The following is a 57,671-nucleotide window of genomic DNA, read 5'->3' on the forward strand; positions in this document are numbered from 1 at the left end:
CATTTTTCTTATCAGTGAATTTGCCGTTTTCCAGCATCAGCACTGATGCGTCACAGTCAATATTTGGTCCGCCTCCGCCGAGCAGCTTTCCAAAAAAGCCGCCGCCTGATGAAACCGGGTCCCAGCCGAGACCGACCATCAATTTTGACAGACCCGCTTTTCCTTTTGTTAAATCAATTCGCTGACCTTTTTCTAAAGAAATTGCCACACGATTCACTCCTAATCATCGAAATGTGAATATAGTCACATTTATTTTTACGTACAAACGTAACTTGAGTATGCCGTAAATTATTAATATATACGTTTTTTATTATATCAAAGTTTCGTAAAAGTTAAGAATAATTGACGAAAATCCTCGAAAAAAATCTCCCATATTTGATATATGTTTTGCAAATCATATGAATGGCGGATCTTAAACATACCATTTGACGTGAGCGAGTCATTTTGCCTATTCTTGTATCACATTCTAAAAAGCAACGGAAAGGAAGCGGCCTTTTGATTCATTTAAGCATACTTGATCAGGCACCTGTTTCTAAAGGAGAAAGCCCCGTGACAACCCTTCAGCATTCGGTCGAGCTGGCCGGACGAAGTGAAGAATGGGGCTATAAGCGTTATTGGTTTGCCGAACACCACAGCACGAAAGGACTGGCAAGCACGGCACCGGAAATTATGATCGCCCGTATCGCGGCTCACACAAACAAGATTCGTGTCGGGTCTGGCGGTGTGCTTCTGCCTCAGTACAGCCCGTTTAAGGTGGCCGAGACCTTTCGCCAGCTTGAGGCCTTGTATCCGAACCGGATTGACCTTGGCCTCGGGCGTTCGCCGGGCGGAACGACAAAAACCCGGCTCGCACTAACCGACGGCATCAAAAAAAGCTTAACCGATTTTAACAGACAGCTTCAGGATGTCTCTTATTTTCTGACCGATTCGCTTCCCGCCGGGCATCCGTATGCCGGGATCAAAGCGGCTCCTCTTATTGACACAGTACCGGAGCTTTGGGTGCTTGGATTAGGGGAGAACAGCGCAAGGCGAGCGGCCCATCAGGGAATCGGATATGTGTTTGGGCATTTTATCAACCCTGAACGAGGGGAAAGCGCGTTTCGTATCTATCGTGAAAACTTTCAGCCATCAGCCCATTTCACATCTCCGGCCGCACTGTTTACGATCTTTGTCATTTGCGCAAAAACAGATGAAGAGGCAGAGGAGCTCGCGTTAAGCCAGGATTTGTGGCTTCTTCGCGTCGGGAAAGGCTTGGACAGCAGAGTGCCAAGCATTGAGGAAGCGAAAGCATACCACTATACTGAATCAGACAAAAACCAAATACGAGAAAACAGAAAGCGCATGGTCATCGGTTCTCCAAGCACTGTAAAACAGCAGCTTCTAGAGCTGGCGGACCGCTATGAAACAAATGAAATCATGGTTCTTTGCAATGTGTTTGATTTTGAGGCGAAAAAAGAATCATATGAACGTCTTGCCGGGTTATTTCTATAAAAAAAGCAGCTTTTCCCAAAGGAAAAACTGCTTTTTATTTTTATCTGTGCCCTTTTTTACGCTGGGTTTCTTTTTTGATAAACGTCCATATCCCCTGAACTGCAAATCCGATCAGGAGCAGAACAATTAACAGCAGGGTAATGGAAGGCCCTGGCGGTGTGCCGAGCTGATAAGATGATGTCAGTCCCATAAATACACTGAATAAGGAAATGAGTATGGCTGACATAAATACCATGTTAAAGCCTTTTGCGATTCTAATGGCGAAAGCTGCCGGCAATACGAGCAGTGCCGATACGAGCAGTACGCCGATAATCGGAATAATAACTGAGATCGCAAGACCAGTGACAATGCTGAATGACATCGACAGAATGTTTGTATTGATTCCGGACGTTTTGGCTGTTGCTTCATCAAATGTCAGCAGGTAGAGCGGCCTTTTCAGCACGATAAAATAAAGCAGGATCAACAATGTAATGATGCCGATAATATAGACCTGCTGCTGGTTAACCGTCACGAGCGACCCGAATAAGTACTGATCAATGCTCATATTGGCGGCGCCTTTCGAAAGGCTGATTAAAAACATCGCGAAGGACAAACCCGCCGCCATTAAGATGGCAATGGACACTTCCGAATATGTCCGATATGCCCGCCGCATGTATTCAATTCCGACCGCGCCGACGGTCACAACGACTATGCTCGCCGCGGTAATATTGGTGCTGAGGAAAAAGCCGATGGCAACACCCGACAGTGAAATATGCGAGAGTGTGTCAGCCATTAAGGCCTGCCTTCTAAGCACAAGATATACCCCTAAAATCGGGGCCATGATGGCGATCATACCGCCTGCTAGAAAAGCTCGTCGCATGAATTCCAAGTCAAACATTTCCATCCGCCTTTTTCTCCTCTCTCTAATCGAATCACTTTATCTAAAAATTGCTGTACTTCATTTTGTTCATGAGTGACCATCACAACTGTGCGATTGTGATTTTTCACCAAGTGGTGCATGAATTCGTAAAACCCTTTTCTGCTGTCATAATCAACCGCTGTGGTCGGTTCGTCCAGCATTAAGAGATCGGGATTGCTGGCAAGCATTCTGGCAATACAGATTTTCTGCTTCTGGCCGCCCGACAAGTCACCGATTTTCCGATGGCGAAGCTCCCACATTTCCACCATTTTCAGGGCTTTTTCTACTTCGATATGATCTTCTTCATTCAAACGTTTAAACCATTTCCCTTTTGTGTACCGGCCGGATTGGACAAGCTCAAGCACGGTGCTCGGAAAACCTGCATTAAATGAAGAAATTTGCTGCGGGACATACCCTATAGTCAGACGTTTTCCTTCTGCATTCTTTTTACTGATTGTTACCTTGCCTTCCCACGGTTTCAGCATGCCGAGCATCACTTTTATCAGCGTTGATTTAGAAGCGCCGTTTGGACCTGTGATGCCGACAAACTCGCCGCTTTCAATATCAAGAGATACTTTATCCAACACAGGCGTGTGGGAATAGCCAAAAACGATATCTTTCAATGAGACGAGATTCATGTCAATCTTCCTTTCTCACAAAGAAATAGTGTGCACCCTCCGGCGCACACTATCTTTTTATTTATCCAATAGTGAATCTTTCAGGGCATCGAGGTTTTGCTTCATGATGTCGATGTACCCTATACCTTTATCCTGTTCTTCTTTGCTTAAGCCTTCCAGCGTATTCAGCACTTCTGTTTTCGCGCCGATTTCACTGGCCAGTGTATCTGCAACCTTGGAGGATGCAATTTCTTCAAAATATATAATGTTCACGTCATGCTCTTTGGCATACGTTTTCAGTTTTGCTAAGTCAGCTGCACTCGGCTCTTGTTCAGGAGAAAGCCCTGCAATCGGAACCTGAGTCAGGCCATATTCTTTTGCCAAATAGCCAAAAGCTGTGTGCTGTGTGATAAATTCTTTCTTCGCCGCTTTTTTTACGGTTGTACGATATAGTTTATCAAGATCCTGCAGTTTTGCAATATATTCTTTACTATTTTTCTCATAGTATTCTTTGTTATCCGGGTCTTGCTTCACGATTTGCGCAGTAATATTTTCAACTTCCTTTTGCGCTAAAACAGGGCTGAGCCATACATGAGGGTCCATTTCATGGCTGTGTTCATGCTCTTCGTGATCTCCGTGTTCATGTTCATGTTCGTGTTCTTCTTCAGAGCCCTCCATTAAATCGATGCCCTTGCTCGCATTTACGAAAACCGCATGATCTTGGCCCATGCTTTTTTCAGTTGAAGGAACCCAAGTTTCCATGTATTCGCTATTATAAACGAACAAATCTGCGTCCTGAATGCTTGCAATATCCTTCGGCGTCGGCTCCCAGTCGTGCGGTTCGACAGAAGACGGAATTAAAAGATCCACATCGCCCTTATCTTTCACAATTTGTTTCGTAAATTCATACATCGGGTAGAACGTCGTGACAATGTGCAGTTTATCACTCTTTGAATCCGTTGACCCTTTTGTTGATGAGTTGCCGCATGCCGCGACCAATAAGAAGCACGCTGCAATCACAAACAAACCGCTCCATTTTTTAAACATAACGATATCCCCTCTTTTTCACAATGACTTTAAATCAAAATGATAACGATTTTGTAATCCTTAATAATAATAAACCGAAGTCATTACGTTTTGCAAGATTAATTTTATGTTGACGCTATGTTTTTATTCTTCCCGCGTGCAGCGCGGATATATGTACTGAAAAACCCGGCAAACTGCGCCGGGCTGACTTCTTATTCTCTTGTGTTCAAAAGATATACTCTGCTCTCGTAAGGCTGAAACACCATTTCATCAGCAATATCACCGTTGTTTTTATAATTGCTGAGTAAAAGGGACGCCTGATCCTTGCTGCAGCACTCCGGCCATTGGAATACAGCCTGCTCTTTTGAAAAATTATTCACCGCCAAAAGCTTCTGCCGGCCGTTCTCTCTGACGTATACAAACAGCTGCGGATCATCTGGGAGCAAGAGATCGTAGCTTCCTTTTATGAGATCTGCATACTGCTTTCTCAGGCTGATCACCTTTTTGTAATAGGCTAAAATGGAATCGGGGTCGGCCTCCGCTTCCTCGGCATTGATGGATGCATAGTCCGGATTGACCTTCAGCCATGGCGTTCCGTCCGTGAATCCGGCATTCTTCCCGCTGCTCCATTGCATCGGCGTCCGGGCGTGATCCCGGCTTTTGGCCAAGATAGAAGTCATCACTTCTTCAGGATCATAGCCGTTCTCAAACACCCGTTTATGATACATATTAATCGTTTGGATATCTTTGTAGTCCTCAATTCTCGAAAACGGCGCGTTTGTCATGCCGATTTCTTCTCCTTGATAAATATACGGCGTGCCTTTCATAAAATAAAGGACAGTGGCAAGCATTTTCGCAGACTCTTTGCGATATCTCCCTTCATCTCCGAAACGGGAAACGATCCGCGGCTGGTCGTGGTTGCACCAAAACAGAGTATTCCAGCCTTTATGTTCAAGCGTCTTCTGCCACTTTGTTAATACAGATTTTAAATCAGAAAGCTTTAGGGGCTTCAGATCCCAATGTTCTTTTCCCGGCTGCTGGTCAAGCTCCATATGCTGAAAGTGAAAAATCATATTCAGTTCATGCTTATCAGTTCCCGTATATGTCAAGCCTTCCTCCGGTGTTACAGAGCCAACCTCGCCGACCGACATGACATCGTATTGTGAAAATACTTCGTCTGTCATCTCTTTTAAATAGTCATGGATGCGTTCGCCGTTCGGCTGGAAGGGTTTCGGTTCTGCACACTGATTGACGTAGTCCTCATGTGAAGGAAGGCACTCTTTCTTTGAGATCAGATGAAGCTGATCTATCCGCAAGCCGTCGACCCCTTTATCGAGCCAAAACTTCATCATGTCATATACCGCTTGGCGAACGTCAGGGTTTTCCCAGTTTAAATCAGCTTGTTTGACGGCATTCATGTGCAGATAATATTCGCCAGTGTGCTCCTCATATTGCCAAACCGGACGTCCGTAGTCTGACACCCAGTCTGTCGGCGGGCCATCTTCGGTTCCGGGGCGCCAAAAGTAATAACTGCGGTACTTGCTGTTTTTGTCCAGCTCTGCTTCTTTAAACCACGGATGCTCGACTGAGGTGTGATTTAGGACAAAATCCATGACAAGCTTTAAGCCGCGCTGATGCACCTCGTCAAGCAGATCATGAAAATCCTCCATCGTGCCATAAGACTCCATAATCGTCTTATGGTCAGTCACATCATAACCGTAATCAACATTTGGAGAAGGGTAGATGGGACATATCCAAATCACATCTGCCCCAAGCTCCTTTATGTAGTCCAGCCGGGAAATCATTCCCCGCAAATCCCCGATCCCATCTCCATTACTGTCCTGAAAACTTCTTGGATATATTTGATAAACGACTGCATCCTTCCACCAGTCTTTTTTCATCCCGCACTCCCCCTGTTTTTTTCTTTCTACTCGAGCTGAGACGGATAAAGTGTCATTCCTCCGTCTACAAACAGTGTTGTGCCGGTGACGTAACTCGCTTCTCCTGATACGAGCCAAGCCGCTGCAGCCGCCACTTCTTCCGGTTTACCGAAGGCTTTCATCGGAATTTTTTTCAATTGCTTTTGTCTGTTTTCTTCTTTTTTCGTGTCGACGTTGGACTCTGTGGCGATAGTGCCCGGTGCTATCGCGTTGACGCGAATTCCCTTGTCTGCATAGTTAAGCGCCAGCGTTTCCGTCATCATCTTGATGCCGCCTTTAGAAGTTGAGTATTGAACATTGACTGGGCGCGGAATCTGCTGATGAACACTTGAGATATTGAGCACGTTTCCTTTGATATTGTTCTTCATCATGTGATTGAGCGCGGCTTTTGCCCCCATAAAGGTTCCCGTTACGTTTACATCAATGACCCTTTGCCAATCTTCAAGGCTCATCTCATGCGGCATGGCTTCTGTGCCGTTGAAGCCTGAATTGTTCACCATTACATCAAGCGTGCCAAAGTGTCCTAAAGCGGCATCCATCAGCGCCTGAATCCCTTCTTCCTTTGACACGTCCGCTTCGACTGCGACGGCTTTCCCTCCATTTTGCTTAATGATGTCCACTGTTTCATCGGCTCCTGACGGGTCATTGTGATAATTCACCACCACATTCATTTTCTCGCGGCCAAAGCGTTCCGCAATGGCTTTCCCGATTCCTTTTGAAGAGCCTGTTACGATGGCTGTTTTTCCAATTAAATCTGTATACATAAATGATGTCCTCCTCTGATTTTCCATTGTGTATCTGGAAAATACCCCATTTTTCCGGGTTGAAAACAGCATAAAAAAAGCAGAGAACCTTTTCGGTTCTCTGCCATCTCTTATTGGAAGCGCTGCTCGGCAAGTGTCTTTTTTATGTCCATCAGCCTGCGGTAAAAGAAAGCAGCGGACTCATAATTTTGCTGCTGATTGAAGCGTTCTGCCGCATCCAGCAGCAGCTCCTCTGCATCAGCGAGAAGCTGGCGGGATTCGAGAAGATCAAAGCACTCTTCCAGAACCTTCCTGTCGCCGCTGCCAAGATAAAGCTCGTGAATAAGGCGGAATTTTGTTAAGTACATGTCATCCGCCCATTCCGCCGCGCTTTTTACCCCGTGTTGATACGTCTCTATTGCTTTGTCATATTTTTCTTCTTTACAGTAGATATGTGTCAGTGAAAATACAGCTTGAACGGTCTGCTGAAATTTGTGCTCTTCAAAAATGGCGGCGGCCTTCTTGAAATAGCCCTCCGCTTCGCTAAGATCTCCCAAGCTGTACTTACAGTGGCCTACGTTATAATGAGCGGCGGCAATCATATATGCTTCCTCAAGCTGCCTTGCATGATCCAAAGCGCTGCACAGGTGCTTGAGCGCCTTTTCATGATGGTAGACATCCGTCAAATTTCCGGCAATGATAAATTCACACTGCACACGGCGGCGGCCGTACAGTTCGTATTTCGTATAGATATCAAGCGCCTGGCTTGCATAATTCATCGAAAAATACGTTTGTTTGATGTGATAATACACTTCTGCGACCTTAAAAAGAAATTCAGCTTTTTCAATCTCATCTTCCACATACTCCAGCTTTTCCTCGGCGTGCTTATAATGATCGATGGCTAAAATGAAATTTTTCTGCTTAAATTCGTACATCCCTCTGAAATAGTAAAAATAATATTCTAATAAGCCCGTCAGTTTTTGCTGATTGCTTTCAATTTCGTTCAGCATGTCAGAGAACGGAGGCTCGGTGTCGCTGTCTTTCACCGGCATCAGCTTGTCCAGCATAATCCGATGCCGAAATTCCATCAAAGAAAAATATAATAGCAAATCCTGATTTTCTTCCATATCTTCTAATTCGTACTCGATCTCCTGCTTTAACGCTTCTGCTTGATCTGCTTCAAACGCACGAATGTGTTTGTACCATTCGTTTAGTTTTACCGCCACTTCTTCAGATGGAATCTTTGCTCTCAATGATCTGCCTCCTTCCTCCTGCTACTATTTATGTTATATTTTATCATAGCTATTCTCTTTTAGAGAGAGTCAATGGCTTAAAACATAACATTCAGCACCTCATGAGAAAGTGAGACCGGTATGAAATTAATAGCAAAAACATCCTTCATCTTATGCCTCCTGTTTGTGGCGGACCTTTGTTTTTCATATGTGCGGCACGCATGGCACGCTCAAACCGCTCTGCAGGACAGGCCTGTTCCTTCCGCTCTTGATCCGATTGTGAAGCAGAATGCCGACACCCTCAAGGCTGCCGCATCAAATAAAGGCATCTCGATCGTGATTACTGAAGGATTCAGATCCTTCAAGGAACAAGACGAATTATATAAGCAAGGACGCACAAAAAAAGGGAATATTGTCACCTACGCAAAAGGAGGGGAATCGTATCATAACTATGGTTTGGCGATTGATTTTGCTCTTCAGAAAAAGGATGGAAGCATCTTATGGGATATGGATTACGACGGCAATCAAAACGGGAAATCAGATTGGCTGGAGGTCGTCACCATCGCTAAAAAACTCGGATTTGAGTGGGGCGGGGATTGGGAACGGTTCAAGGATTACCCTCACTTGCAGATGATTCCTGACTAGACACCTCACAGCCTCTTCTTTTTTCTTTTATGCGCATCAATATATGAAGGATAAATCGGCTTATACACAAGCTTATAATGCTGATGGCTGCCTGCTGAAAAATCAGGCTGCCACTCCAGCTTCACATCAAACGCTGATAAAAATGCTTCTCTCGCTTCGTCAGCTGAAACATCCGGTTTGTGGTTGATTGTTTCTAATTGCTCTGGGTCTATATCCGGAGCCATAAAAGCGTCAACTTTTCCTGTTTCCGGGTTGACGATGATGCGGGCAGCGCCGAACCGCAGCGGTATTCCTTTATACCAGACAGAAAAATGATTGCGGACCCTGCCTCTTTCGTCGATTCGGATTGGATTCACTCTGAAAAACTCATCAGCTCTCGGATAGAGCGCGTACAAAAACTGAAGCGCTGTCTCTTGGCATTCTTCCATTGAGTAATGTGCAGAACCCTGCTGTTCCATAAAAGAAATAGCTGCTTTTAATTTTCCTGTTTTTTTATCAGTCTTCATTTTGATTGTATTTTTATTTCTCGCTGCAAAATAGCTTCCTATGCTTAAATCCTTTCGCTCCGGTGCACTGCCTTTGCGCCAAGTGCTTCCAAGTTCCTCTCCGAAGTCCTTTTCACCGACTTTTTTCATATCAGGGGTAAATCCCAGCATTCCATATATATCGGTTCCTTCTTTTTTTTCAAGCGGCGGGAGAGGCGCCCCGTTTTCCGTTCTTTCATCCGATATATGCTGGTCAGGCACGATTTCATCTACATCCGCTGGATAGCTGTAACCGGGCAAAATCGGTTCATAGACGAGTCTGGGCGACTGTTCATCATCAATGACGTCATACATGAGCCGTAAAGACATGGTATTGACGTAATGGGAAATGACCTTCTCTTTCTCTACGAATTCCTTTGGGATGTCGGCTTTGTTCCCTTCTCCGTAATATAAAAAATGGACAATCTGTCCGCTGCGGGTGATATCTATTAAAAATCCTGAATTAGGAAGTGAGAGGCCCAGCTGTTTTTTTGTATAAACAAACCGGATGTGATGCCCTCGTTCTTCCTTGGCTTGAAAATGAAATTTCATAAATGTGGCCGGATGGTGGGCTGCGGCAAACTGAAGAGCTGTCAGCTTCAGCTCGGCATCTGGGAGCTTTTTGTCCTGCTCGAGGCCGGCGGCTGTTGAAAATGTGAGCAAAGCACCGTCGTTCGAGAGTTCTACGATAATTTGCTTTTCCGGATCTTCGGGGTCCTTCCAAATGAAGTATGCATGCCCCTTCTTCTTTTGTTTTTGAGCATAATCTTCGATCTCAAGCTCATAATGCGGCGGTACATTTCCGATCTCTTGCGCCTTCTTTTTCAGCTGTTTGTTTACCAATGAAGTCATCCTTTCAAAGAGTCTACGACAAAGAGAACCTTGTTTATTATATAAAAAGACCCTTCTTCTTTTAAAGTGAAGAAAGGTCCTTTTCTATTAAGGAAACTGGGTTTCCATATCCTTTCTATTACTTTTTTCATACATCAGCCAGTACACACGCCGAAAATGTGTGACTTTTGACTGTTTTACAATGCACTTATGACAGCCTCACCAGTATGGGCATCAATCAATCTCGGATATACCGGCTTGTAGACGAGCCGGTAGCTGTTTTCTTCATCTTCTTCGTATTCTCTCTCCCAGCCAAGCTCGACTTTAAAATGGCGCCAAAAGATAGACTTGGCTTGTTCCGGTGAAATGGATGGAACAGGGTCAATCGCTTGGAGCACTTCAGGGTCAATGTCCGGTCCCATGTAAACGGTAATAAGTCCTGTCTGGCGGCTGACGCAGATTTTGACCTGCCCAAACCGAAGCGGAACTCCGTTACAGTGCACGTCAAACGTAAAGACGGCTGACGAGCTTTCTTCATCCTGTTCAGCGTATTTGATCTTAAAATATTGATCAGCATTCGGAAACAACGCAAACAGAAAACGAATGGCGATTTTTTCGCACTCTTCCTCGCTTACGGTATACGGCCCTTTTTCGTCTATAAACGACATAACACCTTCAAGTTTTCCGGTTTCTTTGTTATGGATGGTTTTCAGCATTTGGTGAATCCGTCCTCTTAACCAGCTGTCCATGCTTTTATCCGCCGGTTGATACACAGGATTATCCGGATTCCGCCAGACGACCCCGATTCTCCCATCCCCTAGATCCGTTTCCCGCTCTTTGACTAAGCCTTTTTCGACCCCGATCATGCTGCCAGGATCGGCCTTTTCGTGAATGCCCTCGAATAAAGGGAGAGGAAAGCTTTCCCGCTCCCTGTAATCGTCATCATCAAATTCTTTTTCTTCTCGGACCAAATCAGCAGGCACAGCAATGCCCGCGTTTTCAAACTCATACACCAAATGCGGCTGATCGTCTCCGTTTTTGTAGACAGAGCGATGAAGGATCTCAAATAGGAGAGTGACATCTACATCTTTCTTGAAATAAGCCAGTGCTTCTTTTTCATCTGCGACCTGTTCCGGCTTGATTATATTGCACGCTTTCCCGTAATACCGAAAATACACCACCTCCCCTGATAAGGAGACATCAGCCATAAATCCGCTCATAGGAAGCGGCAGCCCGTCTTCCATTTGAACATATGAAAACCTTACTTTATCATCATACGCCTCATCATTTTCTTCACGGACAAATGCAGACGGAACTTCAGGATAATGAGAGTTCACGAACTGAATCAAGATATCCTCTATTTGGTCTTCGGACAGCTTCTCATCGCTTTCAAGCTCAATATCACGAGAAAGCCCTTCCAGCTGTCCGTCCGGTCCAAGCTCTACGATGATCCCTTTGTGTTCATCCTGCGGATCTATCCAGCAAAAATACGACCTTTTCCGTTCATCACCATAATCTTCAATTTCCAGCTTTAAGTGTGTCGGAACACGGCCGATTTCCAGTGCTTTTTGTTTCAATTCCTCTTTTTTCACCAAGGCGGCCCCCTTCTTCGTTCGAATGTCACCCTTCGACTGATCACAAAGTAATAGTCTAATATACACAAATTTCTGTGTTTTCCAGTTTTACCAGAACATTTTTCACCAAAAATAGTATGATGAACCTATTCAATATAAAAGCTAATAATCTTAAAATTAATTCCGTTGCAACTTTTTATAGGTCATCAATCGCAAAGAAGGACGGAGTTTCCAGAAATCTGGGTAAAACCGTGAGAAAAGAACCGATTTTTTTGGCTGCATGATGTCAATCCATTCAAAAAGATCCAATTCTCAAAGACAAAAGGCTCCCCTTTCCTAAAACCATTTGAGGAGGAAAAATGAATGTTTCAGAAAAAAACGTACGCTGTTTTCCTTGTTCTCCTGCTGATGCTGTTTACAGCTGCTTGTTCCGGAAGTAAAACAAGCGCGGAGAAGAAAAATTCAGAAACAGAAAAAAGCGCAGATATAGCTCAAGTTAAGATCAAAGATGTCTCTTATACACTTCCGTCTCAGTATGATAAGTCAACTTCAGATGATCAGCTCGTGTTAAAGGTAAATGTCGCTGTGAAAAACACAGGGAAAGAACCGCTTAATGTAGACAATATGGATTTCACTTTGTATCAGGGTGATACCAAAATGTCTGACACAGATCCTGAAGACTATAACGAAAAGCTGCAGGGCAGCACGATTAACACTGACAAATCCGTTGAAGGAAATCTTTTCTTCGTTGTAGATAAAGGCGAAAAATACGAGCTGAATTATACACCGGAATCTTACGGTGATAAGAAGCCAAAATCAGTTACATTCAAAATTGATGGAAAAGACAAAAAAATCCTTGCGACAGCAGATCAGCTCCAAGACTCTGCGAAAGCTTTATCGGCATATATAGATGTCCTTCTTTTCGGTAAAGATAACAAAGATTTCGAAAAAATCACCGGCGCTAACAAAAATGAGATTGTGAACGACTTTAACGAGTCAGCAAAAGACGGCTACCTCTCAGCATCAGGCCTTTCAAGCACATATGCGGACAGCAAAGCGCTTGATAATATCGTGAACGGCATTAAAGCGGGATTAAGCAAAAACTCATCGATTCAAGCGAAAACAACTTCTATCTCAAAAGATGAAGCCATTGTAGAAGCTACAATTAAACCAGTCGACGCTTCTTCTCTCTCCGACCGCATCGAGGACAGAATGAAAGACTACTACAGCAAGAATTCAGGTGCGAGCTATGAAGATGCTGTAAAATATGCGCTTCAAGTCTATCCAGAAGAGTTCAAAAAGCTTGGCCCGGCTTCAAGTGAAAAAACAGTTGAAGTGAAAATGAAGAAAAATGACATCGACCAGTGGCAGCTTGATATGGACGATTACAGAGCAGCAGAATTAGTTGAAGCATTCATTAAAGAATAAACATCAAAAGGAAATAGCCCTGTGGCTATTTCCTTTTTTATTTAAAAATCCTGCTGATGAACTCTGCTTCATCATTCGTCAGTTCAACATCTAAGGTTTTCAGGTTAGCCTTCAGCTGTTCCGGGCGCTTAGCACCTGGAATGATGGCGTCTACAGCCGGTCTCGTTAACAGCCAAGCCAAGGCGACATGAGCCGTTTCCGCATTCTTTTCCTCAGCTACCGCTTTGAGCTTGTCCACTTTTTTCAGGTTTTGAATAAAGGTTTCTCCCTGGAATTGCGGGTTGTTCTTTCGATTGTCGTCAAAGGCATCATCTTTTGTAAACTTTCCGGTCAGCAGCCCGGATGCGAGCGGGAAGTACGGAATAAAGGAAATCCCGTGTTTTTCACAGTATGGGAGCAGCTCCTTCTCAGCATCACGCTGAATTAAAGAGTATTCTGACTGAAAGACCTCCAAATAGCCGTCCGCATTAAATTCCTGCAATTGCTGATAATTGAGGTTCGAAGCCCCGATCGCTTTGATTTTCCCTTCATCCTTCAGTTCCTTCAGCGTGCCCGCGACTTCCGCAAGAGGTGTCTTGCCATCCGGAAAATGAACATAATACAGATCGATGTAATCTGTCTTCAGCCGCTTCAGGCTCTTTTCTACCTCGCCGCGAAGAAAATCCCGGCTGTTGTCTAATTCAATGCGGCCGTTTACTTCTTTATGGGCTCCTTTAGAGGCGATAATGAGCTGATCCCGGACACCGCGTTCATGAACGACCTCACCGATTAATTCTTCGGACCGCCCCAATCCATATATAAAGGCGGTATCGATAAAGTTCACGCCGCCGTCCAATGCCGTGCGAACCAAGTCCTTGCCAGTTTCATCATTCAGATTCGGAAACAGATTATGCCCGCCGACCGCATTTGCGCCGAATCCGATCCGTTTCACCTGTAAATTCGTTTGCCCAAGTGCACGTGTTTGATCCATTGTCCCTTCTCCTTCCGAAATGATTTGATGAAAAATAGCGCAGGTTCCACTTTCTGTATTAGATATCCTTTTTCTATTTTCCTTCTTTTTTCAGCATACACAAAAAGGAGAAAGTGTATTTCTCCTTTTGCAAGTTTATTTTGGCAGAACCCATTTGTCTTTTAAGAAGCAGGCTCTGGCCAGTAAAAAGAAAATGGCGATGAGCACGACGATGGTTCCGCACGTGTATAGAATGGCAGCCGGATTTATCATCCCGAATAACAGCTGTTTAAATAAGGCGTGCAGGTTTAGGAATGGGATGAAAAAGTAGGATAGATCGATTTGATTCGGCGCCTTATTGAAGATGAAAAACATCGGGAATATAGGCAGAAAGACGACAAGAGACATATAGCTCTGCGCTTCTTTTACCGTGCCGGAAATGATGCTGATCATAAGCTCCATTGCGGCGATCAGCATTGCAGAAAGCACGATGATCAAGGCTGAAGCTCCGATAATGACCCATAAGTGATCTCCCAGCTGAAAGGCTGTTCTTAACTTTTCCGTAAATAAGACGGTGCACAGAATCAGAAAGAGCAGTGACAATACGCCAGAGGCTATCCCGAAGGTAGAAACCGCAAGCCACTTGCCGACTAACACTTTGTTTCTGCTGACCGGGGTTAACAGCAGCGCTTCTATGGATTTCCGGTCCTTTTCTCCGGCAATAATATCAAGAGCGATCGGCATGGCACCGGAAACGATTGATGTTAAAAGCAGCATCGGAAGAATGGCGGAAAGCATGATCGCGGAAACGCCTTGCTCTTCATCTGCTTCTTTTTGCTGAACCGAAAACGGCTGGATCACCGAGTGGTCAATATGTTTACTCGTTAAACGTTCTTGCACAATTTCATTTTTGTACTGCTCTAAGGCAGATTGCACAAGCTGTATAGCATTTGATGAACCTTGATCGACCGAGCTGCCGTAAACGTCAATCTCAAAAGATGTCATACTGGTGATATAAGAATCAAACTCTTTCGGGACGTTCAGATACACATCCGCTTTGCCGTCATCGACCGCCTGTTCAGGTTTTGCGAATGTCTTTACACTGATTTCGTCAATCGCATTCAGCTTATGTTCCAGCTCAGACGGCAGGGACTGGCCGACAGCGATCGTGTACTGCTCCCCTTTGTCCGAAAGCATGCTTTCGTAGAAAAACACAAGGCCCAGCATCGTAATCATCGGAACCAAGATCGTCAGTAAAATTGTTTTTCTGTCCCGTAATGCGTCGATCATCTCTTTTTTATAAATCTGTCCTACCATTTATGAAATCCCCCTGACCAGCTTAGACATAAAGATGTAGTTCAAATCGTCGCTGCGTTCGCTCTCGTATAGTGTTTCAAGTGCTCCTCTGTAAATGACCTCTCCGCTGTGCATCATAATGACACTGTCACAGAGCGCCTGCACCTCCTCCATAATGTGGCTGGAGAACAGGATGGTTTTGTGTTCTCTTTTCAGCTGCTGAATAAATTCACGGAAGATATTGCTTGACGTAATATCTAGTCCTGTCGTCGGCTCATCAAATAAAATGATATCCGGATCGTGAATCAGCGCCCTGGCAATGGCGACTTTCTGCCTCATTCCTTTTGAAAACCCGCCCACTCTCCGGTCCATATAATCACGCATGCCGAACCGTTTTGATAAATCTTCTATTCTCGCTTTGATTTCGTGGCGGTTCAGCCCGTACAGCCGGCCAAAGTACTGTAAATTTTCTTTTGCAGTCATCCGGTCATAGAGTCCTGTTTCTCCCCCGAATAAGACGCCGATTCGTTTCTTGACCTCCGCCGGCTGCTTGGCCGTGTCAAAGCCGTCTACTGCGATCGTGCCCTGTGTCGGTTCAAGCAGGGTCGCGATCATTCTCAGCATCGTTGTTTTGCCGGCTCCGTTTTCTCCGAGAATGCCGACGACTTCTCCTTTTTGAATCGTTAAGCTTACATCACGCACAGCTTTGACTACTTTTTTCTTATCTGTAAACCTGCGGCTGCAATCCGTCAGTGTAATCATGTCACAATCTCCCTTTTTGTTATTTCTAGTAATGACTATATACGAAAAGCTGGATTTGTTGGATAAAGTTGTCGCGAAGAGTTCTTTTTATGTCGCGAAATGGGATAAAATAAAGGTGATTCTATTTAACTAGGGGAATGATAATGGTAAAAGTCGGACTAGTCGATGATTATCGAGTAGATTTAGAGAAGCTGGAAGCAATCGTGTCCAGAATGCAGGATGTCGAAATTGTCTTTGCCACCGATTCGGCGGAGGAAGCTTACAGCCGGGTGAAGAACGGGGACATTGATCTTCTGCTTGCCGATATTGAGATGCCTCACATGTCAGGCTACGAGCTGGCGGATTTAATCAGATCTCATTCGCTGGATGTGGATGTGATTTTCGTCACCGGCAACAGCGGCTATGCGGTTCACGCATTTGATCTGAACGTCCACGACTATATTATGAAGCCGTACCACGCCGATCGTCTCAGCTCTTCCTTCGAACGTTATTTCAAAAAGAAAACGGAAACGAGCTTGAACGGGCGGATTTTGATTAAACAAAAATCTAAAATGCATGTGCTGCAAAAGAAGGATATCATTTTCGCCGAACGCACAGGACGGTCGACGACGATTGTGACAACAGCTGAAGAAGTGCAAACGTATCAAACATTAAACGATATTAAAGGCGATCTGCCGGAGAAGGATTTTCTTCGTTCGCACCGCTCCTTTATTATCAACATTCATTACATTAAGCATTTTTCCGCTTATACGAAACATTCGTTTACGGTTTCGTTTGAGGGAACATCTAAAAAAGCGATGATTACCAAGCAGCAGCTTGATTATTTTCAAAACTATTATTTTTGAGGAGCGCAGGTTGTGATAACTCTGTTTCAATGTCTTTATTTGTTTTTATTCAGTTTCCTATTTTATCAGTCGGCTGCCATTCTATCGAACAGCACAGCCGTTTCTTGGCTCGCCGCTGCTTTAGGCGCGGCGGCAGCGGTTTTATACATATGGAAAACGAAGCCTATGCGGGATCGCTGTCCGCTTCAGCTCTATTCATGTATCGCCGTGATTCACATTCTGTCGGCGGCGTTTTTGCTGATCGCCCCCTCTGGATTGGCACTGCTGCTTGTGATTGTGATATTCGCAACGTGTGAATGGCTCCGCATCGGGCTGTGCCGCTCGCTGACAAAGCTTTTTGAACAAATCGATCGGCTGACTCAGGCTGAACAGCACGCCAATCGAATGCTGATGGATGTCAGGAGCCGGAATCACGATACAATGAAGCATATCACAGCGCTCAGCTCGGCGCAGTCAGAGCCGGACACACAAACATACATAAAACATTGGGCGGGCCAGTACAGTCAATATGACCGGTTTTTGAAAGGAGAGAGTGCGTACATCGCAGGGGTGCTGTATGACTTTCTGGAAAAAGCAAACGCTTCGAATGTGAACGTTTCACTGCATTTGCATACACCGCTTTCTTCCCTCCCTTTCTCTCCCGCTGATCAGGTCAGCCTGGCCGGCAACATATTAGAAAATGCGCTCGACAGCGCTGCAGAGGCCCCTGAGAAAGCGGAGATCAAGCTGGAGACAACACTGCGAAGCGGGCTTTATGTGCTGATTTGTGAAAATACGACACCCGGCATGGAACCGAAAGTGCTCGATACACTGTATCAGTCATTCGGCCATACGACGAAAAGCGGCACTCATGAAGGAATCGGCACTTATGTGATCCAAAAGCTGGTGAACCAAGCTTTTGGCAAGCTTGATTTCACATATCGCCACCCTGTCTTCCGTTTAGAAATCAAAATTCCGTTCCAAAAATAAAAAACCTTGAAAAGCTTGGCTTTTCAAGGTTTTTTGTTCGTCATTAAGATGTTAATGATTGTGCAAAGCGATCCGCTTCATCTTGAAGCGTGCTTTCAATTTCTTTGTAGCGGCTTGAAATCGTTGATGCGCTTACGCCGTATTTTTTCGCCAGTTTGGCTTGGGAAACGGTTGCGCCGTTAAGTGAGATTGCATTCACATAATATTCAACTGCCGCCGCAAAAGCTTCCGGCTTTCTGATGACAGGTGATTTTTTCTCGCAGAACGATTTCCAAATGTCAATGACTGCCGGAATCAGCTCATTCGGATATTCATCTCCGCTCATGCCTTTTTCGATCGCCGCCGCTGTTTCTTTCTCCATGTCGTTTGCCCACTCAACGCTGCTTTCTTGAACAGGCTCCGCTTGCTGCGGCTGTTCATCTTTTTCAGCTAACAGCGCGAAAAGTACGTTGTTGAACTCCTGCTTCATGAAGTCCTCCGGCGTTTTGCCGTTTTTCACTGCAGCATCCGCATATGTCTTCACCTTGCTGATCAGCTCTTCCGTTCTCTTCACTGGGAAGATTGTGAACTGCATGAAGAATTCCGCTTTTTCCGCTTCGTGAATCGGATAGCCGAGAATCAAGCTTCCCACTGGAGGGAGGTCTTGACTTGTGACGTCCATTTCCACGTCGAATTGTTTTTTCGTAATGACATCTTCAAAATGAATAACTGCTTCTTTCATATCCTTCAGCAGCAATAAAGCAGGCGTCATGCTCTTCCAAGATTCAACGATCTCACGTGTTTTCGGGCGGGTGATCGAATCGCCTTTTTTCTGAAGGTACTCTTCAAAGATCGTTTTGTCACCAGCGAGCGGGTGAAAGAAGATTCCCCAGATTCCTAAATTAAATACACTGATGTCCTTTGTCTGCCTGTCCATAGAAGAAAGAAAATCATGCTGGTTGATAAAACCTGAAATGCTTTCTCTATGTACTGTGAAGGCATACTCCACTAAGTCTTCCTGAATTTGTTTTGCTTCTTTTGCCGCTAATTCTGTCGGGAAGTCGACAACTTTATTTCCGCAGCATTTTTTATATTTCTTACCGCTGCCGCATGGGCAAGGGGCATTTCTTTTCACTTTTCCCACAATAAACCCTCCGAATTCTGTTGTAACTTTTCTATTTTAACAAAAATAACTTCTGAGGGCTTGGTTTCGGGCTAAAAAAGAATTTGGTAATGTGACAGCCTGGTTCATTATGTAAATTTACCTATGACTTTTTCATCAACTTTTGTGATTTAAGACTTATAACCTATTCCCACTTTAGGCCCTTCTTTTTTACAATCGTTAGGTGTTTATCTAAAATTTTTAAGGAAGTGTTTATGTTGGAACTAGCTGGTTTTATGCTGCGCACCTGCGCTCTTGTGCTTGACGTGATCATTGCGGCCGCAGTGATTTTAGCATCCGGATTTATGTTTGGCGACGGGTCCGCTGGCGTCATCGCTGTCGCCATATTGATGCTGCTTGTGTATCCTTTGCTGATGCCGCTGACAAATTGGAAGGGTACGCTGGGCAAAAAAATCATCGGGCTGCAAATCGTGAGAGATGAAACACACGAGAAAATCTCCCTCCCTCAGGCCATTGTCCGTTACCTGATAGCGTGGGTGCATGTGTTTTCCCGCCTGATCTATTTAACAGCCGCATTTACGAAGAAAAAACAAACCGTTCATGATATGGCTGCGAAAACAATTGTGCTGAAAGCAGAATAACCTTGAAGAATAGGATTCTTCAAGGTTATGTTTCTCATTAGTTCGTATTTTGTCCGCCGCCGTTCAGCCCTTCTTTAATCAGGCTGTTGACTTGGCTGCTGTACAGAAGGCCGATATGTCCGACACCGTTGATACGAACATTTTTTGCCCCTTCTAAATTAGACAGATAGTTCATAACAATCATGTCCGCCGAGCTGTAAATAGACGTATATAAAATCTTTTGATTTGGGTCCGTTCCCGGAAGCGCCTTGTTTGAAACGAGACGGTTCGCGCCGCCAAGCGTTACGACGTTTTCAATTTTATTACCGCCGTCCAGTTTTTTTATGTAATAAAGCGTGTTGGCGCCCCCCATGCTGTGAGCGACAATGTCCACTTTTTTCGCACCGGTTTCATCTAATACCTTTTGCACAAAACGTGATAATACTGGGCCGTTGTTTAAGTTATTGCCTGTCTTGTCCCAAAAATCTACAGCATACAGCTTGTCCCGTGACCAGCCTTGTGATGCCAAATACGTTTTAATACCGGCAAAGTTAAAAGAAGCTCCGCCAATTCCGTGAACCATCACCACCGGATTATGTTCAGCGGCTTTCGCTGACGGCTGCATCGCAAACATGGATGTAACTGACAGCGCAACAATTGTTACAAGTGCAATGATCTTACCTCTTAAAAGTTTCATAATATCCTCCTTTTTTTGTAACAAATTCTTAAATTATAATACTTTGGCAAATTAATTAAGTAAAGGGTAAATTTTACTTATTTTTAAAGAAATTTTAAGGTTGAGAGAACATTTCAGCTGTTTATGATCCCGAAAATGCAAAAAAAGAAGGCTTTTTCGCCTTCTTCTCTTTAATATTCATTAAAATAGTCTTGGATTTTTTTAGGATCATCTGTTTTGGTGAGCGCGAGCATTAACAATATCCGGGCTTTTTGCGGATTTAAGGAGTTTGATGCCAAAAGGCCGTTTTTCACATAGTCGCCGTTCGGTGTGACGACACCATTTCCCGTACGGGTTGAGCGAACCACTGTGACGCCTTTTTTGACCGCTCTGACTGCCCCCTTTTCGGCTGTTTCAGATAAAGATCCGTTGCCTGATCCCGCGAAGACTATGCCTTTTGTGCCAGCCTTTACAGCCGCATCAAACAGATAGCTTCCGTCATTTTGGTAGCCGTACAGAATGTCTACTTGCGGCAGTTTATCAAGGCTGGAAACCGAGAAATCCGTATCCTTTGTATGCTTGCGTGTCATTTCATTATGAAAATAAATGTCATCGGCAATCGTTCCGATGTATCCCATTTCTTCTGATTTAAAGGTGTCTGTTGCGGTTGTGTTGGTTTTTGTAACGTACCGTGCTGAAGCAATGCGGTCATTGAGAACGACGAGCGTCCCTTTCCCTTTTGCATCAGGTGCGCCTGCCACTTTAACTGCGTTATACAAGTTGGACGGGCCGTCAGCACTGATGGCTGTGGACGGCCTCATCGAACCGGCAACAACAACCGGTTTATCGCTTTTTACAATGAGGTTCAGAAAATAAGCCGTTTCTTCTAATGTATCTGTTCCGTGGGTCACGACAATACCGTCAACATCATCTGAAGAAAGCAGTTTGTTGACTCGTTTTCCGAGCTTCAGCAATGTTTTGTTATCAATGTTTGTGCTTCCGACGTTAACCACTTGCTCGCCGCTGACATTCGCAATGTCCTTCATCTCTGGCACCGCTTTGATCAGAGACTCAACACCGACGACACCTGCTTTGTATTCAGTTGTAGAGGTTTTTGATTTATCGGCTCCGGCAATCGTACCTCCTGTCGCCAATATTTTGATATTTGGAAGGTCATTTTTTTTTGAAGCAGCAGCTGAAGAAACTTTTTGTGTCTGCGTTTTTTCTTTTGGGGATTCTTTTGCTTCAGGAGATTGTGAGCATCCGGTAAAAGCAAGCAATAGTGCGGTAAAAAGGGTCAGTAAGAGGAATCGTTGTGTTTTCATGTTTTCTCTCCTTTTGTTTGGTAACGTCTTTACACCTTTTAATAATTGAATATTTCATTTATTCAGTCAAAATGTGCGTCAGGTTATCTCTCAGCTTTTTTATATGCTCATTTTATTTTCTTATTCGAGTTCCTTTATCTTGACATTCGATGGGTGAATCATGATAATAGACCAGTCACTATATTTTATGATCGCAATCAGTAAGGTGGGAATGTTATGAGCTATGGAGATTCTCGTGAGAAAATCCTTTCTGCAGCTACCCGGCTTTTTCAGCTGCAAGGGTATTACGGCACGGGACTGAACCAGATTATTAAAGAAAGCGGTGCACCTAAAGGCTCTCTTTACTACCACTTTCCCGGGGGTAAAGAACAGCTGGCAATTGAAGCCGTGAATGAAATGAAGGAATACATCCGCCAGAAAATCACAGACTGCATGGACGTGAGCACTGATCCCGCAGAAGGCATTCAAGCCTTTCTGAAGGAGCTCTCATGTCAATTCTCATGCACAGAGGACATTGAAGGCCTGCCCGTCGGCTTGCTTGCGGCAGAGACATCATTAAAAAGCGAGCCTTTGCGAAAAGCCTGTGATGAAGCCTACAAAGCGTGGTCCCTTGTGTTTGAGGAAAAATTGCAGCTGTCGGGTTACAGCGAGAGCCATGCCAAGGAATCAAGCATCATCATTAACGCGATGATTGAAGGCGGCATTCTTTTATCATTAACGGCAAAAGACAGCACACCGCTTCTTCATATCTCCAGCCGCATTCCCGCTCTGTTGAAGAAATAAAAAAAGAGACATACTACTACAAGCTGAATGAATACATTCAGATGAACGAGAGGAGAAATAGATTTGGAAACAGCAGCTAAAGCATCTCAGCAATATAAAGTGATGCCAATTATGATATCTTTGCTGACGGCCGGTTTTATCGGTATGTTCAGTGAAACAGCGCTGAATATCGCGTTAACCGATCTTATGAAGGAATTGAACATTACAGCGGCAACCGTTCAATGGTTAACAACAGGCTATTTGCTTGTGCTCGGTATTCTTGTTCCTGTTTCAGGTCTGCTATTGCAATGGTTTACAACTAGACAGCTTTTTACTGTGTCACTGATTTTTTCAATCATAGGCACCTTGATTGCGGCGCTTGCGCCTAGCTTCTCATTTTTATTAGCGGCGAGAATCGTTCAGGCACTTGGAACAGGACTCTTATTACCGCTCATGTTTAATACGATTTTGGTGATTTTCCCGCCCCATAAACGGGGAGCGGCCATGGGAACAATCGGACTTGTCATTATGTTTGCGCCGGCAATCGGCCCTACATTTTCCGGGTTGGTTCTTGAGCACCTTAACTGGCACTGGATTTTCTGGATCTCTCTTCCGTTCCTTGTGCTTGCGCTCATTTTCGGTATCCTGTACATGCAAAATGTGTCTGACATCACAAAACCGAAAATTGATGTCCTGTCTATTATTTTGTCGACGATCGGCTTCGGCGGCATTGTGTTTGGATTCAGCAACGCGGGTGAAGGCTCTGGCGGATGGTCCAGCCCGACTGTGATCGTTTCACTTATTGTCGGTGTTATCGCCCTTATTCTATTTTCAATCCGTCAGCTGACGATGAAGCAGCCGATGATGAACCTGCGTGCATTCAGATACCCGATGTTTATTTTGGGCGTCATTATGGTCTTTATTTGCATGATGGTCATCCTGTCATCCATGCTGCTTCTGCCGATGTATCTGCAAGGCGGCTTAGTCTTAACAGCATTTGCCTCAGGACTTATTCTCTTGCCGGGCGGTATTTTAAACGGATTTATGTCACCTGTCACAGGCCGTCTGTTTGATAAATACGGACCGAAGTGGCTTGTTATTCCGGGATTTTTGATTGTGACTATTGTTCTGTGGCTCTTCTCAAATCTCACGACAGCTTCAACAGCAGTGCTGATTATCGTGCTGCATACGTGCTTGATGATTGGGATCTCCATGATTATGATGCCTGCTCAGACAAACGGTTTAAACCAGCTTCCGCGTGAGTTTTATCCGGACGGCACTGCCATTATGAACACACTTCAGCAAATGGCGGGCGCGATCGGGACAGCGGTTGCGGTCAGCATCATGGCTGCCGGTCAGCATGACTACATGAGCAGCGTAAAAAATCCAGCCGATCCGGCAGTCATTCCGCAAGCATTGACAGCTGGCGTTCAGCATGCATTTGTCTTTGCGATGATTGTTGCGATTATCGGTTTAATTGCCGCTTTCTTTTTGAAGCGAGTAAAGGTTGATCATCAATAAGAAAACCCCCTGATCTTGAGGTCAGGGGGTTTTTTATACCTATATCGGACAACACACTCAAGCAAGACGCGAGCGGCGCCGAAGGAGGTGAACATCTATTTTTAGGCGATCGCTTTTAACGCGTGGATAAAATCGCCGCCATTTCATCAATCACATAACGCAGTTCGCCCTTCGTATTATAAAAGTGAGGAGCGAGACGGATGACATTGTCCCGCGGAGCGCAAATCACGTTTTTCTTCTTTAGTAACGCCGCCGTTTCAGATGCCCGTTCATCCCGAATGGAAACCATGCCCGGCTGCTGTACCGATGGCGCCCCCGCAAGCTCCAGCCCTTTTTCAGCTGCATATTGAAACGCATCGGCACTCACTGCTTTTATATGATCGCGGATACGGGACATTCCGATATGATTCAGCAGCGATAAAGCCGCAGCCGCTGCATACACGCTTATAAAAGCAGGGGTTCCTGTTTGAAAACGCCTCGCGCCTTCTGCATAAGACGACGCCCCAAACCCGTTTTCCCGCCCGAACCAAGCAGATGCTTTGGGCTTCAGCTCGTTCGCCAGCTCTTTTCTCACATAAAGAAACGCCATGCCCGGTATGCCGAGCATATACTTTCTGGTGCCTGCCGCCAGCATATCTATGCCCCATTCTTTCACATCAATAGGAATATGCCCGGCAGATTGATATGCATCTACAAATACCATCGATCCCTTTCTCTTGGCGATGGCAGCGATGGCTTTTATATCCTGAATGCAGCCGTCACGATAATGAACGTGCGGAACACAGGTCAGCACCGTCTCTTCCGTGATATACCTTTCATATTGTTCGAGCGGCAGCTCATTGTCTATTGAAGGGATCACAGATACATTATAATCAGATTGTGCCTGCCAAATATGAGACACCGCCGGAAAATCCATCTCCGTGTATACAACATGTTTCTTTTTAACAGCAGACAAGGATGATGCCACGGAAATCATCGCATCAGAAACTGACGGCACAATCGCAATCTCATCCGGCTCAGCCCCTACCAGCCTCGCAAACTCGTTTCTGGCACTCTCTGTCTTTTCAATCGCTTCATTCCAGTTCGCCCCCCTATGCAGCAAGCTGTCATGATAATCTTGTATCGCCTTTGACACCGGCTCTGCCAACGCGCTCTGTGAGCAGCTGGCAAGCATGATGCGGCTCTGCACGGTTGGGAACAGATGTCGGTACTGCTGCGGCAAATGTTCCATTCTGATTCACTCCTTTTTATTATTTTGATGAAAAATCCAGAAATAAACAATAGAATAATAGAAAAAAGGAGATGGTTACCATGAGAAAAAAAGTGCTCTTCACAGGTTTTGACCCTTTTGATCAGGAAACTGTCAATCCATCGTGGGAAGCGGTGAAACGGCTGAATGGCTTTGAAACGGATCAGGTGATTATCGCTTCGGCACAAATTCCGACTGTGTTCAGAACCGCTCTCGACACTTTGCGGCAAGCGATTCATAAACATCAGCCGGACATCGTGATCTGCGTCGGGCAAGCCGGCGGCCGGATGCAGGTGACACCGGAACGGGTCGCGATCAATCTTGCAGACGCGCGTATCCCGGATAATGAGGTAAACCAGCCGATTGATGAGGAGATTTCTCCCGGCGGGCCTGCCGCTTACTGGACAGGGCTTCCGATTAAGCGCATCACATCTCAAATGAAGGAAAACGGCATTCCGGCGGCTGTTTCCTTTACGGCCGGCACATTTGTATGCAACTATCTGTTCTACGGGTTAATGGATCACATTCACCGTACGTCTCCGCACATTCACGGCGGGTTTATCCACATTCCGTACATTCCGGAACAAACAATCGACAAAACAGCGCCGAGCCTCAGCCTCGACATGATCGTCAAAGCATTGAGGATCGCCGCTGTTACGGCCGCACAATATGATCAGGATACGAAGTCACACGGCGGCGCGCTGCACTAAGCGGCGGCCGCTTCACTGGTCAGTCTCTTTTTGTATACAAACGCTGATAGTGTGACACTCACTTCGAACAGGACAAGCAGCGGAATCATCACGAGAAAATCAGAAATAAAGTCTGGCGGGGTAATCAATATGGACACCACGATCAGCAGAAAATAGGACAGCTTTCTCGCTTTGGCCAGCCGGTATGGATTTAAGATGCCTAACCTTGTCAAAAACATCACCACAAGGGGCATTTCAAACAGAAAACCGAACGGCAGGCTCAAATTCACCATAAACCTGAAATAGCGGTCAGCGGTGAACATCGTTTCAAAATGGCCGGCAGACAAATGTGTCAAAAAGCCGAGAACGATCGGAAACAACACAAAATATCCGAACGAGATGCCGGCCAAAAACAGGGCGAATAATCCCGGTATGTACATCAGTGTCACGTTGCGCTCCGTTTTTGTCAGCGCCGGCGCTACAAAACGCCAAAGCTGATAGGCGGCAACGGGGATGGAAGCGGCAATCGCACAAATGCCGGCAAGCATCATATATACCCAGAGAATTTCACTCGGTCCGAGAACAGCTAATTTTCCGTCAAAATCTCTGATCAGCCAATCATAAATGTCCTCCACAAACAAAAAAGCCGTAATTAAAAACAGAAGAAAAGCCGCAAGTGTGAAGATGATCCGACGGCGAAGCTCTTCTAAATGTCCGATCAGATGAGTTTCTTTTTTATCCATTCAAAAAAGCCCTCCCTTTCATGAGAAAAAGAGGCAGACCATGCGTCTGCCTCATCAGCACTCAGCCTGCGTTTTTGTCCTGCTTGACCGCTGACAGCTCAGCTGATTTTTCTTCTTTTTCATCACCAGACACAAGTGATTTTGTGGCGCTTTTGAATTCCAGCAGAGTCCGACCGGCGGCTCGCCCGATTTCCGGAAGCTTTGAAGGGCCAAAAATAATGAGGGCGATGACAAAGATCAGAATCAAGCCTGGTATTCCAATGTTTGAAAACATTATGTTTCACTCCTTAATGCGTAATTTTTGCCCGTTTTTTGATCATTTGTTTTTCATGGGCTTTGTTGTGCTCAAAGAAACGATCCTCTTCGACTTCATTGGATTGTTTCACTCCGCCTTGAACCATTGTCGAGGATACCTTTCTCAATCCGGTTTGGTCTTTTTGATAAACGAATGAAGCCCGTGTGGAAATGGCTGCTCCCGGCTCTGTCACAAATGGCATTACCCGATAATCAGCTTTCCACTGATGAGGCGTTACTGTACAGCGGACATATCCGCGGTAATCGTTAAAGAACTTAATATGTGGATTTTCCTTTAAAATTTGATCGGTATCCGCCCGCTTATCCGCTCCGTTTCCTCCGGATGTGATGGAGGTGCCGACAAATTCAGCCCCGAAAATTTTTGAGCTTGTTTTATTAAAATCGACATGCAGATTCGATGCCCAGCTTGCGTGTACATCTCCTGTCAGCACGACAACATTGTTTAAATTTTTGCTGTTAATGTAATTGACGACCCGTTCGCGCTGAGCCGGATAACCGTCCCATGAATCCATGCTGTAGATAGGGCTTGAGCTTGTCCCGAAATTCCACTTCGCAAAGAAGATTTGCTGTGCCAGCACATTCCAATATGCAGTCGAGCTGCTCAAATTGTTAAAAAGCCACTGCTCCTGTTCTTTTCCTAACAAAGTCCGATTCGGATTGAGCGATTCATCAGAAGGCGGCTTATTGCCGTCGTTATTGGCTTGGTCATCTCTGTACTGGCGTGTATCCAGTACATTAAATGATGCCAGATTTCCATACGTAAAGTGGCGGTACAGCTGCATATCCGGGCCATTCGGCAGAGAGGAGATGCGGAGCGGCATATGCTCATAATAAGCCTGATACGCCGCCGCACGGCGCAATACAAACGCGTCAACCGACTGCCCTTTTTCAGGGATTTTATTGGCATAGTTATTTTCAACTTCATGGTCATCCCACGTGACAACCCAAGGAAACGCCGCATGCGCCGCTTTTAAATTAGCGTCTGAACGGTATTGGGCATGGCGGTTTCGATAGTCCTGCAGCGTAATGATTTCTGCGCTGTTGTGCGTGCGGACATTGCCCGTTTTCGATACATATTCATTCGGCCCGTACTCATATATGTAATCACCGAGATGGAAGACAAGATCAAGCTTTTCCTTCGCCATATGCTTGTAGGCTGTATAATAGCCATGCTCATATTGCTGGCAGGAAGCGAAGGCAAAGGTCATTTTCGGCACATTGGCACCTGGGGCGGGCAGTGTTTTTGTTTTTCCGACAGGACTTAGCTCATGTCCGGTTTTGAATCGGTAATAGTACACTTTGTTCGGCTCAAGCCCGTCCGCTTCCACGTGGACAGAATGGGCGAGGCTCGGTTTGGCCATTTCTGTGCCCTTTCTTACGATCTTGCGGAAGTGCTCATCCTTTGCCACTTCCCATTTGACAGGCACAGCCTGGTTCGGCATCCCCCCGCCGTTCAGCGGATCTGGCGCCAAACGCGTCCAGAGCACGACGCTGTCAGAAAGCGGATCTCCTGAAGCGACGCCGAGCGTAAACGGATAACTAGAGAACTTAGGCGCAGCATTTACTTCAAATGCTCCGACTGACTGAGCAATGGTTAACCCAAGAGAAAGCCCCGCAATTTTTCCAGCCCCCTGAATAAATTTGCGGCGGTCAAACGTATTATTCTGAAAGCTTTCGTCTTTCAATTTCTGTACCCATTCGTCAAAACGACTGTCATTTGCCATTCCAGATCCCCTCTCTTCTCATTGATCGCTTTCATTATAGGAAACCATTGTTAATTAGCTGTGAAGAAGTGTGAAGGGATTGTAAGCACTGAACATGGGAAACAGGACTTCATTCACAGCCCTTTCGCCGAAACATGCCGACAGCTGGCAAAACGGCGTGTTTTCTGCATATCCTGTCGTTTGCAAGCCGCCCTTTTTACCCATTTTTCTTCACATGATCTTAAAAAAACAAAAACACCGAGCGATTTTGCAAAATCACTCAGTGTTCGGAAAAGCTGTCTGTTATTTAGAAAACAATCTGCTGAAAAAGCCCTTCTTTTCCGGTTTTGCAGCTTCAGGCTCTTGTTCTATTAAAATTCCTTTTTCCTTCACTTCTTGCAGCCAAAATGGAAATTCAGTAAGCAACGCATCATAAAGCTCATCATCAGAGATGCGTTCAATGTCTTCGATATGCAGGAAGTTTGCGTTATCAACAACACGCCCTTCTAGCGTATCCAGTTTATTAAGAAAATCGAAGTTGCCGTTTCCGATGCCGACAAACTGCCAAAACACCGGTTTATCAGAGGCAGCTTCAATAATAGGTTTGATGGATTTTTTACACCCTCCATCATTAATAAAAACGATAAAAGCGGGATATGAACTCGGTTCTTCCACAACATATTTATGTAACACATCTTTTATGACCGGCGGCTCATCATTTCTCCCGAATTTATGCAAGAGTTCATTATTCAAAATTTCGCGATCAACATAGCCTGAAAAATCGATTTCATTGACTGGCTTTAACCGGGAGAATTCATTATCATAAACCCATACATCAAGCAGGCCGTTATCATCAAACTGATCAGCCACAGCCAAAATCCGCTCCACCACTTTTTGAACCGTTCCGTTTTTATACAGCGTTCTCATTGAACCGGTAATATCCAGCACCAGCCCGACACGAGCCGTCACCTTGGTTAACTGCTTTTTCTCCAGTACGATTTTTACGCTCTTCTTTTGCAGGTCAATTGTCGCCATTTTGTCATCTCCTGTAGTTCTTTTATCCGATTATCTCACAGAAATATTTACCATTGGTATAACTTTTTAAAGAAAAAACACCGTTCAGATGTGAACGGCGTCTCCCCTTAAAATGTGTTATATACATTTTCACATGTTTCGCCCGTCGGCTGATAAAAACAATGTGATTTGAATCTGGCCACAAACGGCTGGTTATACCAGGTCGGCGGGCAGTTTCCTCCCGGCTTGAAATACCACAAGCTGAATTTTGCCGGCCAGAACCTCTCCCCGTTTATCGTCCGACGTGCCAAGGCCCGCTCGCTTTCCCGCGGTCTTTGATAAAAGTATCCATGGGTCACCGCTTCAAACGCATGCGGCTGAAAAATCATCTGCCTGATGGTGCGGAGGCCTTTAAAATCAGAGCAATTGGCCCTCAGCCGATTAATCCCAACATTTCCGACAAGCAGCATTCCCTGCTTTCCTTCACCTTCCGCTTCCGCTCTGAGCAGCCGTGCCATCAAGTTGACATCAGCGCTTGTTGCTCTCACAACCGCCATCACGTCACCTCCCCTTTTTCTCCTTTCATCATATTGCAATACCCAAAGAGTGATGACGGAGGGACAGGAGAAGTTTTAAAATTTATTCTCCCGGTACTGTCACAAACCATAAAGATCGGTAATTGCAGAAGAAAAATGGACATCTGGCCGTCAGGAAATCTCCGGTAAAATCCCGGATTCCACGGGCATGGCAGATGCAGATTCACCCCCTGTTTCATAACAGTTCTTCAGCCTTTTTCCACCCGTAGCCGAAAACGCTTTGTAAAGAACACAAAGTAATGTTTAACTTTCCGTATTTGAGGAATCATACATAACAAATCAGATAAAAGAAGGAGGAACCTTATCATGACACATGTGAAAGCGCTCGCGATTAAAGGTATTATGACGATTATTGTTTTGTATTTGGTGCTGGGTCTTGGCTTTGGTTTCACGTTTGGTGATACGCTGCTGATGACGGTTGTGTTAGGGGTCATTTCTTATTTGCTTGGAGACCTTTATGTATTGCCCCGATGGAACAATATGATCGCCACTTTGGCTGATTTCGGTTTGGCATTTCTCGTGATTTGGCTGATGGGCATGCCGCTTTCTATGGGGATGACTGGCGGAGAAATTGCGCTGGCGGCTCTATTTGGAGCAATCGCCATGGCCATCGGTGAATATTGCTTCCATTTCTATATGATGAGCAAAGAAATTGGCAAAAAGCATTATCTTGAAACAAGAACAGATTCATAATCAAAAGGCCGGTGCTGACAGCATCGGCCTTCTATCATAAAGCATCTTCCCGGTCTATGTTTCGGACAGACCAAATCGCTATCAAGATGCCGATCGCACCTAAAGAAAGCGGAATGTAGATAATCGTTGCCAGCGATAACTCGGGGCTTTGCTGGCTGATCAGTATCGTCAATATAACCGATGAAATGATAGCAGCCGGAACAGAGCGTTTCCTCATCCCAAAATATAAAGGAATAAAACTCAAGCACGCAGCCGAAGCGGCATATATCGCCATACTGCCGACCTCTTGCCCGATAGTCTGGACTGATAACATCGCAGGTGTAAGTTGATAATATTGATTGATTTGCGCAAAGATGAATGAAAGCGCAATTTCAGACACCATAATGGTGATAAACGTCAGTCCGCCTGTAATCAGCAGCTTGGCAGCAATCAGTTTTTTCCGGCTGATGGGATATGTAAACATGACGGTAATCGTTTTATTTTTGTACTCGCTAATAATCAATTTGGCAATCAGCACACTGGCGAAAACAACAAATACAGATCTTACAAACGTTCCAAGCAAAAATAGCGTGGATGCCGCATCAGTCATCACCTCCGGCTGCGGGAGTTTTTTTTCTTCTGATGCGATCAAGCATATAAATCCGAGAATACATAGATTTGCAATAACGGCGCCTCTGTAATACCAGCCTAATTTCATTTTTTTTAATTCAAGTTTCATTAAATTCAACATGTTGTTTCAACTCCGTATTTAAGCATCTTGCCGGTCTGCTTTCCTGACTGCCATGTATGAAAAAAACAAACCGACAGCAGCTAGAGATAATGGAATATATACAATGGAAGAAATGGACAGGCCCGGGCTTGTTGAACTCATCAGCATGACGATCACGACAGATGAAATGATGGTTGCCGAGACAGAGTGCTTACGCATCCCAAAAAAGATGGGAACTAAACTGGTGCCAGCGGCGCCAAAAGCGAAAACCGCCATTTTTACCGAATGCTGAGAAATGACATCGGCGCTCAATTCTCCCGGAATGACATGGTAGATCGAATTCAGCATATAGAAAGCGGCTGCTACGAACGCATTTGAGACTAAAATAGTGATAAACGTCAGCCCGCCTGAGATGCTAAGCTTAGCAGCAAGCAGTTTTTTCCGGCTGATCGGGTACGTAAACATCACTTGAATCGTTTTGTTTTTATATTCCGATATGACTAATTTGGCGATCAGTACAGCACCAAAAACGATAAACACCGCTCTGACAAAAGTGCCAATGACGAGAAATGCATCATCCATGCTTTGGAACGATTCAGTGCCCTCCGCTTTTTCTATGTAACTGACCAACCACATAAAGCCAAGGATAATCAGGTTAGCAATGATAACTCCTCTCACATACCATCCCATCTTCATTTTCCTTAATTCGATTCTGATCAAATTCAGCAACGGTCTCGCCTCCTCTACGCACTGATGTGATTGCCGTTGATCAAGCTGATGAAGTAGTCCTCCAGTGAAGTATACTTTTTATTCATTGATTCAATGTCTACATCATTTAAAATCAGCGCTTTTGATATGGCACCCTGTGATCGTTGAGCATCATAAATCCGAATGGTTTTATCATTTAAGATTTTAAAGTTGGCAATGTGAAGTTCTTTCTCAAGCACAAAGCAGGCTTTTGTCTGATTCGATGTAACGAGTTCGATGTATTCTGTGTTTTGTCCCCTTACATCTTCCATCGACACCTCTTCCAGCAGCCTGCCGTCACGAATGACGCCGATTGTGTCCGCAATTTGTTCGATTTCACTCAGCATATGGCTGGAGATCAGCAGTGTCATTCCATACTCTTTGCTTAATACTTGAAATAAGTTTCTGATCTTTTTAATGCCGACAGGATCAAGGCCGTTTACCGGCTCATCCAATATAAGCAGATCAGGTTTGGTGAGGATGGCGCGCGCTATGCCGAGGCGCTGCTTCATTCCAAGCGAAAATGTTTTGACGGGTTTCTTGTCGATCTGTTTTAAATTCACCATATCGAGCACTTCTTGAATGGCTTTTTTATTGTGGTATCCCATGTATGCACAATGCAGCTCTAAATTTTCGATAGCCGTCAGATTTTCATAGAAAATTGGATATTCAATCATGCTGCCGATCTTGCCAAGCACCTCATATGACGTATGAGTGAGATTGTTTCCGAGGATATTGATTTCACCGCTTGTCGGTTTTACAAGACTTGTCAGCATTTTCATGATGGTTGTTTTCCCTGCTCCGTTCGGGCCGAGAAAGCCGTAAATTTCACCTTTTTTGATATGCATGCTGACATCTGATACGACTTCTTTGCCTTGAAACGTTTTGGTCAGTCCGTTTGTTTGTACGATGTAAGTCAACGTTGTTGCTCCTTTCCTCTTTTTCCTGTTTTCTATTGTAGCGGCGGGCCCTGTCATTTTTATTTCTTCATTCTTAAGAAATTCTTACGATTGTTAATAGGTCATTCGTTTTAATGTAATCGTAAACGCTGTCCGTTCATACGGCTTGCTTTGAAGAGAGATGGAGCCCCCCATTTTTTCCACAAGCCTTTTCGTGATCGTCAAACCGAGACCGCTCCCTTGGAATGCTTTGTTTCTTGATTCTTCAAGTGTGTACAGCCTCTCAAATACCCGCTGCTGGTCTGTTTCACTGATTCCTTTTCCGCGGTCCCATACGGAGATGGCAATGCTTGTCTCATCATAAGAAAGTGATAATCCGATAAACTTGCCAACCGCGCCATATTGAATCGCGTTGGATAATAAATTTTGCAGGATACGGTCCAGCGCCTCTTCATTTGCATGCGCGTATACCGGTGTATCCGGAATATCAATCTCCGCGTTAAAACCTTTTGCCTGAACGGCATCATAGTAATGCAGGATATTTCGTTTGCATACTTCGTTGATATGTATTTTTGTGATCGGGATTTGTTTGTCTTCAGATTCCAATTTGGCTAAATCAAAAAAAGAGTGGATCATTTGGATGAGTTCATTTGTTTTTTGGTGCAGCTTCTCAAGCAGTCTTTCCCGCTCGCTGTCCGGCATATCCCGGTCACTTTGGATGGCTTCGATATAACCGAGAATGACCGTCAGAGGTGTTTTGAGATCGTGTGACATATTGGTCAGCATCCGTCTCATGGATTGCTCTGTTTTTGCAAACCGGGCGTTGATATGCTGATGATCCTCAGCGAGCAGATTGATGTTGACGAGCAGATTCCTGAGCGCACGGTCATCTGTATGAAGTAAAACCTGATCGGCTGATTCGTTGTCAAGCATGGCGCTAAGCTTTTCTGCCGTATACGTCAAATTCCTGTCCCGGTTCTTTTTCATCATATATTGAATGACATTCAGACACGCTAAAGCGATGATAGCAGCAATCGTTAATACTGCCATTCTAAAACTCTCCCCATTTATAGCCGATGCCCCATAATGTTTTGATATATTGAGGAGACGATGGATCATCTTCAATCTTTTCTCTCAGCCGTCTCATATGTACATTAATGATGTTTTGGTCGCCAAAATACTCCTCATTCCATACGGAACGATAGATTTGTTCTTTCGTAAACACCTTTTTAGGATTTGCTGCAAATAGTGTAAGCAGCTGCCATTCGGTTGACGTCAGCTGAAGCGGTTCGCCGTTTTTCAGAACGGATACATTGTCTATATCGATCGTAAGCTGGTGAACACGAATCACCTGATGTTCAGCCGGTTCACTCGACGAATATTGCGTCGCCCTCCGTATCGCTGCTTTGACTCTGGCTGTCAGTTCAATCATCGAAAACGGTTTGGCGATATAATCATCCGCCCCGAATCCCAGCCCCAGTGCTTTATCAACATCTCCGTCTTTTGCTGAAATCATTAAAACAGGAATCTTGCTTTTTTCCCGAATGATTTTTAAAACATCCATTCCATTCAGCTCCGGAAGCATAATATCAAGCAGAATGAGGTCGTACGCCTGCTCTTGAAACCTCCGAATGCCCTCTTCACCGTCGAAAGCATGCACGATTTCAAAGCCTTCTTTTGTTAAATAATGGTCCACCATTTCACTGATGGAATGGTCATCCTCCACAAGCAATATGCGCTGCATCCTCTCACCTAACCTTTTTCATAGTCAAAAAAACACACATGTCATTACGCTTATTGTAATTGAAAAACATGTGTGTTTTACAAAATTTATTCTTTTTTTCCTGTTTTCAGCTTTTACCTGCAGCCGCTCAGCTCAGCTTTTCTCCTTTACTTGTTCATATGTTTTTGGATAAAATCCAGAAGCGTATTTCCTTGAGCCGTCAGAATGACGCCCTTCCCGCTGCATGCCGGGCAAGGTTTGCCTTCTATTTCTCCGGCTCTTTCACAATGCGGACAAGCAACCTCCAGATCATCAGTTGCGATCACCATTTGAATTCCTCCTTTCCCATTGATTAAACATGGACCACCAGCCTTCTTCCATTGGCCGTCACCTCCTTTAAGAAACACAAAAACCCCCGTCCTATCAAAGGACGAGGGTCTCGCGGTACCACCTTTATTAACAGCTAAAAAGCCATTCGCTCATCAGTACAGAAAACGTCAGTTTCGATACTCCTCTCTTGGTAACGGGGAGAGCATCCCGGCATTGCCTACTATCTATTCAGCAAAGCAATTCAGAAGCCCATTCGGCATCAGGGGAGGATCGGTTCACACCTGCCACCGACTCTCTGAACCCCGCTCACTGATGCTTACTTGCTCTTCCTCACAATTGTTAATCCGTTCTTTCGTTTGTAAAATTTATAATACTCCGTCAATTTACAGAAGTCAATTCTTAATCCAATTTAGATTCGCCAAGTGCTTCCAGAGCCATATTTACGTGCTCCTCCTGCTGTGTCTGAAGAGCGAACTTGGCAATTTCCAGCGGATACGCCGCCTGCATCTCTGAGATGTGAGCCTGCATTTTTGACCATACACGGCCGCCTGCTTGATCATAGCATTCAAGCAAACGGGCTGTTTCTTTTTCTCCGAAAATCATGTGGTAAAAGACAAAATCCTTGGCTGGATCGGCGACTTTCGCTTCTGTCCAATCCAGAAGGCCTGTGACGTGTTCATTTTGATCAATAAGGATATGCGGCGGATGGAGATCGCCGTGTATCAGCGCGGAGAAACCGGGCCAGTATGCATCATCATTGATCCACGTTTGCCATCTTTCCCAAAGCTGCTTAGATACGCCAAACTTATTCTTCACATCAGCCATAGATTCAGCTGTCATTTTCCTGAAATCTTCTGGCATCACCACTTCTATTCCGGATTGGCCGGCAGATGTTTGATTCATGCCATGCAATTCTGCCAGTATTTCGGCAAGTGTATGAACAAAATCGTCTGACGGCGGCTGATGATTCATATTCCATACATATTGTTTCTGTTCCAAATCAATTCCAGCAGCAGGCGTTCCGCTAAGCTTCGGGTAAGCGATCAATTCCGGCGTATGAATTTTCCAATCCGGCACATCAGCTGTGAGGTTCGCGCGGAGAAAGGCAAGCGTTCTGCCTTCTGAAGCTGCTCTTTCAACAACATCGCTTCGCCGCGGTTTTCGCAGTACCCATGGCATACCTGTATCATCCTCGGCAAATACAACTTGAAAATCCATTCCCATTTCATTCAATTGAGAGTTATCAGAGTGAACCGTCAAACCTTGATTGCGTGCAAGCGCGACAATCTCAGTGATTAGCTGCCTTTCGTTCGGGTTTGTCATCTCTTTTCCCCTTTCTCATATTCCGCCTGTCGTTAGAGAGAAGGGATGTTTTTAAGGAACAAAAAAAGAGGGCAGCATCGCCACCCTCTTTTCATTACAATATTAGGGTACATACATAGGCAGATTCATCCCGATTCCCCGCATCCAGGCGAGTGTCGTTCACTATTGAATTCGTGTTAATCGGAATCTATTGAATGCCATGTCGGAACCCCTCCGTTCATTGTAGTTGATCTCCATTTTACATCATATTCCAGTTTTGATCTACTATAAAAAATGAATCAAGTCACAGGCGCGGGGTTAAACAAACACAAATCATTATGAAGGCCCCAATGGTCCGCCCATGTTTGTTTCCTGCCGCTTGCTACATCTAAGACCATCCGAAAAATCTCCCAGCCGACTTCTTCGATACTGGCCTCTCCGGTAGCAATTCGCCCGGCATTGATATCGATTAAATCCGCCCAATGCTCTGTTAATGAATGGCGTGTAGATACTTTCAGCACCGGCGCAGCAGCCAATCCATACGGTGTTCCTCTGCCTGTCGTAAAGACCTGCAGATTCATGCCTGCCGCCAGCTGAAGGGTTCCGCACACAAAGTCGCTTGCCGGCGTCGCTGCAAACAGCAAACCCTTTTTCTCCGCCTTCTCCCCAGGCCCGAGCACACCAGAAATGGGGCTTGTGCCTGACTTTGCTACCGATCCTAACGCTTTTTCCACCACATTGGATAAACCGCCTTTTTTATTGCCAGGTGACGGATTGGCGCTTCTGTCTGCTTCCCCCCGCCTCAGATAGCTGTCATACCACTTCATCTCATCGATCAGCGAACGTCCGACCTCTTCGCTGACAGCTCGCGGCGTTAATAAGTGAATCGCATCCCGCACCTCAGTCACTTCAGAAAACAAGACCGTTGCGCCTGCCCGAACCAATAAATCAGCCGCATATCCCACTGCCGGATTCGCCGTCACGCCGGAAAAGGCATCACTGCCGCCGCATTGAAGGCCAATTACCAGATCAGAAACAGGGCAGGTTACACGGACTCTGCTATTGAGTCTGATTAACCGCTCCTCCGCCATTTCCATCATCGATTGAATCATATTCGCAAAGCCTTGATGATCTTGAAGTGAAATGATGTGATCTTTTTTCTCAGGTGCAATCCGTGCCGGGAGGAGCTTTTCACATCCTAATCCGACCACCATCACTTCCCCGCCGAAGTTCGGATGCTTTGCCAGATTTTGAATCGTGCGGATGGGAATCACGGCGTCTGGGGCATTGATGGCCACGCCGCATCCATATTGATGATGAAGCGGCACGACATCATCGACATTTGGATATTTCGGAAGAAGCTCTTCTTTTATCCGTTTTACCGCATAATCCAGCACGCCGACGACACATTGAACACTTGTGGTAATACCGAGAATATTTTTTGTTCCCGCACTGCCGTCAGCATTTCGATATCCTTCAAACGTATAGCCTTCAAGAGGCGGCAGCGGTTCAGGCACTTTGTTTGCGATAGGAAGGTCATGGAGTTCCGGAGGGGCGGGCATTCTCACCAAAGCTTCCCGCACCCAGCTTCCGCGTTTGATCGGCTGATCTGCAAATCCGATCACTTCTCCATAACGCACGATGGCATCTCCCTGATTCAAATCGGTTAGGGCCACTTTATGGCCTTGAGGAACATCTTCTTCAAGCATCAGCCCGCATGGAAAAACAGTGCCCTTTTTCAGTCCGCCGTCATTTACAATAATCGCCGTGTTATCTTTTACATTCACTTTAATGTAAAGAGGCGCTTGATTCTGTCTGAGGTTCATCACCATAGGAATATCACTCCTCAACATTGTAAACGCTTTCCGATTTTGATTTAAAAAAAGCCGCAAATCCCAATTTCAAACTGCGGCTGTCATAACAATTATGTTTCGTCTATCCCATTCAAAATTTTGTCACGGACAAATTTCAAATGCTCATACATGTGGTAATGAGCCTGGTAAGGATCTCTTTTGGCAAGGGCGTCGTAGATTTTTTTGTGGTATTCAACCGTAACATCCCTTTCCCTGTACGGAATCTGGCTGTCGATTTTCGCATGTGTGATCAGCAAAGATTGAATCATTCCTTCAACAACGGGATTATTAGCGCTTAATGCAATAATTCGGTGAAATTCTTTATCTGCTTCTCCATAATTGTTGTCAGTGCTGCTGGCGATGTCGTCGATTGTTTTCTGTAAACGCTCAAGCTCTTCTTCATTTATCTTTTCCGCGGCAATCGTCACCAGCCCGAGTTCTAACGCCATCCGCGCTTCAATAATGGCCGGAAGATTATCAGTCGCCAAAGCAAGCATGACGGAAAAAGGCTGCATCCCGATTTTGTCATTGAAATACGTGCCGCCGCGGGTTTTTCTCGTGATAACGCCCAGCGTCTCTAGTGAGCTAAGCGCTTCGCGAAGCACCGGTCTGCTGACATGTAAGATATCCATTAGCTCCATTTCTGTCGGCAATTTGTCTCCGGCCTTTAATTGTCCGCTTGACAGTAAATGGACAATCCGTTCAATGACCTGCTTAGCTAATGTTTTCCGATTGACTGTATCCACCTTCAGATCTTCTAAACCTTCGTACACGAACAACTCTCCCTTCAGTTGTTCAATTGTAAGACAAAATATTCGTTATGACAATATTTAGAATAAAACTTATCGCACCAGACACGGGCGCTTGCGGTCAAACTCCCAATTGCTGATCAGAAACTGCATAGGGATTGCATCGTTCCGTGCGCCTAAATTCATTTTTCGATAGAGATCATGCGCTTTTTCCACTTGTTCCATATCAATTTCGATGCCAAGCCCAGGCTTATCAGGCACCTTCACACAGCCATCAGCAATTTCTAAAGGCTGTTTGGTTAAACGCTGTCCGTCCTGCCAGATCCAATGGGTATCAATCGCCGTGATGCGTCCCGGAGCTGCGGCCGCGACATGGGTAAACATGGCAAGGGAGATGTCAAAATGATTATTGGAGTGCGAGCCCCACGTCAGCCCCCAATCATGGCACATCTGTGCAACCCGCACCGAACCCTGCATCGTCCAGAAATGGGGATCAGCCAGCGGAATATCGACCGCGTGCAGCTGAATCGCGTGCCCCATTTCCCGCCAGTCAGTCGCAATCATATTTGTCGCGGTCGGCAGGCCTGTCGCGCGGCGGAACTCAGCCATCACTTCACGTGCGGAATAACCGTTTTCCGCCCCGCACGGATCTTCGGCATAAGCAAGTACATCATGCTTTCCTCTGCATAATGTAACAGCTTCTTCTAGCGGCCAAGCTCCGTTCGGATCAAGGGTAATTCTCGCCTCAGGAAAACGTTTTGATAACGCGGTGACGGCTTCCATTTCTTCCTCGCCCCGCAATACGCCGCCTTTCAGCTTGAAATCTTGGAAGCCGTAGCGCTCTTGTGCCGCTTCTGCAAGACGTACAACGGCCTCAGGAGTCAGCGCTTCCTCATGGCGGAGGCGGAACCACTCGCAATCTGACTGCTGATTGCTTTGATACGGCAATGTCGTCCGCTTTCGGTCACCAATGTAAAATAGATAACCGAGCATCTTGACTTCATCCCGCTGCTGTCCTTCTCCAAGCAAAGCCGCAACCGGTTCATTGAGAAATTTGCCGAGCACATCTAACAAAGCGGCTTCCAAGGCTGTGACCACATGCACCGCAGTGCGCAAATCAAATGTCTGGATTCCGCGGCCTCCCCTGTCCTGGTCCTCAAACTGCTTTCTGACTGTTTGCAAAATCGACTGGTACGCGCCGATCGATTTTCCGACAACAAGCGGCTCTGCAAGCTCCAGTGTGCGGCGGATCGCTTCCCCGCCCGGCACCTCGCCGACACCCTGATTCCCGCTGCTGTCCGTTAAGACGACAAGATTTCGGGTAAAAAACGGGCTGTGGGCGCCGCTTAAATTCAGCAGCATACTGTCATGACCCGCGACTGGAATTACTCTCATTTCAGTAATTGATGGAATATTCGATCTTTTTTCTTTTTGAACCTGTTCCTGTATTGGTGAACTCATCTGTCATCCTCCTTTGATAAAGCGCTTTCATAAGTATTAGACAGGTAGTGATTGATCGGGGTCTTGCTCTTGTTTCTTTAGTACGACTCGTTTGATCGGCCCGACCAGCAGCAAATAGCTGAGGACTGCTGCAATCGCATTAGCGCCGACAAAAACGAGGGCGCCATTAAAAGATCCTGTGGCATTCACGATGTAGCCGATAATAATCGGAGTCGTAATCGAGGCGATGTTTCCGAATGTGTTGAACAAACCGCCGCTTAATCCCGCACACTCTTTTGGCGACGTGTCCGACACGACAGCCCAGCCCAAGGCGCCAAAGCCTTTTCCGAAGAACGCGAGTGACATGATTACAACGACGAGCCACGCTGAATCTGTATAGTTGCAGATAATCATGCTGCAAGACAGCAGCATGCCGACAATGATCGGTCCTTTTCTCGCGAAGGTGAGAGAACGGCCTTTTTTCAGTAAAAAATCAGACACGATGCCTCCAAGCACGCCGCCCGCAAATCCGCACAGCGCCGGGAGGGAAGCCACAAACCCCGCTTCAAGAATGGACATTCCGCGGGCCTGAACCAAATATACCGGAAACCATGTGAGAAAGAAATAGGTGAGAGTCGTAATGCAATATTGCGCGATGTACACGCCAATCAGCATGCGGTTGGTTAATAACTGTTTGATATACGGCCATTTTGATTCTTTTTCCTGCTTGCTTTGACTGTCATCCATTGAAATCAGCCCGCCGCCTTCTTCAATGTACGCAAGCTCGGCTTTGTTGACCTTCGGATGTTTTTTCGGTTCATATACCGTTTTTAACCAGATAAAAGCCAGTAGGATTCCCGCGGCCCCCATCACTACGAAGACGGAATGCCAGCCAAAAGAGTGGGTGAGCCAGCCCATTAAAGGAGAAAAAATGACGATTGCGAAGTATTGAGCTGAGTTAAAAAAGGCTGAAGCTGTACCGCGTTCGGAGCTCGGGAACCAGGAAGCAACCACTCTGCCGTTTCCGGGAAATGAAGGCGCCTCAGAAAGCCCGACTAAAAAGCGCAGCGCAAACAGCAGGATAATCGCTGTGCCAGCGGTAAAAAATCCAATCGCCCCTTGCAGCAGCGTAAAAAATGACCAGAAAAAGATGCTTAACGCAATAACCGTTTTTGATCCAAATCGATCCAGCAGCCAGCCTCCGGGAAGCTGTCCGATGACATAGGCCCAGCCGAATGCAGAAAAAACATACCCCATGGCAACCGAATCCAGTCCAAGGTCATGCTGGACGGAATCACCTGTAATCGAAAGCGTCGCACGATCTGCGTAGTTAATAGACGTCACAAGAAACAGCATAAATACGATGAACCAGCGTACAGATGTTTTTTTGCCCGCCGGCGAAACATTCGCATGGTCTTTTTTCATAATATCTTCTCCTTTGTCAAAGTAGAGAATCATATGCTGGCTGGTGATAAGGCTTGGAAAGAGACAAGCGCCTCTTTCCAGCACCTTTACTGCTTCACAAATACGGTTTTGATCGCCGTGAAGAAGTCCTTCGCGGCCTCACCCTGTTCGCGGGAGTGGGAGCTTGATTGCTTCATGCCGCCAAATGGCGCCTGAAGCTCAACCCCTGCGCTTTCCGCGTTGACCCTGACAAGCCCGGCTTCAATCTCATCAACGAATGAAAGCATACGGCCGATGTTTTGCGTAAAAATAGATGCACTTAATCCGAACTTCACATCATTGGAGATGTCTAAAGCCTCCTCCATCGTGTCCACCTTTGACAGAGCGATGACCGGTCCGAAAATTTCCTCCTGGGCAATCGTCATGTCAGATGTCACGTTGTCAAAAATGGCAGGCTGCACATAATATCCGTTTTGATACTTTCCATCCTCCAGCTTTTCTCCTCCGATCAAAAGAGAAGCGCCTTCCTGCTTGCCTTTTTCAATATACGATAGACAGTTATCAAGCTGATTTTTGCTTGCGATCGGTCCCATCCAAACGTTTTCTTTCAAGCTGTCTCCGATCGTGATCTCCTTTGTGCGCTGCAGCAGTTTTTCTTTAAAGCGGTCGTAAATTCCGCTTTGGACAATGACACGGCTCGTTGCGGTGCACTTCTGGCCCGTTGAACGGAAAGCGCCTGTCACCACGGCTTCCGCTGCCGCTTCAAGATCAGCATCATCCGCTACGATCACCGGGTTTTTCCCGCCCATTTCAAGCTGATATTTGGCGCCTCTCGCTAAAGCGGCTTGCCCGATGATTTTCCCAACCTGATTCGAACCCGTGAACGTAATGGCATTGACCCCGTCATGTTCGGCAATACCTTGGCCGACAACTGACCCTCGGCCAGTCACCAAATTGATGACTCCCGCCGGAAATCCCGCTTCTTCAAAACAAGCGATGATCTTCGCACATGTAACGGCAGTTTCTGTTGCGGGTTTGATGACAACAGTATTGCCGTACACCAGTGCCGGCGCCATTTTCCAAATCGGGATCGCTACCGGGAAGTTCCACGGCGAAATCACGCCGACGACACCAAGCGGGACACGGGTTGTAAACATCAGTGCGTCTTTGTCAGTAGACGGAATAACATCGCCTGTTTTGCGCATGCCCTCGCCGGCGTAATAGCGAAGAATCGCAATGCCGCGAGCGGTTTCTCCTTTTGCTTCCGGCAGGGTTTTTCCCATTTCACGCGTCGCACATGCGGCGATGTCCTCTAAGCGCTGCTCCATGATATCAGCTGTTTTGTACAGCAGTTGGCCCCGTTCTGCACCCGTCAGCTTTCTCCATCCCGTTTTTGCCTCATTAGCGGCGGCGACGGCCCGGTCCACATCATCAGCCGTTGAACTCTGCACATAGCCGACGATGTCGTTCACATCCGCAGGATTTTCCGATTTGATCATATCGCCTGATTGAGCTTTGACCCACTCTCCATTAATAAAATTGAGATATGTGTTTTTTTCCGTGATTACAGACATGCCCATTGCCCCTTTCATGCTTTTTATGTTTGTCAAACCGTCGCGGCCTTCTTCGGGAAACGATCCGCCGCTTGCTTCAAAATGGCTTCTAATTCCTGATAGTGTTCTTTTTCAACCGGCCCGACAGGCGGTCTGGCTGTATTTCTCACATTCATCCCCATAATCTCCATGCCGGCTTTGATCAAGGACACCGCATACCCTTTCCGCTGCTTCCGGATATCGTTGATCGGCAGAATGACATGCTGATAGAGTTCCTTCACCGCATCGTTGTTTCCGTTTTTCAAAGCTTCATAGAACATCCGGGAAATATGCGGAATATAATTCGAAATAGCTGAAGAATAAGAGTGGAAACCGATTGGCAGGTAGGACGGCATCGTCACTTCAGCCATCGGCATTCCGTTAAGCCATCCCAAGCGGTCACCGATTGTATAGGCGAGGTTGATATTCAAATCCATGTTCCCCACCCCGTCTTTCACACCAACAAGCTGTTCAAGCTCCGTCAGCCGTTTGATCTGTTCAAGAGAAAATACGGCATTGTCGCGCTGATACAGAATGGCATTCAAGTCCGTGCTTTCAATAATCGTTTTGGCGTACTGATACAGCCCCTCCTGTTCGCCATGCACCAAATACGGAGGAAGGATCAAATAGCCGTCAGCGCCTTTTTTCTCTGATATACGCGCCCAATCAAGCGCGGTGCTGAGATTGCCGCCCACTCCCGTATAGACCGGGACCTTTCCTCCCGCAGCCGAAACCGCGACTTCGACCATGTTTTCGTATTCTTTCTGGCTAAGGGACTGGAATTCCCCTGACCCGCAGGCGATAAAAATCGCTTCCAAGCCTTCTTCGAGCAAAAACTCGATATTTTGAAACAGAGCTTCTTCCTCCAGCTTTCCTTGTGTATTAAAAGGCGCAACCGGAAAACCTAAAATCCCTTCAGGTGCTTTTCTTATACGGCTCATGTACAAAACCTCCTGTCATTTGTGTAAACAGCTCATTTGAAAGCGCTTTAAAATCATGCGGCTGTATATCCTCTCCTTCCCGTATATCCTTTTGTTTTATTGTAAGACAAATAAACAATAAGTCAATAATTTTATTTTCTGACTTTTCGTAAAATATCAGAAAGCCTCCGTTTTCCGCATAAAAAAACAGCCGCTGCTAGCCGGCTGTTTTTTCACATACTTCTTCCTTTCATCGTTTCGTTCAAAAGCTTCGCTTCCAAAAAAAATACGTGGATAAATTTTTTCATATTCACTCTGGCAGGTGCGAGGGGTTTTGCCTCCTTGGATTGAATTTCTTTCATTTTTTGGCTGACGACCGGAAAATCAAAGAATTTTGATGCGTAGGTTTCGAATTTAGGATTCGAAAAATCAGTTGTGCCCAATGAGGCAAAATGGTCCAGCGAATGAATAATGGCTCTGCGGATTCGCTGTTCCGAGGCTTTCATTTCGCGGTTGATTTCCGTTTGTGATGCCGCAGCTCCAAGCTTTCGTTCCGCTACTTGTGTGAAGATTTGTTTTAAAGAAGGGATATTTTTTTCGTAAGGCTCAGATTGTTCATGCTCAGTTAAATACTGAAGGACCGCCATCATATCATGAGCGCCGCCTTCTCCCATCATGCCGAGCTCGGATAGCAAAAATGTTCCCGCTTCTTTTAAGCTGTTGTCATTTTTATACTGAGACCGTGCTTTCCGTTCGGTTCGGTTGACCAGCCGGCTTAAAGAGTTTTGGATATCTCCGATCGAGTTTTCAAGCTCGATTCGTTCCTTCACCTTTTGCAGAACAGTTACAATTTCAATACGGTTAATCGGTTTATGAATAAAATATTCAATGCCGAGAGAATACGCTTCTCCGACCATTTCTTTAGCTTCCACTTGTGAGATCATTACGATTTTCCCGGAATAAGAGTCCTTGATCCGGCGTATGGTCTCAATTCCGTCCCGCCCGGGCATTAATAAATCGATTAACAAAATATCAATCTGCTTAAATTGCAATATATGCCCTTCCACTTGGCTTCCGTCTTCCGCTTCACCCGCAGCCTCTCCAAGGTCCTCATCCTCTATGATCTGCCTTAAAATCGACCGCACCGCGCGGTCATCATCAGCGATAAAAAAACGCATATTATCCGTTCATCCTTTCTGAATCAAATGTCTGGCAGGCAGCCTGATGGTAAAGACCACTCCTTGCTGCTGGTTGTGAAACTTGATGTCTCCCTCAAGCTCTGTCACGATTTCCTTGACGTAGGAAAGCCCAATTCCGGTTGAGGGCGTGCCAAACTTGTCATACGTTGAGGTAAAGCCCGGATCAAACACAATATCTCCTATTTTCTCCGAAATGCCGGGACCATTGTCTTCCACCTGAAATTCTATCATACTCTCATCTGGCTTACGGAGCCTTAGGCTGACCGTTCCCTCATCCCCCATCGCCTCCACCGCGTTTGCCGTCAAATTATTAATGATAGAAAGAACAATAAATACATGATAATCGTCATGCTCACCCTCTATTGAACAATGAAAATTGATCTGTTTGCCCAATGATTCAGCGTACTTTTCATTCATTCGAATGACAAGCCGGAAAAGGTCCGAGGCATTCATATAATCTTTAAAACTTTCATTGGAAATCAGTTTCGAAAGCCCGGCATATATCCTCTGGTTGTCCTTTTTCACTTCATGAATCTCCCCTGCCAGCCTTAGAATCCTGCCGCCGAGCTGATCGTCCTTGCCCTTCACTTCCCGGTAAAGCTGATAGGATTCGTTTGTCACGTGCTCTGTCGTTTTCAGCGTCTTTTTTAAATGCACTGTTTCTTCATATAAATTCGACACAATCATCAGCATGTGCTCATTTTGCCGCCTTGTCTGCTTTTCTCTGGACTGCGTTTCATACAGCTTCAGCACGTTAAAAAAGCTGATGACAATAAATGTATGAGAAATCGCAACAACCGCGATATCCGTTATTTTCTCAGGCGTCACCACCGTATGAAAAATAAGAAACTGAACGGCCAGCTCGACGCTATCGGAAGCAATTTCAATCATAAATCCATAAAAACCGAGCATTACCGGCCGATCACGATAGCGGTTCGCCCGCAACACATAAAACAGACATGCAAACGTCATGTAAAAGAAAAAGCCGGACGCTTGATCATACAGGATTGGAATCAGCCCTGCGTGTCTTCCGTCCCATAATTCCAATAAAACACGAAATACGAAAACCGATGTTCCAGTCAAAAATCCCGGCAATACAGCGGACACATGCCGCAGCAGCACTAAGAAAAAGAAAAAAGCCGGCGCGCCGAAGCTGATTCGGAACTCTTCATTGAGGGGATAAAATTTCAGTTCGCCTGCAAGCGGCACAGTAACGAGCATAAGCGCCATTATATATGCGTCTTTCTCAAAAAAACGTTCCAGTTTGATTATGATCACATCCTCATTTTTTATTTTGAGGAAAGGACAAAAAACCTGCAAATTTCTTTCGACCCAGTATGTAAGCTTTTTATAAAACCAACGGCTTATTTTCAAAAAATTTTTGTCGTATTTTGTATGATTCTGTAGTCTCCATTATACAGTTATGATACCTTTCCGCATTCATGAAAGCGTTTAACGCCTCGCCTGTCTTCGATTTTACTCCGCCTCAGTCCCCAATAGCAAAAACAGATAGGAGGAATTTGATGAAAGAACTGATAAAAGAACGCCCGGAAGAAAAGAATCTGGCGTCACAGCTGTATGAATGGGTAGAACATTACCGCCCCTTTGCCGCCAATGGACAAAGCGCAAATTATATCCCCGCGTTAGGAAAAGTTAATGACTCACAGCTCGGCATTTGTATATTGGAGCCTAATGGAGCAATGATACATGCCGGCGATTGGAACGTCCCTTTTACCCTGCAAAGCATTTCAAAAGTCATCAGCTTTATCGCTGCGTGCATGAGCCGCGGCATTCCCTATGTGCTTGACCGCGTCGATGTCGAGCCGACAGGTGACGCCTTTAATTCAATTATCCGTCTTGAAATGCACAAGCCCGGAAAACCGTTTAACCCTATGATTAACGCTGGCGCCATTACAATCGCCTCGCTTCTTCCGGGAGAGACAGCCCGCGATAGGCTGGAGTATCTGTACTCTGTCATTGAAACATTAATAGGGAAACGGCCCAGAATACATGAGGAAGTTTTCCGGTCTGAATGGGAAACCGCCCACCGTAACAGAGCACTGGCTTACTACTTAAAAGAGACAAACTTTTTAGAAGCCGATGTGGAAGAAACGCTGGAGGTTTACCTGAAGCAATGCGCTATGGAAGGTACGACAGAAGACATTGCATTGATCGGCCTGATCCTTGCTCATGACGGTTATCACCCGATTCACCGCCAGCAGGTGATTCCAAAGGATGTGGCAAAGCTCGCCAAGGCTTTAATGCTGACATGCGGCATGTATAACGCCTCCGGAAAATATGCGGCGTTTGTCGGGGTACCGGCCAAAAGCGGTGTCTCCGGCGGCATCATGGCGCTGGTTCCTCCAAGCGCCAGAAGAGAGCAGCCTTTCCAAAACGGATGCGGCATCGGCATTTACGGGCCTGCCATTGATGAATACGGCAACAGCCTGACTGGCGGCATGCTGCTGAAGCACATCGCGCAGGAGTGGGAACTCAGCATTTTTTAAAATAAAAAACGAGGTGATTGTATGCAGCAATTCCTGGAACATATCGTCGGTTTCGCTAATGATTTTTTGTGGTCAAAGCTATTAATTGTATTGCTTCTTTCTTTGGGAATCTATTTTACGTTCAGGCTCAAATTTTTGCAGGTTCGCATGCTGAAGGAAATGGTCAGGGTATTAAAGGAAGGCGCTGCATCCCGGTCGAAAAACAGCATCTCTCCGTTTCAAGCATTTTGTATCAGCATGGCAGCCCGTGTCGGCACCGGAAACATTACGGGTATTGCCATTGCGATTGCGCTGGGCGGGCCCGGTGCGATTTTCTGGATGTGGATTATTGCCATTATCGGGTCAGCGTCAAGCTTTGTCGAAAGTACACTGGCTCAAATTTATAAGGTGAAAGATGCAAACGGCTTCCGCGGCGGTCCTGCTTATTATATGGAAAAAGGACTGAACAAAAGATGGATGGGCGCCTTGTTCGCCGTTTTAATCACGCTGTCGTTCGGTATCGTCTTTAACTCGGTTCAATCAAATACGGTCAGTCTCGCGTTTGAAAACGCGTTCGGCACAAACCGCCTGACACTTGGACTCATTTTAATTGCTGTGTTTGGAACGATTATCTTTGGCGGAGTCAAACGCATCGCAAAACTGGCTGAATATATTGTTGTTGTTTTGGCTGTCCTGTATATCGGAGTCGCTTTTTTCGTGATTCTCACAAACATCACCCAGCTGCCTGCCGTTTTTGCGCTTATTGTCAAAAACGCGTTTGGATTTGACCAGGCGGCCGGCGGCGCTTTGGGAGCGGCTTTAATGCAAGGTGTCAGACGGGGGATTTTTTCAAACGAAGCGGGAATGGGAAGCGCACCGAATGCCGCTGCCACCGCGACGACAAGCCATCCTGTAAAACAAGGGCTGATCCAGGCATTTGGTGTGCTTACTGATACGCTGGTCATTTGTACAAGCACGGCCTTTATCATCCTGTTTTCAGACGCCTATCATACACCGGGACTGAGCGGAATCGCATTAACTCAAGCCTCTCTCAGCTCCCATATCGGACCATGGGCGTCAGGCTTTCTCGCCATCCTGATCCTCTTATTTGGATTCTGTGCCTTGATCGGCAACTATTATTATGGCGAAACCAATATCGGCTTTTTGAACAAAAGCAAAAAACTGATCTTCGTTTACCGCATCGGCGTGCTTGCAATGATCGTGTTTGGCTGTGTAGCCAAGGTGCAACTTGTATGGGATTTGGCCGATTTGTTTATGGGCTTGATGGTCGTCGTCAACTTAATCGCCATTTTCTTATTGTCGAAGGTGGTTTTTGCGGCTCTCAAGGACTACACCCGGCAGAAAAAAGCGGGCAAAGATCCCGTTTTTTATAAAAATGTCATAAAAGATCATGAGCGGATTGAATGCTGGGAGCTTTCAGAAACATCTGCTGATCCTCATAACAAACAAATATCATAACGCAGAAGGTGTTCAGATCAATGGAATCTGAACACCTTTTATCTTTCGGTTGATTGACAAACATCAAGACGTCCTTTACCATTTTCATATCTTTTCAAAAAATCAGAAAGAAGGAACGGAACAGCCTATGAATCCAATTCAGCATCTATTAGATACATACCCGCTTATCGTGTTAGACGGCGCGATGGCAACCGAGCTTGAACGCAAAGGCTGCGACTTGAATGACAGTCTCTGGTCGGCAAAAATTCTGATGGAGCAGCCAGACCTGATTAAACAAGTTCATACTGATTATTTTGCGGCAGGCGCCGACTGTGCGATCACCGCCAGCTATCAGTCTACGTTTGAAGGCTTTGCCGCACGCGGGCTCAGCGAAGCGGAAGCCCGCCGGCTTATCCAGATGTCCGTCAGCATCGCGGCCGAAGCCCGTGATGAATTTTGGGCACAGAAAGAAAACCGTTTGAATCGGCCAAAACCGATCGTTGCGGCCTCTGTCGGCCCGTATGGCGCCTATCTTGCGGATGGCTCTGAGTATCGCGGAAACTACGGAATCTCTGAGGATGAGCTGGCTGAATTTCACCGCCCCCGTATGAAAGCCCTGATTGACGCCGGTGCGGATGTTTTGGCATGTGAAACGATTCCATGTCTTACTGAGGCAAAAGCAATTGTCCGTCTGCTGAAGGAATTTCCTGAAACATATGCATGGTTCAGCTTCAGCGCGAAAGACGGTCTGCATATCAGTGACGGAACCCCTGCCGCTGAATGCGCGTCATGGCTTGATCAGCACAGCCAAGCGGCGGCGGTCGGGATCAACTGCACTCCGCTTCAGCATATCCCTTCATTGATTGCTGAGCTAAAGAAGAACACTTCTAAACCGATTATCGTCTATCCGAATTCAGGCGAACAGTATGATCCGGACACCAAAACGTGGAACGGCGCAGCATGCGGCGAGCCTTACGGACAAAGCGCCCGCATCTGGTATGAAAACGGAGCAAAGCTGATTGGCGGCTGCTGCCGGACAAAACCGGAGGATATTAAAGAAATCGCCGGCTGGGCCCGGACTTTAAAAACCACTTGACTTATCGGAATAGTTTGTATATTCTAACCTAAAAGCCGGCTTGCCGGAATCTCGTGTCACCCGCTGACATGAGATTTTTTATTAGGAAGCCATCAAATCGCCGTATAGAAAGTTGGAAAAAGATGAAATCCGCTCACAACAAGAATGAGACAAACTTTCAGAGAAGTATGAAAAGCAGACACCTCTTTATGCTTTCATTAGGAGGCGTCATCGGAACCGGTCTGTTCTTAAGTTCAGGCTATACCATACAGCAAGCAGGCCCTGCCGGAACCATCCTTGCGTACTTAGTCGGCGCGGGAATTGTCTATTTGGTCATGCTGTGCCTTGGCGAATTGTCTGTAGCCATGCCAGTGACAGGCGCGTTTCATACCTATGCAGCAACATACATAGGGCCGGGCACAGGTTTTACGGTCGCCTGGCTGTACTGGCTCACATGGGCCGTTGCATTGGGATCTGAGTTCACAGCGGCAGGCCTGCTAATGCAGCGCTGGTTCCCCGATACGTCTGTTTGGATGTGGAGCGCCGTTTTTGCTTTGTTGATTTTCTTGCTCAACGCGTTTTCAGTCAAGTTTTTCGCTGAATCAGAGTTTTGGTTTTCCAGCATTAAAGTATTAGCCATTGTATTATTTATTCTTTTAGGCGGCGCCGCTATGTTCGGCATCATCCCGATCAAAGACGGGGGCGCTGCTCCGATGCTGTCAAACTTCACAGCGGAAGGCGGGCTCTTTCCGAATGGATTTGTCCCCATTTTCATGACCATGCTGTCTGTCAACTTTGCCTTCTCGGGAACTGAGCTGATCGGAATTGCCGCGGGTGAAAGCGTCGATCCCGACAAGACCATACCAAAAGCGATTAAAACAACGGTCTGGCGCCTCTCACTCTTTTTTATCGGAACCATTTTTGTACTCTCAGGGCTGATTCCGATTCAAGAAGCGGGCGTTATCAAAAGCCCATTCGTTGCAGTCTTTGACAGAGTCGGTGTACCATACGCAGCTGACATCATGAACTTTGTCATTCTGACAGCCATCCTGTCAGCCGCTAATTCCGGACTTTACGCTTCGTCCCGTATGCTTTGGTCACTGTCAAAAGAACAGACGCTTCACCCAACATTTGCAAAGCTGACATCAAAGGGAATCCCGCTAAACGCGCTGGTGTTCAGCATGATTGGCGGCATCCTGTCATTACTGTCCAGCGTATTTGCGCCAGACACGGTGTACGTTATACTCGTGTCGATTTCCGGCTTTGCCGTCGTTGTCGTTTGGATGGGCATCGCCGCTTCTCAATTCATGTTCAGAAAACGTTATCTGGAAGCGGGAAACAAGGTCACGGATTTGAAATACCGAACGCCTTGGTACCCATTTGTGCCGATTGCCGCATTTCTTTTATGTCTGGCATCCGTAATTGGCATTGCCTTTGATCCAAATCAAAGAATCGCGTTATATTGCGGTGTGCCGTTTATGGCCATCTGCTATGCGGTGTATTACGCGAAAAAACGCAAAAGCCGTCCGGCCGCTGATATCACCCATTCAAAATAAAAGAACCTGCCCCAAGGCAGGTTCTTTTTCTATCCTCATACTTCCACTGTCCAATGAAACGGGTCTTTCACTTTTCCAAGCTGAATGTCAGTTATCGTTTGATACAGCTTTTTTGAGATTTCTCCTATTTGCCTGTCGTTCACAATCACCGTTCTTCCATGAATATTGAGTTCGCCGACAGGCGTAACAACCGCAGCCGTACCTGTGCCGAATACCTCTGTCAATTCCCCTCGTGCGGAGGCTGCATAAATATCATCGATCGATATCTTTTCTTCCCGGACCGGGATGCCCCAGCTTCTGATCAGCTCAATAGCAGAAGCTCGTGTAATCCCGCTCAAAATGCTTCCGCTTAATGCAGGAGTCACAACTTCTCCATTTATGACGAAAAAGATATTCATGCTCCCTACTTCTTCCGCGTATTTCTTTTCAATGGCATCCAGCCATAGCACCTGATCATAGCCTAATTCATTCGCCTTCTGCTGCGCCTGAAGACTCGCCGCGTAATTTCCTGACGTCTTGGCATTTCCGACTCCGCCATTAACTGCCCGCACAAACTCATCTTCCACATAGATGTTAATCGGCTGCAGCTGATCGCCATAGTAAGAGCCGACAGGCGAAAGCACGATCATAAATGTATAGTTTTTTGACGCCTTTACACCGAGACTCGGTTCAGTGGCAATAACAAACGGACGAATATACAGCGACGTTCCCTTTTCCCTCGGAACCCACTCTTTTTCCAGCTCGACCAATTGCGTCAGTGCCTCCAGCACCAGCTCTTCGTCTACAGGAGGCATACTCATTCGCTGACATGATCTGTTCAGCCTTTTAATATTTTGCTCCGGCCTGAACAGCAGCACCCTGCCATCTTCAGTTCTGTATGCTTTCAAACCTTCAAAAACAGCCTGGCCGTAATGGAAAACAGAAGAGGATGGATCGAGCATAATCGGTGCATAAGGAGTAAGTCTTGGACGATGCCAGCCCTTTTCCTCCTCATAATCCATCACAAACATATAATCTGTAAAGTATTTGCCGAACCCTAAGGATGAAGGGTCTGGTTTTTCCTTCTTTGATGTGATTTTCTCTCGTTCAATAAGCTTGTTCACTGATAAGCACACCTTTCTAGATGAATTTGTTTAAATTTTCTGTCAATTTTGAGCTGCAAATCGGTAATGCCTTTCTTTTTTACAGGCGGTTTTCCGTTCTCATTTGATATAAGAGGGCTCAAATATAAATGTCAGAATATTCTTTATTGTCTTCGGCTATTATACACTACATTTAGTGTAAGATGAAGGTGAAGTTAAAGAAAAAACAGCCAGAGATTTTTCCGGCTGTTTTCGTTAAACTGCTAAAAACAAAATGACAGCATGACCAATCAGCAGAATATAAACCGCGATCCCTAACTGCCAGTTGACCTTCCGCGCCAATGCAAAAACAATCATCAAGGCCGGCAAAATAGCTGTTCCAGCCAGCTTATTGACCGTCAAATCCGGACTGTTCGTTACATCATAATGAATCGGCATATCTGCCGGAAGAAAAGGATAAAACACCATAGAGAGTATGACAGCCGCAATGACAGACCCCCACACCACTTTCTCATTCATCAATAGAAACATAGAACCAGTCCTCCTCATTACATCCTAAAACAATAAAGCGTTTTCTTTATCTCCCATTGCTTTACGATTGATATGACTGTTCTACGGTGAATTTCGTTCGGTCTCCTCGTGTAATAATTTGTGCATATTCTACTACTTCTTCATTTTTGTCATAGGTGAGGGATTCCGATAAAAACGCAGGCGCTCCAACATTGGTTAACAGGTGCCCGCTGATCGTTTCATCCGTTAAAATCGGTTCGATCGATTCCGTCCCCCTGCTGATTTCGATATTGTATTTTGTTCTTAATAATTCAAACAGAGATCCGGTGCACTCTTCCTGCGCTAATCCCGGTGCCGCTTTCCAAGGTATATATGAGGTATGGTATTGCAAAGGTTCACCCTCGGCGTATCTGACTCTGACAAGCTTGTTAACAGGCTCATTCTCTTTCATTTTCAGCAGCTCGGCTATGGAATGATCGGCAGGGATCACCACAAGTTCAAGCACTTTTGACTCAGAACGCAGCCCCCTCATTTGTTCTGCAAAACTCGTAATCTTATGCGGAATCGGCGTTTGGATTTTAGCTGCCGATACAAATGTTCCTTTTCCTTGGATTCTCTGAATATATCCTTCAAGCTCAAGCTGCTGCAAAGCCAGCCTTACAGTTGTTCTGCTGACATCATATTGCTCGCAAAACTCGCTCTCTGTCGGCAGCTGATCATTCGCCTGATATTTGCCCGACTTGATTAATTCAATGATTTTAAATTTGATAACAGAATATAAAGCTGCCATTTCATCCTCCCCATTCTGTATGTAAACCGATCTTTTTGAATGAAACCATAATACCATCTGCATTCCTATTTTGAAAGATTTGTACTTCCTTTTGTAACAAATTTTCAGAAAATAACGTTGACAATTTTATGGCGATGGTGCTAAATTCGTAATGACAAATATCATAAATTGATCATAACAAATATGATGCTTGTCTATTTCATTGAGGGGGTGTCAGATGAAGATCATCGTTGCTGATCATTATGAAGATCTCTGTAAGTTAAGCGCTAACATGATTAAGGAATATGTACAGGCAAAGAAAGATGCCGTTCTTGGTCTGGCTACCGGCAGCACGCCGATCGGCTTATACAAACAGCTCATTTCAGACTATCAGGCAGGCGAAATTGATTTTTCAAAGGTTATAACATTTAATTTGGATGAATACGCAGGCCTGTCTCCATCTCATCCACAAAGTTATAACAAATTTATGCACGAGCATCTTTTTCAGCATATCAATGTTCAGCCTGACCATATTCATATCCCGCAAGGAGACAATCCCCAGCTTGAGGCTGAGTGCAAAGTGTATGAGGAACTTATCCGCCAGGCGGGAGGCATTGATGTGCAAATCCTTGGCATCGGCTCGAATGGCCATATTGGCTTTAATGAACCCGGCTCTGATTTTGAGGACCGGACACGAATCGTCAGGCTGTCTGAAAGCACGATACAGGCAAATGCCAGATTTTTCGGCGGCGATCCTGTACTTGTGCCGAGGCTTGCTGTTTCAATGGGCATAAAAACGATCATGGAATTCAGCAAACACATTGTGTTATTAGCAAATGGCGAGGAAAAAGCGGACGCGATCCGAAAAATGGCTGAAGGCCCTGTGACGCCGGACGTACCGGCCTCGATTCTTCAAAAACACAATCATGTAACCGTTATCGCCGATCAAAAAGCAGCTCAAAAACTGAAGAACTTATAAAACAAATAGAAGGAGACTGTTATGTTTAAAAAGGCATTTCAAATTCTGCAACAGCTCGGCCGCGCTTTGATGACTCCGGTTGCCGTCCTGCCGGCAGCCGGTCTGCTGCTCCGTTTCGGTGACAAGGATTTACTTAACATTCCTATTATAAAGGATGCGGGCGGCGTTGTATTCGATAACCTGCCGCTGATTTTTGCCGTAGGTGTCGCGATTGGTTTAGCTGGCGGCGAAGGAGTAGCCGGACTTGCCGCTGTCATCGGATACTTGATTTTAACCGTCACCCTGGATAACATGGGAAAACTACTCGGCCTTCAGCCTCCTTATGAAGGGGCCGAGCATCTGATTGATATGGGGGTATTCGGCGGCATTATCATCGGGCTGCTTGCCGCATATTTGTACAAGCGTTTTTCATCAATAGAGCTGCATCCCGTCCTTGGATTTTTCTCAGGAAAACGATTTGTCCCGATTATTACTTCGGTCAGCTCATTGGTCATCGGCGTTATTTTCTCATTTGTTTGGCCGCTAATTCAAAACGGAATTAACGCCGCCAGCAGCTTAATTGCCGATTCAACGGTCGGCCTGTTCTTTTATGCAACAATCTATCGCTTACTGATTCCTTTTGGACTGCATCATATTTTTTATACACCTTTCTATTTTATGATGGGCGAATACACAGATCCATCGACAGGCAATACCGTAACCGGCGATCTGACAAGGTTTTTCGCCGGAGACCCGACTGCGGGACGTTTTATGATGGGCGATTTCCCTTACATGATTTTCTGTCTGCCGGCAATCGCGCTTGCCATCATCCATACCGCGCGGCCCGAAAAAAAGAAAATGATTTCCGGCGTCATGATTTCAGCAGCGCTTACGTCTATGCTCACTGGAATTACAGAGCCAGTTGAATTTGCTTTCTTGTTCGTCGCGCCTGTGCTTTATTTAATAAACTCTATTCTTGCCGGCATCATCTTTGTCGTGTGTGATCTGTTCCATGTCCGTCACGGCTACACCTTCTCCGGCGGCGGAATTGACTATGTGCTGAATTACGGGCTTTCGACAAACGGCTGGGTCGTCATTCCTGTCGGGATCGTCTTCGCCTTCATTTATTACTATTTGTTCCGTTATGCGATTTTGAAATGGAATCTGAAAACACCCGGCCGTGAAGCAGATGAAGATGATCAAAGTGAAGCCAAATCTCCTGTTTCAAAAGACCAGCTCGCCTTCCACGTATTGCAGGCGCTGGGCGGCCAGCAAAATATCGCCAACCTCGACGCATGTATTACAAGGCTGCGTGTCACCGTTCATCAGCCAAGCCAAGTAAACAAAGACGAACTAAAGCAGCTTGGGGCGGTAGGTGTGTTAGAAGTGAACAACAACTTCCAAGCGATTTTCGGCACAAAGTCAGATGCTTTAAAAGATGATATCAAAACGATTATAGCTGGAGGTGTCCCGGCTGCCGCCGCGGCGCTTGATGCTGAAGCCGAGACCCAGCAGGAGCCTCCTGCCGAAGAGTCTTTTATATATCCGATACAAGGAGAAAAACTCTCCCTATCCGACGTGCCTGACCAAGTATTTTCAGAAAAAATGATGGGTGAGGGTTTCGCGATTGATCCAACAGAAGGAAAAGTCGTTGCCCCCGCTGACGGCGAGATTGTATCGATATTTCCGACAAAACACGCCATTGGCTTTACAAGCGCTGGCGGCACGGAAATGTTGATTCATGTCGGCATTGATACGGTGAAGCTGAACGGAGAAGGCTTTGAAGCTCATGTCACGAGCGGCCAAACCGTCAAACAAGGCGAACTGCTTCTAACCTTTGATCTGAATTACATTAAGCAGCATGCTGCTTCCGCCATAACGCCTATTATTTTCACAAATGTATCTGAGGAACAAATGAACCGTATGAACATGAAGTAAAAAAGTCCCCCTGACGCGGGGGACTTTTTATCCAACATAATGAAAGCGCTATTAAAATAAATTTTTAAAAAAGGGGTTTGCATTTGATTCACGAATGGTATGAATAAGCCTCATCATATCATTCTAAAGGGGGATTCATTTGAAAAAATTTATCGCGTTTCAAATTTTAATCGCATTGGCTATCGGCGCAGTAA

The 57,671-nt window shown here is 45.8% G+C and carries 57 protein-coding genes, 2 pseudogenes and 1 other annotated feature (2 of these 60 cut by a window edge); of the genes and pseudogenes, 19 read left to right on the forward strand and 40 right to left on the reverse strand.

Going from position 1 to position 57,671, the window contains the following annotated elements; all coding sequences use genetic code 11:
• On the reverse strand, positions 1-208 hold the 5' end (the start) of the coding sequence (locus tag ACQVGS_RS20490; RefSeq protein ID WP_491830517.1) for a TerD family protein. The gene continues 392 nt to the left of window position 1, outside the view; the window shows 208 of its 600 coding nt (coding positions 1-208); it begins with the start codon at positions 206-208; its stop codon lies beyond the left edge, outside the window.
• Positions 209-495: 287 nt separating this feature from the next.
• Between ACQVGS_RS20490 and ACQVGS_RS20495 the strand changes: the two genes are divergently transcribed.
• On the forward strand, positions 496-1,491 hold the full coding sequence (locus ACQVGS_RS20495; protein WP_151174732.1) for an LLM class flavin-dependent oxidoreductase: 996 nt from the start codon (positions 496-498) through the stop codon (positions 1,489-1,491).
• Positions 1,492-1,531: 40 nt separating this feature from the next.
• Here ACQVGS_RS20495 and znuB read toward each other — a convergent pair whose 3' ends face one another.
• The 6 genes from znuB to ACQVGS_RS20525 form a co-directional block, all read right to left on the reverse strand.
• Positions 1,532-2,374 carry a zinc ABC transporter permease ZnuB gene (gene znuB, locus ACQVGS_RS20500; protein WP_024120123.1) on the reverse strand — a complete coding sequence of 281 codons (843 nt, stop codon included), beginning with the start codon at positions 2,372-2,374 and terminating at the stop codon, positions 1,532-1,534.
• Complete coding sequence (znuC, locus tag ACQVGS_RS20505; protein WP_024120122.1) at positions 2,332-3,027, reverse strand: zinc ABC transporter ATP-binding protein ZnuC; 696 nt, start codon at positions 3,025-3,027, stop codon at positions 2,332-2,334. Before znuC ends, znuB begins: the two co-directional genes overlap by 43 nt.
• 57 nt (positions 3,028-3,084) lie before the next feature.
• A complete protein-coding gene (locus tag ACQVGS_RS20510; RefSeq protein WP_059292014.1) occupies positions 3,085-4,053 on the reverse strand; it encodes a metal ABC transporter substrate-binding protein in 969 nt (322 codons plus the stop codon).
• A 191-nt stretch (positions 4,054-4,244) separates the two neighbouring features.
• Entirely contained in the window at positions 4,245-5,933 is a 1,689-nt protein-coding gene (locus ACQVGS_RS20515) for a glycoside hydrolase family 13 protein (protein ID WP_326374450.1), read from the reverse strand.
• A 26-nt stretch (positions 5,934-5,959) separates the two neighbouring features.
• Complete coding sequence (locus tag ACQVGS_RS20520) at positions 5,960-6,736, reverse strand: SDR family oxidoreductase (protein WP_106021212.1); 777 nt, start codon at positions 6,734-6,736, stop codon at positions 5,960-5,962.
• Positions 6,737-6,846: 110 nt separating this feature from the next.
• Positions 6,847-7,968: a Rap family tetratricopeptide repeat protein gene (locus ACQVGS_RS20525; protein ID WP_103672203.1), complete on the reverse strand. Its 1,122-nt coding sequence runs from the start codon at positions 7,966-7,968 to the stop codon at positions 6,847-6,849.
• Positions 7,969-8,088: 120 nt separating this feature from the next.
• Between ACQVGS_RS20525 and cwlK the strand changes: the two genes are divergently transcribed.
• Positions 8,089-8,592, forward strand: a complete 504-nt coding sequence (gene cwlK, locus ACQVGS_RS20530) for a peptidoglycan L-alanyl-D-glutamate endopeptidase CwlK (RefSeq protein WP_024120117.1) — start codon at positions 8,089-8,091, stop codon at positions 8,590-8,592.
• A gap of 5 nt (positions 8,593-8,597) precedes the next feature.
• On the opposite strand, the gene ACQVGS_RS20535 is transcribed toward cwlK, so the two are convergent.
• Positions 8,598-9,959 carry a YcdB/YcdC domain-containing protein gene (locus tag ACQVGS_RS20535; RefSeq protein ID WP_106021210.1) on the reverse strand — a complete coding sequence of 454 codons (1,362 nt, stop codon included), beginning with the start codon at positions 9,957-9,959 and terminating at the stop codon, positions 8,598-8,600.
• 185 nt (positions 9,960-10,144) lie between these two features.
• Positions 10,145-11,566 (reverse strand): YcdB/YcdC domain-containing protein, encoded by a 1,422-nt coding sequence (locus ACQVGS_RS20540; protein WP_400153653.1) that lies wholly within the window; start codon positions 11,564-11,566, stop codon positions 10,145-10,147.
• A 164-nt stretch (positions 11,567-11,730) separates the two neighbouring features.
• On the opposite strand from ACQVGS_RS20540, the pseudogene ACQVGS_RS20545 reads away from it, so the two are divergent.
• Both ACQVGS_RS20545 and ACQVGS_RS20550 read left to right on the forward strand, forming a co-directional pair.
• A pseudogene (locus tag ACQVGS_RS20545) lies at positions 11,731-11,861 on the forward strand (hypothetical protein).
• 23 nt (positions 11,862-11,884) lie between these two features.
• On the forward strand, positions 11,885-12,949 hold the full coding sequence (locus ACQVGS_RS20550) for a DUF4352 domain-containing protein (protein WP_101865318.1): 1,065 nt from the start codon (positions 11,885-11,887) through the stop codon (positions 12,947-12,949).
• 37 nt (positions 12,950-12,986) lie between these two features.
• Here the strand turns inward: ACQVGS_RS20550 and ACQVGS_RS20555 are convergent, their stop codons facing one another.
• The 3 genes from ACQVGS_RS20555 to natA form a co-directional block, all read right to left on the reverse strand.
• On the reverse strand, positions 12,987-13,919 hold the full coding sequence (locus tag ACQVGS_RS20555; RefSeq protein WP_400152747.1) for an aldo/keto reductase: 933 nt from the start codon (positions 13,917-13,919) through the stop codon (positions 12,987-12,989).
• 135 nt (positions 13,920-14,054) lie between these two features.
• On the reverse strand, positions 14,055-15,215 hold the full coding sequence (locus ACQVGS_RS20560) for an ABC transporter permease (protein WP_151174729.1): 1,161 nt from the start codon (positions 15,213-15,215) through the stop codon (positions 14,055-14,057).
• Positions 15,216-15,956: a sodium ABC transporter ATP-binding protein NatA gene (gene natA / locus ACQVGS_RS20565; protein WP_059292022.1), complete on the reverse strand. Its 741-nt coding sequence runs from the start codon at positions 15,954-15,956 to the stop codon at positions 15,216-15,218. It lies immediately after the preceding gene.
• A 143-nt stretch (positions 15,957-16,099) separates the two neighbouring features.
• On the opposite strand from natA, the gene natR reads away from it, so the two are divergent.
• Positions 16,100-16,801, forward strand: a complete 702-nt coding sequence (gene natR, locus ACQVGS_RS20570; protein WP_024120110.1) for a two-component system response regulator NatR — start codon at positions 16,100-16,102, stop codon at positions 16,799-16,801.
• Between the two features lie 12 nt (positions 16,802-16,813).
• Positions 16,814-17,770, forward strand: a complete 957-nt coding sequence (gene natK / locus ACQVGS_RS20575; protein ID WP_106021204.1) for a two-component system sensor histidine kinase NatK — start codon at positions 16,814-16,816, stop codon at positions 17,768-17,770.
• A 43-nt stretch (positions 17,771-17,813) separates the two neighbouring features.
• Here natK and ACQVGS_RS20580 read toward each other — a convergent pair whose 3' ends face one another.
• The gene (locus tag ACQVGS_RS20580; protein ID WP_024120108.1) at positions 17,814-18,893 is read right to left on the reverse strand and encodes a helix-turn-helix domain-containing protein; all 1,080 of its coding nucleotides are present in this window, start codon (positions 18,891-18,893) and stop codon (positions 17,814-17,816) included.
• Between the two features lie 236 nt (positions 18,894-19,129).
• Between ACQVGS_RS20580 and ACQVGS_RS20585 the strand changes: the two genes are divergently transcribed.
• Positions 19,130-19,513, forward strand: coding sequence for an RDD family protein (locus tag ACQVGS_RS20585; RefSeq protein ID WP_106021252.1), 384 nt, complete (start codon positions 19,130-19,132; stop codon positions 19,511-19,513).
• A gap of 37 nt (positions 19,514-19,550) precedes the next feature.
• Here ACQVGS_RS20585 and estA read toward each other — a convergent pair whose 3' ends face one another.
• A complete protein-coding gene (estA, locus tag ACQVGS_RS20590) occupies positions 19,551-20,189 on the reverse strand; it encodes a lipase EstA (RefSeq protein WP_095714483.1) in 639 nt (212 codons plus the stop codon).
• Positions 20,190-20,359: 170 nt separating this feature from the next.
• The gene (locus tag ACQVGS_RS20595; protein ID WP_106021201.1) at positions 20,360-21,493 is read right to left on the reverse strand and encodes a type II asparaginase; all 1,134 of its coding nucleotides are present in this window, start codon (positions 21,491-21,493) and stop codon (positions 20,360-20,362) included.
• Positions 21,494-21,709: 216 nt separating this feature from the next.
• On the opposite strand from ACQVGS_RS20595, the gene lmrA reads away from it, so the two are divergent.
• Positions 21,710-22,276, forward strand: a complete 567-nt coding sequence (lmrA, locus tag ACQVGS_RS20600) for a transcriptional regulator LmrA (protein ID WP_024120104.1) — start codon at positions 21,710-21,712, stop codon at positions 22,274-22,276.
• A 57-nt stretch (positions 22,277-22,333) separates the two neighbouring features.
• Positions 22,334-23,776 (forward strand): lincomycin efflux MFS transporter Lmr(B), encoded by a 1,443-nt coding sequence (gene lmr(B), locus ACQVGS_RS20605; RefSeq protein WP_063623076.1) that lies wholly within the window; start codon positions 22,334-22,336, stop codon positions 23,774-23,776.
• A 115-nt stretch (positions 23,777-23,891) separates the two neighbouring features.
• Here the strand turns inward: lmr(B) and ACQVGS_RS20610 are convergent, their stop codons facing one another.
• Positions 23,892-25,007 carry an aminotransferase class V-fold PLP-dependent enzyme gene (locus tag ACQVGS_RS20610; RefSeq protein ID WP_127696069.1) on the reverse strand — a complete coding sequence of 372 codons (1,116 nt, stop codon included), beginning with the start codon at positions 25,005-25,007 and terminating at the stop codon, positions 23,892-23,894.
• Positions 25,008-25,087: 80 nt separating this feature from the next.
• On the opposite strand from ACQVGS_RS20610, the gene pcp reads away from it, so the two are divergent.
• The gene (gene pcp, locus ACQVGS_RS20615; protein ID WP_127696071.1) at positions 25,088-25,735 is read left to right on the forward strand and encodes a pyroglutamyl-peptidase I; all 648 of its coding nucleotides are present in this window, start codon (positions 25,088-25,090) and stop codon (positions 25,733-25,735) included.
• Here pcp and tatC read toward each other — a convergent pair.
• The 6 genes from tatC to ACQVGS_RS20645 form a co-directional block, all read right to left on the reverse strand.
• Positions 25,732-26,457, reverse strand: coding sequence for a twin-arginine translocase subunit TatC (tatC, locus tag ACQVGS_RS20620; RefSeq protein ID WP_024120100.1), 726 nt, complete (start codon positions 26,455-26,457; stop codon positions 25,732-25,734). The two genes, pcp and tatC, sit on opposite strands and share 4 nt — an antisense overlap.
• Before the next feature lie 61 nt (positions 26,458-26,518).
• Positions 26,519-26,731 (reverse strand): sec-independent protein translocase protein TatAD, encoded by a 213-nt coding sequence (gene tatAD / locus ACQVGS_RS20625; protein ID WP_010332899.1) that lies wholly within the window; start codon positions 26,729-26,731, stop codon positions 26,519-26,521.
• A gap of 13 nt (positions 26,732-26,744) precedes the next feature.
• A complete protein-coding gene (gene phoD / locus ACQVGS_RS20630) occupies positions 26,745-28,496 on the reverse strand; it encodes an alkaline phosphatase PhoD (protein ID WP_103672210.1) in 1,752 nt (583 codons plus the stop codon).
• Positions 28,497-28,550: 54 nt separating this feature from the next.
• Positions 28,551-28,700, reverse strand: coding sequence for a hypothetical protein (locus ACQVGS_RS20635; RefSeq protein ID WP_049809871.1), 150 nt, complete (start codon positions 28,698-28,700; stop codon positions 28,551-28,553).
• A gap of 78 nt (positions 28,701-28,778) precedes the next feature.
• Positions 28,779-29,510, reverse strand: coding sequence for a vWA domain-containing protein (locus ACQVGS_RS20640; protein ID WP_101860208.1), 732 nt, complete (start codon positions 29,508-29,510; stop codon positions 28,779-28,781).
• A gap of 107 nt (positions 29,511-29,617) precedes the next feature.
• Positions 29,618-30,046 carry a cell wall hydrolase gene (locus ACQVGS_RS20645; RefSeq protein WP_024120097.1) on the reverse strand — a complete coding sequence of 143 codons (429 nt, stop codon included), beginning with the start codon at positions 30,044-30,046 and terminating at the stop codon, positions 29,618-29,620.
• A 345-nt stretch (positions 30,047-30,391) separates the two neighbouring features.
• On the opposite strand from ACQVGS_RS20645, the gene ACQVGS_RS20650 reads away from it, so the two are divergent.
• Positions 30,392-30,778, forward strand: coding sequence for a YndM family protein (locus ACQVGS_RS20650; protein ID WP_010332895.1), 387 nt, complete (start codon positions 30,392-30,394; stop codon positions 30,776-30,778).
• Positions 30,750-30,812: pseudogene (locus ACQVGS_RS20655) on the forward strand (hypothetical protein); the annotation flags it as partial. The gene ACQVGS_RS20650 and the pseudogene ACQVGS_RS20655, both read left to right, overlap by 29 nt.
• Here ACQVGS_RS20655 and ACQVGS_RS20660 read toward each other — a convergent pair.
• The 15 genes from ACQVGS_RS20660 to glnK all read right to left on the reverse strand — a co-directional run bounded on the left by ACQVGS_RS20660 (position 30,813) and on the right by glnK (position 46,866).
• Positions 30,813-31,508 (reverse strand): ABC transporter permease, encoded by a 696-nt coding sequence (locus ACQVGS_RS20660; RefSeq protein WP_095714487.1) that lies wholly within the window; start codon positions 31,506-31,508, stop codon positions 30,813-30,815.
• Between the two features lie 18 nt (positions 31,509-31,526).
• Complete coding sequence (locus ACQVGS_RS20665; protein ID WP_081638227.1) at positions 31,527-32,213, reverse strand: ABC transporter permease; 687 nt, start codon at positions 32,211-32,213, stop codon at positions 31,527-31,529.
• A gap of 17 nt (positions 32,214-32,230) precedes the next feature.
• On the reverse strand, positions 32,231-33,154 hold the full coding sequence (locus ACQVGS_RS20670; protein ID WP_095714488.1) for an ABC transporter ATP-binding protein: 924 nt from the start codon (positions 33,152-33,154) through the stop codon (positions 32,231-32,233).
• A gap of 93 nt (positions 33,155-33,247) precedes the next feature.
• Complete coding sequence (locus ACQVGS_RS20675; protein WP_024120095.1) at positions 33,248-34,183, reverse strand: HAMP domain-containing histidine kinase; 936 nt, start codon at positions 34,181-34,183, stop codon at positions 33,248-33,250.
• A gap of 1 nt (position 34,184) precedes the next feature.
• The gene (locus ACQVGS_RS20680) at positions 34,185-34,865 is read right to left on the reverse strand and encodes a winged helix-turn-helix domain-containing protein (protein ID WP_081638226.1); all 681 of its coding nucleotides are present in this window, start codon (positions 34,863-34,865) and stop codon (positions 34,185-34,187) included.
• A 158-nt stretch (positions 34,866-35,023) separates the two neighbouring features.
• Positions 35,024-35,185: an anti-TRAP regulator gene (rtpA, locus tag ACQVGS_RS20685; protein ID WP_024120093.1), complete on the reverse strand. Its 162-nt coding sequence runs from the start codon at positions 35,183-35,185 to the stop codon at positions 35,024-35,026.
• 94 nt (positions 35,186-35,279) lie between these two features.
• Positions 35,280-35,529 (reverse strand) — a binding site (T-box leader).
• 56 nt (positions 35,530-35,585) lie between these two features.
• Positions 35,586-36,509 (reverse strand): macrolide 2'-phosphotransferase MphK, encoded by a 924-nt coding sequence (mphK, locus tag ACQVGS_RS20690; RefSeq protein WP_491830534.1) that lies wholly within the window; start codon positions 36,507-36,509, stop codon positions 35,586-35,588.
• 278 nt (positions 36,510-36,787) lie between these two features.
• Positions 36,788-38,320, reverse strand: a complete 1,533-nt coding sequence (gene garD / locus ACQVGS_RS20695; protein ID WP_101865298.1) for a galactarate dehydratase — start codon at positions 38,318-38,320, stop codon at positions 36,788-36,790.
• Between the two features lie 92 nt (positions 38,321-38,412).
• Positions 38,413-39,114, reverse strand: a complete 702-nt coding sequence (locus ACQVGS_RS20700; protein WP_044162091.1) for a FadR/GntR family transcriptional regulator — start codon at positions 39,112-39,114, stop codon at positions 38,413-38,415.
• 69 nt (positions 39,115-39,183) lie between these two features.
• Positions 39,184-40,551: a glucarate dehydratase gene (gene gudD / locus ACQVGS_RS20705; RefSeq protein WP_188323498.1), complete on the reverse strand. Its 1,368-nt coding sequence runs from the start codon at positions 40,549-40,551 to the stop codon at positions 39,184-39,186.
• A 36-nt stretch (positions 40,552-40,587) separates the two neighbouring features.
• The gene (gudP, locus tag ACQVGS_RS20710; RefSeq protein ID WP_105991809.1) at positions 40,588-41,955 is read right to left on the reverse strand and encodes a glucarate transporter GudP; all 1,368 of its coding nucleotides are present in this window, start codon (positions 41,953-41,955) and stop codon (positions 40,588-40,590) included.
• Between the two features lie 86 nt (positions 41,956-42,041).
• Positions 42,042-43,508: an alpha-ketoglutaric semialdehyde dehydrogenase GucD gene (gucD, locus tag ACQVGS_RS20715; RefSeq protein ID WP_400152758.1), complete on the reverse strand. Its 1,467-nt coding sequence runs from the start codon at positions 43,506-43,508 to the stop codon at positions 42,042-42,044.
• A gap of 32 nt (positions 43,509-43,540) precedes the next feature.
• Positions 43,541-44,467 (reverse strand): 5-dehydro-4-deoxyglucarate dehydratase, encoded by a 927-nt coding sequence (gene kdgD / locus ACQVGS_RS20720; protein ID WP_095714492.1) that lies wholly within the window; start codon positions 44,465-44,467, stop codon positions 43,541-43,543.
• Positions 44,468-44,679: 212 nt separating this feature from the next.
• The gene (gene glnL / locus ACQVGS_RS20725; protein ID WP_188323496.1) at positions 44,680-45,624 is read right to left on the reverse strand and encodes a glutamine utilization two-component system response regulator GlnL; all 945 of its coding nucleotides are present in this window, start codon (positions 45,622-45,624) and stop codon (positions 44,680-44,682) included.
• A gap of 9 nt (positions 45,625-45,633) precedes the next feature.
• Entirely contained in the window at positions 45,634-46,866 is a 1,233-nt protein-coding gene (gene glnK / locus ACQVGS_RS20730; protein ID WP_081638223.1) for a two-component system sensor histidine kinase GlnK, read from the reverse strand.
• A gap of 302 nt (positions 46,867-47,168) precedes the next feature.
• Between glnK and ACQVGS_RS20735 the strand changes: the two genes are divergently transcribed.
• The 4 genes from ACQVGS_RS20735 to mmuP all read left to right on the forward strand — a co-directional run bounded on the left by ACQVGS_RS20735 (position 47,169) and on the right by mmuP (position 52,220).
• Positions 47,169-48,152, forward strand: coding sequence for a glutaminase (locus tag ACQVGS_RS20735; protein ID WP_024120081.1), 984 nt, complete (start codon positions 47,169-47,171; stop codon positions 48,150-48,152).
• 21 nt (positions 48,153-48,173) lie between these two features.
• The gene (locus ACQVGS_RS20740; protein WP_106021190.1) at positions 48,174-49,610 is read left to right on the forward strand and encodes an alanine/glycine:cation symporter family protein; all 1,437 of its coding nucleotides are present in this window, start codon (positions 48,174-48,176) and stop codon (positions 49,608-49,610) included.
• A 127-nt stretch (positions 49,611-49,737) separates the two neighbouring features.
• Entirely contained in the window at positions 49,738-50,685 is a 948-nt protein-coding gene (mmuM, locus tag ACQVGS_RS20745) for a homocysteine S-methyltransferase (protein ID WP_127696087.1), read from the forward strand.
• Positions 50,686-50,807: 122 nt separating this feature from the next.
• A complete protein-coding gene (mmuP, locus tag ACQVGS_RS20750) occupies positions 50,808-52,220 on the forward strand; it encodes an S-methylmethionine permease (protein ID WP_491830540.1) in 1,413 nt (470 codons plus the stop codon).
• Positions 52,221-52,255: 35 nt separating this feature from the next.
• On the opposite strand, the gene ACQVGS_RS20755 is transcribed toward mmuP, so the two are convergent.
• The 3 genes from ACQVGS_RS20755 to gamR form a co-directional block, all read right to left on the reverse strand.
• Positions 52,256-53,323 (reverse strand): branched-chain amino acid aminotransferase, encoded by a 1,068-nt coding sequence (locus tag ACQVGS_RS20755; RefSeq protein WP_024120077.1) that lies wholly within the window; start codon positions 53,321-53,323, stop codon positions 52,256-52,258.
• A gap of 234 nt (positions 53,324-53,557) precedes the next feature.
• Positions 53,558-53,833, reverse strand: coding sequence for a DUF1648 domain-containing protein (locus ACQVGS_RS20760; protein WP_024120076.1), 276 nt, complete (start codon positions 53,831-53,833; stop codon positions 53,558-53,560).
• 61 nt (positions 53,834-53,894) lie between these two features.
• Positions 53,895-54,602: a transcriptional regulator GamR gene (gene gamR / locus ACQVGS_RS20765; protein WP_044162108.1), complete on the reverse strand. Its 708-nt coding sequence runs from the start codon at positions 54,600-54,602 to the stop codon at positions 53,895-53,897.
• A 217-nt stretch (positions 54,603-54,819) separates the two neighbouring features.
• On the opposite strand from gamR, the gene nagB reads away from it, so the two are divergent.
• The 3 genes from nagB to gltP form a co-directional block, all read left to right on the forward strand.
• A complete protein-coding gene (gene nagB, locus ACQVGS_RS20770; RefSeq protein WP_095714494.1) occupies positions 54,820-55,560 on the forward strand; it encodes a glucosamine-6-phosphate deaminase in 741 nt (246 codons plus the stop codon).
• Positions 55,561-55,581: 21 nt separating this feature from the next.
• Entirely contained in the window at positions 55,582-57,477 is a 1,896-nt protein-coding gene (ptsG, locus tag ACQVGS_RS20775) for a glucose-specific PTS transporter subunit IIBC (protein WP_106021185.1), read from the forward strand.
• A gap of 139 nt (positions 57,478-57,616) precedes the next feature.
• Positions 57,617-57,671, forward strand: the 5' portion of a protein-coding gene (gltP, locus tag ACQVGS_RS20780) for a glutamate-aspartate/proton symporter GltP (RefSeq protein WP_106021182.1). The gene runs 1,190 nt beyond the window's last position; the window shows 55 of its 1,245 coding nt (coding positions 1-55); it begins with the start codon at positions 57,617-57,619; the stop codon falls past the right edge of the window.

Source organism: Bacillus sp. SD127, assembly GCF_058566445.1.

Coding starts and splice junctions, on each gene's coding strand:
- gudD (WP_188323498.1), bottom strand. CDS start 40,551: ATGAGTTCACCAATACAGGAACAGGTTCAAAAAGAAAAAAGATCGAAT.
- garD (WP_101865298.1), bottom strand. CDS start 38,320: ATGGTGATGAACCTCAGACAGAATCAAGCGCCTCTTTACATTAAAGTG.
- ACQVGS_RS20510 (WP_059292014.1), bottom strand. CDS start 4,053: ATGTTTAAAAAATGGAGCGGTTTGTTTGTGATTGCAGCGTGCTTCTTA.
- ACQVGS_RS20515 (WP_326374450.1), bottom strand. CDS start 5,933: ATGAAAAAAGACTGGTGGAAGGATGCAGTCGTTTATCAAATATATCCA.
- gamR (WP_044162108.1), bottom strand. CDS start 54,602: ATGGCAGCTTTATATTCTGTTATCAAATTTAAAATCATTGAATTAATC.
- estA (WP_095714483.1), bottom strand. CDS start 20,189: ATGAAACTTTTAAGAGGTAAGATCATTGCACTTGTAACAATTGTTGCG.
- cwlK (WP_024120117.1), top strand. CDS start 8,089: ATGAAATTAATAGCAAAAACATCCTTCATCTTATGCCTCCTGTTTGTG.
- ACQVGS_RS20645 (WP_024120097.1), bottom strand. CDS start 30,046: ATGGCGGTTGTGAGAGCAACAAGCGCTGATGTCAACTTGATGGCACGG.
- lmrA (WP_024120104.1), top strand. CDS start 21,710: ATGAGCTATGGAGATTCTCGTGAGAAAATCCTTTCTGCAGCTACCCGG.
- glnL (WP_188323496.1), bottom strand. CDS start 45,624: ATGCGTTTTTTTATCGCTGATGATGACCGCGCGGTGCGGTCGATTTTA.
- glnK (WP_081638223.1), bottom strand. CDS start 46,866: ATGCTCGTTACTGTGCCGCTTGCAGGCGAACTGAAATTTTATCCCCTC.
- ACQVGS_RS20740 (WP_106021190.1), top strand. CDS start 48,174: ATGCAGCAATTCCTGGAACATATCGTCGGTTTCGCTAATGATTTTTTG.
- gucD (WP_400152758.1), bottom strand. CDS start 43,508: ATGTCTGTAATCACGGAAAAAAACACATATCTCAATTTTATTAATGGA.
- ACQVGS_RS20735 (WP_024120081.1), top strand. CDS start 47,169: ATGAAAGAACTGATAAAAGAACGCCCGGAAGAAAAGAATCTGGCGTCA.
- ACQVGS_RS20760 (WP_024120076.1), bottom strand. CDS start 53,833: ATGTTTCTATTGATGAATGAGAAAGTGGTGTGGGGGTCTGTCATTGCG.
- tatC (WP_024120100.1), bottom strand. CDS start 26,457: ATGGATAAAAAAGAAACTCATCTGATCGGACATTTAGAAGAGCTTCGC.
- gudP (WP_105991809.1), bottom strand. CDS start 41,955: ATGAAAAAAGACCATGCGAATGTTTCGCCGGCGGGCAAAAAAACATCT.
- mmuM (WP_127696087.1), top strand. CDS start 49,738: ATGAATCCAATTCAGCATCTATTAGATACATACCCGCTTATCGTGTTA.
- ACQVGS_RS20635 (WP_049809871.1), bottom strand. CDS start 28,700: ATGGGTAAAAAGGGCGGCTTGCAAACGACAGGATATGCAGAAAACACG.
- ptsG (WP_106021185.1), top strand. CDS start 55,582: ATGTTTAAAAAGGCATTTCAAATTCTGCAACAGCTCGGCCGCGCTTTG.
- znuB (WP_024120123.1), bottom strand. CDS start 2,374: ATGGAAATGTTTGACTTGGAATTCATGCGACGAGCTTTTCTAGCAGGC.
- ACQVGS_RS20520 (WP_106021212.1), bottom strand. CDS start 6,736: ATGTATACAGATTTAATTGGAAAAACAGCCATCGTAACAGGCTCTTCA.
- ACQVGS_RS20610 (WP_127696069.1), bottom strand. CDS start 25,007: ATGGAACATTTGCCGCAGCAGTACCGACATCTGTTCCCAACCGTGCAG.
- ACQVGS_RS20660 (WP_095714487.1), bottom strand. CDS start 31,508: ATGTTGAATTTAATGAAACTTGAATTAAAAAAAATGAAATTAGGCTGG.
- ACQVGS_RS20640 (WP_101860208.1), bottom strand. CDS start 29,510: ATGGCGACAATTGACCTGCAAAAGAAGAGCGTAAAAATCGTACTGGAG.
- mphK (WP_491830534.1), bottom strand. CDS start 36,509: ATGACAAACCCGAACGAAAGGCAGCTAATCACTGAGATTGTCGCGCTT.
- natR (WP_024120110.1), top strand. CDS start 16,100: ATGGTAAAAGTCGGACTAGTCGATGATTATCGAGTAGATTTAGAGAAG.
- natA (WP_059292022.1), bottom strand. CDS start 15,956: ATGATTACACTGACGGATTGCAGCCGCAGGTTTACAGATAAGAAAAAA.
- pcp (WP_127696071.1), top strand. CDS start 25,088: ATGAGAAAAAAAGTGCTCTTCACAGGTTTTGACCCTTTTGATCAGGAA.
- rtpA (WP_024120093.1), bottom strand. CDS start 35,185: ATGGTGATCGCAACTGATGATCTGGAGGTTGCTTGTCCGCATTGTGAA.
- znuC (WP_024120122.1), bottom strand. CDS start 3,027: ATGAATCTCGTCTCATTGAAAGATATCGTTTTTGGCTATTCCCACACG.
- kdgD (WP_095714492.1), bottom strand. CDS start 44,467: ATGAGCCGTATAAGAAAAGCACCTGAAGGGATTTTAGGTTTTCCGGTT.
- ACQVGS_RS20675 (WP_024120095.1), bottom strand. CDS start 34,183: ATGGCAGTATTAACGATTGCTGCTATCATCGCTTTAGCGTGTCTGAAT.
- nagB (WP_095714494.1), top strand. CDS start 54,820: ATGAAGATCATCGTTGCTGATCATTATGAAGATCTCTGTAAGTTAAGC.
- ACQVGS_RS20650 (WP_010332895.1), top strand. CDS start 30,392: ATGACACATGTGAAAGCGCTCGCGATTAAAGGTATTATGACGATTATT.
- phoD (WP_103672210.1), bottom strand. CDS start 28,496: ATGGCAAATGACAGTCGTTTTGACGAATGGGTACAGAAATTGAAAGAC.
- ACQVGS_RS20595 (WP_106021201.1), bottom strand. CDS start 21,493: ATGAAAACACAACGATTCCTCTTACTGACCCTTTTTACCGCACTATTG.
- mmuP (WP_491830540.1), top strand. CDS start 50,808: ATGAAATCCGCTCACAACAAGAATGAGACAAACTTTCAGAGAAGTATG.
- tatAD (WP_010332899.1), bottom strand. CDS start 26,731: ATGTTTTCAAACATTGGAATACCAGGCTTGATTCTGATCTTTGTCATC.
- ACQVGS_RS20560 (WP_151174729.1), bottom strand. CDS start 15,215: ATGGTAGGACAGATTTATAAAAAAGAGATGATCGACGCATTACGGGAC.
- ACQVGS_RS20550 (WP_101865318.1), top strand. CDS start 11,885: ATGTTTCAGAAAAAAACGTACGCTGTTTTCCTTGTTCTCCTGCTGATG.
- ACQVGS_RS20555 (WP_400152747.1), bottom strand. CDS start 13,919: ATGGATCAAACACGTGCACTTGGGCAAACGAATTTACAGGTGAAACGG.